This is a genomic window from Niastella vici, from assembly GCF_002077945.1.
Classification (GTDB): domain Bacteria; phylum Bacteroidota; class Bacteroidia; order Chitinophagales; family Chitinophagaceae; genus Niastella; species Niastella vici.
In genome coordinates, this window is the sequence record NZ_LVYD01000024.1 from 346,030 (window position 1) to 403,700 (window position 57,671).

Here is a 57,671-nt window from a genome sequence, read left to right on the forward strand (position 1 = left end):
TTTTTTTAAAAAGATTAGACCGTATCATCGTTTTAAGGTAGGTAGAGTTGCAAACGAATCTTGATTAATCTATTGCGGATTTCAAAAAGGTGGCGGCGCTTTTCGATTGGCAGTTTTTCCACTTCAAAGGAGTAGTAAGTTTGTGCCGTAAGCAAAACCTAATATTATGGAATTACAACTTAAAAATTCTAAAGTTCTCCCAATTGATGAACTGCACGATTTCATCAAAACAAAACTCGAAGGAAAATATACCTGTGAACTGGTGCATGATCGTTGGAATATCAACTTCTCAGCGCCCAAAAAATGTGTTTTGATAAAAAAATCAGGAATCATTGGGGTGGGTGTCTTTGTGAACGAAAAAAAGAATAAAGTAGATGTAGATGGTATCGTTCCTAACATGATCCTGGAAAGAATATTTTTCCGCAATGTACTTACCCGTTTATTACTGCTGTCTTCCTGGAATAAACTGGAGGCAGAAGTATCTGATGTATTGAGAACAAAGTTATCGTGAAATAAACGAACTGGTTGCCTTTGGTCTTGGGGGGAGTCAACCTGTTGTTCGTAAAAACTTTATATCATGAATCAACAAGATGCTATTGAACAATACCTGCAGGGGCTAAAGGCCATGGGAATAAGCGATGAAATGATTGCGGTATATCGTCAGCAAATGGAACAAAGCATGCAGGTTTCAAATGAGTGGGCCAGTCAACTGAGTCAGTTTGGGCAGAACATTCAGCAATTCAACTCAATGTTTACAGGCGATGCTGCTAAGGAAACCGATGGTCGTTCTAAAGGACACACGTTGTTGGTCAATGCTGATACGATCCTTACACCTGCCCAGCAATGGGCTATCGCGTGTGGCGCCGACCTGGCTGTATTGAACGGGCAATACCTGAATGACCTCACAACCGGTTTTAGCAGGCAGGACTGCCGGGAATTGCTTTCCGAATGGTGGGATATCGACAGCAAACAAGAAGTGTTGGAGAATATCGACTGGCTATTTCGGGAAGGGCATCGCATACTATACGATATAATCTGGCAGGCCATGAACATGGTTTCAATCAAAGAAAGTAAGGCTTTTTTGCGAGAGTATGTGGCGAAGAATGAAATGGAAGAAGAAGTGGCCCTGCAACGGCTTCGCAATATGCGGGATTCCATGGAGCTTTTTCAGCAGCACGAGCTAATAGGAAAAGATACGCAGCCTGAAATGTTGATCTGGGATTATGCCCGCATTATTAATTTGACGCGTGGTAGTTTTGATGCCGGATACCTTACCCGAGAAGAAGCGTTGGAAATAATTATGCGTTGTGTAGAACCTATTCGCAACATCTACACTTCGTGGAAGCAATTGTCGGTGTCGTACCAATTTGCCCGTTGTGTATGGAATGGCATCGAAGGCTCAAATTTTGAAGACATGATGGAAAATATGCAGGTATTATTGACCGACGTTGATAGTCCCTGGGTAAAAATGAGTTGGGAATAACATTTCGTATAACATAGCTGTGCAGAGAGTGAAAGCCCGGACAGGAGCAGAAAGCCCGGACTAGCCCCGACTGAAGCGGATACCCCGCAACGAAGGGTGAGGTAAGTGCGCGGATGTGAGGAGTAGCAGCGGAAGGCGGGAGACTGAAGCCAGACCAATGAACAGAACCAAGAGGCTCCAATTTTTATAAAACATTTTGAGGCCGGCGTGGAGCAACGGCCTGAAAACTTATAAACCTTTACAATTTCGCTTTATGTCAGTGCGAAAGAAAAACAAGAGCCAGGCTCATCGGGAGAAAATTGAAAAAGTGCGCCATGTGAATGAATTTCTCAGCGCGGTTAAAGACATGATCGCAAAGGCAGCCGGCTCGGACATTGTAAAGTATATTCCCCCATCTGAAATAGAATTTCTGTATAAGATTCGATTACACCCCGTAAGAGTGAAAGCAGCACCGGGAGAGTCCATCCCACCGAAAGTACTTGAGTTTTCCAACTGCCTGATAACCCACTTCTTTAAAAACGAACAGGTACAAATTGGGATCGGTATGCTTGATAAGATATCATTGTATGAGTACTTTTCAACAGCATTTACCGTAATGTTATATATACAACGGTTGAATGATGATGACTATCCCCGTGCTGCTGTAGTTAAAAAGCGGCTGGAAGCATTTGCTGCCGTTGTAAATTCCTCTACACATGAGACAGCGCTAAAAGAATATAACCACTTTATGAATGCCACTGCTCTGCTTTGCTGCAATATTAATGAGTATTTATATGCCTTCAAATTCAATCCTTCCATCATTGAAAGAGGTGTTTCAAAGGCAGGCCTGTTTAGCGAAATATACAAGATCCGGCTTCCCAAAATCAAAGTACTGATGGGGGAACACCACCGGCCAGCCTGGCGCCTCGGCTGGTATTTGCCGGCACCTGAGCTACATCTTGAGCTTATCAGTATTCAATCAGAAGAAATATACAAGCTGCCGGGCAACGTGATGGATGTATATATTCAGTCGCACGCACTTAACCGGTTGGCTGAACGATTGGATGGGATAGAGATTTCGGTTTTGCATTTTAATATTTATGACTCATTGTGTCTCCCGAAAGTATACATAAATAAACATGGCCTTTTACTATTCGAGTATGCTATCTTTAAAAATAAAGTTGGGTATTTTTTAGGTGAGGTTGCAGATGGGAAGATCATACTTAAGACATTTCTATTTTTAACTAATAACGGTACGCCTGAAGCAGATAAACTACAAACTATGACGGGCTTGCAAAAAGAAGACATAAACTACCTTGCGATTGATAAACTAAGCACCTTTCTTCTTTCAGATATAGATGAAAATGAAAATGTAAAACAGCTATTTATTAATGCGGGCTGTGAAAGCCTCTTTAAAATTGACAAAGAGTTTTACCATTCAGCCGAAGGCAGACCGGAAATGTCAAAAGCGGGGTTAATTGCAAAATATTTACAGCTGGGTGAATATCAGCCGGGAAGGCGTTGAAGGAATCGCGTTTGAAGAATCAAAGCAAGAAATACTAAAAGCCTTGAAAACCTTGAAAACCTATCGAGATCAGAGCTACAGTAATATATCCGCTATAGGTCTCGGAATCGAGTAAGAATGCCATGCGAGAATTTTATTGAAACGTAAGGTGAAATGCAGAAACGTGGGAAGGTGTAAGGGGTAACAGCGGAAAATGAGATGCTGAAGCCGGATAAACGAAAGAATAATGATGCTGACAATTTTATCCATGATTCTGGAAATTAGCAATCAGACAATATCTATGTTATATCCAGAATTGAGCACCGAATAATTTATAAAGGGTACAATTCCTGCATCTCGGAAAGTATCATTAGTGATAAATCAATAAAGGGCAAAAAAAAATAAAAATAATAATCCCTATGCTTATAAGCGCCTGATGTTTTTTTTATTATTATTAGTTTGTGTGTGTTCCCCGATTCCGAACTGTTTTTTTATTTCGTTGATTCTACATAATTCTAATGCTTTTTCAGAGATTTCTATAATCATTTGATTTTTAGTTGGAAGGCCATGTTTCTTACCAAAACTCATCTCTGCTATTTTTTCCCTTTCGTTCTTCTCAGTGAGATATAACCTCGCTTCGATGTCGTTTAGTTTAAAATCGCATTCATCAGAATCTCTTGAAGAACGAAATATAAATGAAATAACAGCGGTTTGCGCATTAAGGTCAGTTGCTATTTCAAGGCATTGTCTTATGTCGTCATAAGTATCGTACCCCTCTGTTATGTGATAATGGGAAAAAACTTTGGGGATCTCATTGATGGGATCAAAACCCAGTTCAGAAATTTGTGTATAAACATTACCCAGTTCACCATTGTCATCGAAACTATCGGAAATATACTCTTCATTAAATGGCATATACTTTAGTGTTGACTTTTTTAAAATAAATTTTGTCAAATACAGAATAACCCGGCCTTTTTTACTTTCATAATGAAATTGTTATTTGATTAATAGTATTACCCATTATAGGTTTGTACAAATGCGCTGACGTTCCTTTTCAATTTCTTCTGCCAATTGTTTTTCATCAGGTAAAAAGAGGCGGTATTTACTGGCAAACAGCTGTTTATTTTCGTTTAAAATAGAATATTTAACGATTGTTTCGTCTTTATCGGAGCAAAGTATAATACCTATGGTTGGATGATCTCCGTCTAATTTTTTTAAATTATCCCATAACCTCACATACATATCCATCTGCCCGATATCCTGGTGGGTCAGCTCATTTATTTTCAAATCTACCAACACAAACCCTTTTAATAGGTAATTATAAAATACAAGGTCAATATAAAATTCTTTGGTGTCAGTTCGAATATGATATTGACGGGCAACGAAAGCATATCCTTTCCCCATTCAAGCAGGAAATGTTGAAGTTTATTGATGATCGCTGTTTCCAATTCATTTTCGGAAAAACTACCAGGCATTTCAAGTCCTAAGAATTCAAACAGGTAAGGATCTTTCAGTAAATGAGAAGGAGTAGCGGATGTCGTTGCAGTCGGTGGAAGTGGGGAAACGGGTAATGGTTCACGTGTAGACAAAATCCGGTTATAATACTGGGAATTGATATTACGTTCCAGTTGACGGGTATTCCAGCCTTGTGTAATCGCTTCGGCTATATACCATGTCCGAACCTCGGCATCTTCGATGCGCAAGATATAGCGGTAATGTGTCCAGGTAAGTTCAAATCGAAGGTTAGTTTGATCAGGGAAATACAAATAGAATTGCCGCATCCGGCGGAGCTCGCGTTCCTCAAAACCTTTTCCAAATTCCTGTAATAATTGGGTAGAAAGTTCCCGTATAATGAATGTGCCGTACTGGGCTTTACGGGCGCCTTTGAGTTCCTGTTGGGAGATGCGTTTACCCACTAACCAGTACGCATTCAGCATTTCAGAATTTGCAATCGCATAAGCGCGGGTGCGCGCCTTGCTTAAAATAGCCTTTATGTCAGCAATAAATGTCTTTTCAATTTGCATGAGTGAACCCTTTAAAGATGTGAGGCCAATGCGCACATTCGTTTTATCCGAACATTATTTTAGGGGCCTGACCTTTTTAGCGTGGCCATATTTGTTATTTAAGGCTGGAATTATTTCCCTTAGTAATTTTTGGTTTTCGCTAAAATGTTTATGGACGGTTGATGAATGCGGAAGGTCTGTTTCTGTTTTCAGGTAATAAGTTTTAGTATCATCCATTTTTGCTGTCAATGTTTTTAATCCTAATGAAACCGTATGAGGATCATATTGATAGCCAAACTTAAATTCTACTACATCAGTTTTATTATTAAAATATCCTTTTGTCTCGACATCAAACATGATGAAGAGAAATGGGGTAGCAATATTTTCGAGTAGGCCCGTTTTGAGCCCTTCCATAACTCTATCCATATGTTTATCAATAGGTATCCATTGGTTGTCTAGTCCTTTTTCGTCAAAACCTTTTTGAATAAGCAAGTTTTTGTGGGTGTCCAAGGCTTTGAGAAAATCATCATATTTTTTCTTTGGATGTGCCTCGTAGGCCTTAATCATTGTTTCTAAAATTGTATCAGCTTTGGGTAATTCAGCATTCGAGTTTAAAGGAATACTTTTACCGATGCCTTTCATTGTAACATAAAGGCTCTGGATAGATAAAGCGGGTTCAGCTAGCGAATATTTGTAATTGAACACAATTTTAATTTCGTCCTGAATCTTTTTGAACAAGCCAGTAGTGCTTATGTAAAACAGGTTAGGTTGATTAAGTTTATTACTCTTTTGGTAGGCCTTTAGAAACTTGTATAATAGTTTACCTAAGAAATCTGTATTTGCCAGAGAGCTATGCTGATCTGAAAAATTGTAGCCCTGTTTTTCAAGAAGGGTTATTTGGTCAACGTATAGTTCTTCAAACTTTTTCATAAAGACAAGCATGAGGTGTAGTTAATTTTAAGATGCGGGGCGCAATGCGCCCCACATCTTAAATGATTGATTATCTGTATTTTAAGCCTTGCCCCTGTCCCATATCAATAATTTCTTCCATTTGGTTTCGCTTTTCTATTATCTGCTGGGCGAGCTGGGTTGACTGACCGGAAAACAGTTTATTGGTGTCAACCAACTGCCCATTGCGATCCAAAACATCAATTGTTTTACGATCTGGCGCGGCGTCTAAGATGTATTTTACAGGAATGTCATTGATAAGAAGCGCGACTTCTTTTGATTTGCCATTTTTTAAGGATTGTAACAATGCATCATACTGTGCAGTATCCTTTTTGATGGCAAGGGGAAGTTTGGCCAGGGTTTTTTCGACGTTAAATGAAACAGATTGTAATTGTTCATTGCTTGGATTTAAAGATAACCAGGTATCTTTTCCTTGTATTGTTTTACAAACAAATTTACCATTGACAAAACGGTCTGCTTCCGAAGCGGTAAATCGTTCTCCGATACCGACTTGAGAAAAGGTGTGTCGTTGACAGGTATTATCCTTGTTTAATAATGAATCGAGTGTAGGTCGGGCCACTGCTTCGAACTTTTCAAAATAATACTGGTCGGTACCAGGGAGTTTATTAAAATGTAAAACGAAATATGAGTTTTTGTTTTGGGTATCTGCATAAGGTAAATGGAATTGCGGAAATCCCTGGTCCATCATCTTTTTCAAGGTTCCATCCATTTGGAAATTAAAACCGGCTTTCTTTAAGTTTTCATTAAGAGATTGCAAGTTGTTTTCTTGTATAAGCGATTTCTGTATAGTCGTGAGTGGTTTACTGTGAGATGCGAAAAGTTCCCTTCTTCTCATAATATAATTGCGAATACTGTTGCTGGCACGTGAATAAAGGATGCGGTTAAGCAATGTTGGATTCAGACGGGCTTTTAGTTTTGCAATTTCAGTGCGAACAAATCGTAGGGATTGCTTTTCATCCTTATTTGGTTTTTTTCGATAAGTATTTTTTAAATGAGTATAATGCAACAGCTTTAATGCTGTTGCATGTAAATCATGACCACCAACCGGGTGGAAGATTTTGAATTGAGCCTCCTGTTCAGCATATAAGCGTAGCGCGTCGAAGACCCGGTTGGGACGGCTATTATTATTAATATGGTCCAGGACTGGCATACCTACAAGGTTTTTGCTTTAAGTAAATGTTTATTTTTAATTCTTAGGGTAAGGTGGCGGCCCCCATTTTTTTCAAATAGTTCGATCAGGAATTCCTTTTTATCAGGAATGGTAAATTTTGGAACAATGATGACAAATCGGTCACGTTGCTGACCAGCTATTGTAGTTAAGTGATCAATGTAAAGTGGCTGGATTTCCTGTTCCTGTATAGATGAGCGTTTAACCCGTTTTTTATCATGGATATAAAAACGGATAAAATCAATGTCATAATTAATGTTTGATGCATTGGACAAGCTGAATCCAAATATCAGCCAATTGCTGGTAGTATGAATAGTACGCAATTGCAATTTTATGTCATAATCCCCGGTGGCCTTGGAAATAAATTGTCTTGACTCTCTTGCCTTTCGTGCTGTTTCGTATAAATGTGATTCTTTAGCCAGTTTACTGTCTACCAGCAATGGTGCCGAGATTATACTGTCCTGTAATAATTTATTCAGATCAAACGTAGTACAACCAGGGTATTCAGTATAGGTAATATTGAATACGTATAATTTACCATCAACTGTATACACGTGAAGGTTGGTCGGTTTGAAATCGCTTTTTGCAGCTTTGATTTTAAGAACGTTATCGATCAGTCTCTCCTGCTGTATAATTATTTCACGGTTGCCACGGTCTGCAGCTGGTAAAAGTGGAACTGGAAAGATTATGACTGTAGTTGTATTATAACCAACTTCTAACTTATAAGGAATAATCGTAGTAGCTAAAGGAAGGTTTGTTGCTGTTATTTGAGCAATTGTGCTGTTTGATGCAATACTGAATATAAATAATAATGTGATTATGCTTTTCATTGTTTAATATTTAAACATTAAAAAATATTAATTCGATTGACGGGATTTAAGCAGAACTCGGTGGCCCGCCTTAACGGTAACTTGCACTCGTTTAACCTTTTTACTAAGGAAACTTTGGGCAGCCTGGATGCCAGCACTAGCTGCCTGAGCGCCAATACCAGGATTAAGCGTTGCCAGTTGCATTTGCTGAATAGCCCGGTCAACACCATTTTTAGCTTCATCGCGACCGATGGCGCCTGGAATATAAATTCCTTCGTTACCGTCGGTATCAAAGGCGGTCAATTGAATAGGATAGATAATATTGTTGTAAGCAATGCTGTTAAATCGTATTTCAAGGCGTTGATCACCAAGGCTGCACTGGCCAAAAATAAAAGTGCCTGCAGGTATACGTGTGCCTTTGATAAAGATGTCTTGTATCAAACGAAGCTTTATAATGGAAGCATTCTGTAATAGCTGATCTTGATGTACGACGGCTGAAATAGTTGATAAGTCTTCTGGTTGCGATATATCTGTTTCGTTCTCCAACCCAAAAAACGAATTGCCCGCTAACCGCTGGGTTACAGAATCGTCATACGTAACATTATCAGAAGTGGATACACTGTAGATTGTACCAGATCGGTTTGCATTATTAATTAATTGGTTGCTCGCGCGTTCAGGATGTTGTATTTCAAGGACTTTATTTAGGACAGCTTCAATTTGCTTCATTTCTGGATTTGTATCTGATGAAGGTCGCTGTACCTGTTGTAACAATGTTTCCAACTGCGCAATGTTATTGTCGTATTTATTAATATCTGACGATGTATTTATAGGTGTACCCATAGATTGCCCATTGCCGCTAGTGTTTATAGCTGCGTATAATTTTTCGAGCCGGTCATTAACCTTGCGTTCGTTAGCATCAGTAAATTTCTTTGTTGATGAGTGAGGTTGAATAGTGCTATTCTTGGGGGGAAATTCATCCGCAAAAACCTGGTCATCATTTTGGGGTGGTGCTGGATCGAACCATTTTTTACCAGAGGCGTCCTTTTGTTGAAGTTCTTTTAGTTTTGCGGAATCTTTTTCTGCTTGCATGTAAATTTCAAGCTTATTGCGCCCCGACTCTTTTAAGTTTGCATCCGGAAGTTTTGTATTGAAAGCTCGTAATGAATCGCTTTTATCATCGGATCTACGTGGAATCTGCCGCAATACGATCAGGGCAGAAGAAAACGCGACAGCTAAAATGAACAGCGATACAAGTATTAATCCTTTTCTTTTTCTTAATTTATCATTTTTCATATACATTTTTTTAATGGTGAATAGTATCTATTTCAATGGATAGGGTATCCATGTGTATGCTCATTTGATTCAGGACAGCAGAATCTGGGAGGGGATGTGTTTCGGGAATGACAATTGAGGGCTGCTGAAACCAGGAAGAAGAACTAGAACCGGTAACAGCTTGGTATAACAAAGTGCCGGCGAGTATAGTCATGCTTATACAAAAAAGTATCAGGGCAATTTTTTTTTGAGGTATGGTCATCCGCTGTTCATACTTACTGAGCCAATTAGCGATATTGGATTGAGACCGAATAATGTTCCGGGCGAAAAAAGCAGCCGCTTTATCTAAGTGTGGATATTGCTTTTCATTTTTTCTTTTTCGAAATAGATTCAGCATACTTATCGTTTTTCAATGGTGAGATCTTTGTTTTCAAGAACATTCCATCGTTCGATTAAAAAACCGTGAGGGTTGTTGTCACTAACATCCGTTACACGTAGATAACCTTCAGATATCAGGGAGCGGGTAGCAATTGTAGTAGGCCGCACAATTTTCAATTTTCCATAATACCGGAAGTACCAGGGCGATTGATTGATGTTTACTACTATACTATCAGGTTCTTCTACCTGCTGGCTAGTGTTCGCAGAAATCATAGCGGAGTAATAACCCTTTTCTTTCAGATTTTCATATTCTGATTTTGCCTTTGAATCGGCCAGGTAAAGAGCTTTTGTTATATTCCGTGTGATAACTGCATCGTCTGGTTCTAAACTGTAGAAATAGAAATGAAACATCTTTACATGATCGCGAACTTCGACGCCAAGTTTGGTGCTCCTGTCAACCGCAATGGCATCGAGAAGTTTGTCATTGGCCAGGAGATATATCCGGTTTCGATTGGCCTGGTTATCTTTGTAAAGGATATAAAGCACATAGCAACAAATAACACAATTGGATAACAGAAAGGCAATTGAGAAAATGCGGATATGTTTAAATGCGGAGTCGATATTTTTTAGTTGTTTGAACATGGGAATTAAGATTGATCTAAGATTTTCCTGAAAGTTTGTTTTGCTGATAACTGTCTTTCATATAAGGCTCGGAGTTAGCCGCATCAGCCATGGGATACATATATTTATCGTTACCTTGGATATCCTGGCTCATACTACCACCTCCACCCGATCCACCACTTGCACCGCCAGTCATAGCCGATATCGCTAAAGATTTTCCAGCAGCAACCATGCGGTTTGTTTTACTCATAAGTGCGTTGGCACCGCTGGCATGAATGATATAATTTGCAATGCTGGGAATAGAGAAATATCCGAGTATGGCTACTACCAGGAAAATCAGATAAGCTATATCAGTTGGTCCAAAGCCAATTAAATCACCTGAATTTGTTTGGTTGATATCGAGTTTTAGCATGCCTTGCTGGATTTTCCCAAGCATGGTGCCCATTATGTTGGCGATAGGTAGCCACAGGTAGATATTGATGTACCTACCGATCCAGACCGGAAGGATATGTTGAAAACCGTCATAGGTAGCGAGGCATAAAACAATCGGACCCAGAATGGCAAGGATAAGTAAATGAAATGTCCGCATTGCATCGATGCACAATGCAGCGGCATAATAGAGAATTTGCAAAAAATATGAAAGCAGTATTTTAACAAGGAAAAATACAGTGTTGGATAGAATGCTTAAGGAAAACTTGAAAGCTTTACCTGGTGTGAGTTCGTTTTGTTGGTTATCAGCATCAGGCTGCTGGTATTTATACCAGTCTTTATTATCATTATAACCAAGACCACCAGAAAGACCTTCCCATTCATTACTCTCAACAATATTTTTTGCACGCGCTGCGAGTAGGCGCTCAACCCCCTTGTTGGAATCCTTTACCATTTCATTGGTAGTAGTGGTCATTGGTTTCAAAATCCCATTCATAACACCCAGAACTGTTGGGTAAAAAGTGATAACCAATGCTATACAAAATGGACGGAGCAACGGAAAAAAGTCAATAGCTTCAGCATTTGCAATATGTCTCCATACACGATAAGCGATATAAAACAGGGCGCCAAATCCTGCGATAGCTCTGGCCATGTCTATCAATGGTGCACAAAGAGGGACCATTTCTTTATACAAATTCTCCAGTACAGTGTGAAGGCGTTGTACTCCGCTGCCGGATGATTGAGCTTGGGAGGTGGAAGGCAGGAGCCAAATAAACAATGCCGCACAACCGTATTTATACAAGGCTTTAATTTTCATAATTATTGTTTTATGCCAAATAGGCGTGATAAATCGTCAACATCTTGTAGTCCTTTTTTCTTTTGTACGATGACCAGGTAGGTTTTGTCATTGAAATACCGAAGGAATTGAAGCTTATCCTGCATGTCGGTATAAATGCGATCAATAGCGTTCAGCCGTTCGGCATCGTTCATGCGGAGTTGACCAGAAGTGATAATCATCAAAAGTTCATCGAGGTTTTTTAGAGAGCGGTCAAGTAAATTTTGGTATACATCCTGGAGGTATTGCAGATCATCAGCATTCAAAATATTAGCAGACGAAAATTGCCTGAATGCTCCTTTATATTCCTTTACAAGTACAAGTTGCAAAGAGATAATATCAGCAACACGTTTATACTTTGTTACAGTAGGGCTGACCTGAAGCAAGCCATCGAGAAATACTTTGTGAAGATTGAAATTACCTTCAGCGAGGTTTTTTATATTATTATACCCTTTGGTAAGTATCTGGTATCCTTTGTACATATTTGTTAGAATTGCACGAAACTGATTCAGCTTTTCAAGATCCAGCATCAATTGCTGTAATTCCTCTGATTGAGCTTTCACTGGCTTAAAAGAAAAGAGTGAAAAAGTGAATAATATGATGGTTATAATGATTCTCATGGTGCATACATGTTTTTTAATGTTTGAATGTCTCGCAGCTCGTGGGTGCGCTGTTGTGAGAGTAATTTCATTTCATCGAGAAAAGAAAAAAGGTGTTGGTATTTCAGGCTTATGTTATTCCACAGTTTGTCGATTCGATTGATACGTTCATTATCGGACATTTCCAATTCTCCATTAGTGAGAACGGTGGTGAGATCATTGATATCAGAAAGGGCGAGATCAAGAAGGTTACTGAGAGTTTGGAACAGGTAGTCAATTTCTTCTGGTGTAAATGAACCGGATTGTTTGAACTGTTTATAATTATTTTTATAGGCAGTAAGCATCCTGATTTGCATAGAAATCATATCAGCTACTTTGCCATACAGTTTCACTTTTGGATTTACCTGTTTTAGACGGTCGAAAAAAAACTGGTGAAGATGAAAGTCGCCGTTTTTGATATCGGATACCAGGTTTAATCCGTCTTGAACTATGTTATAACCTTTTATAAGATATCCAATATAGACCTGGAGCTTGGCTATTTGGATAAGCATTTCCTTTTTTTGATCTTGAGCATTTACAACCTGCGAAGACCAGGTACAGCAAAAAAGTATAAATAGTCTTTTAATAATGTCTGTCATGATTAGATTTTTAATCGGTTCTTCATTTCCGGCTCGTGATTTATAATTTCTCTTGCTGTTCGGAGCTGGCGTTCATCGCAGAGAATTTGATGAACCCGGGTGGCTTTTGGGAGATCATACATATTTCGATCAAGCAAAAAGGGACGTTTTATTCCGTCCATGCGTGCTATGAAGCTCTTTAGCTCGATGTCTTTATTTGCTGGATCAAAAACGTAATGGAATGTGAATGCAACCAGGTCCATATCGTTATTGAAAAAGCCGTATGCGTCGATAAAAAAATCCTTTTCGGTTTTACTGTGTAGTCTTGATTCTGCGACGCAGTTGGAAAAAAGGTATTCAAGTCGTTTCATAAAATGACCAGGTTCATCCGGGGAACCAAGTCCGACTTCATCATAACCGCGTTCCTGCAATAACTGGCGATGATTCTCCAATTTGTCTAAGAAATCACTCATTACCTTTAGGTTTATTAGTTTTGATAATTAATGAAAGGCCGTTATTCGCTTATACCATACAGGTCTTTAACGGTGTTGATATCCTGAAGATCTTTGGCACGTTGCAGACTTAGTTGTATGTTATGGTTGGTAAATGTTCGTAGGTCGCGTATGTATGTTTCAATTTCATCGGCAGACCTGTTTAGAAGAGCTAACCGTTCGGCATCCGACATTTGCACCGTAAAGGATTTTACCAACAAAAGGATCTGATCGATACTTGCAACACTTTTTCCAATTATCCCTGTGTAAACTGAATAGATATAGTCAGTTTCTTCATCTGAGAAATGCTTGTCCTGCTTTACCAATGTGAAGGCTTTTTTATACTCGGTGACTAGTTGTTTTTGTTTGTTAATGATCTCGGTAATACGGCTGTAGTAAGCAATAAGTGATTTGACTTTCCATAATTCATCGAAATACTCCTGGTAAATAGCTTTTTGTTTTTCTGTCCAATCAGCAATTTCCTGGAGCTTTAACTTTGATAGTGTATTCTCTACTTGTTTTTGGATATTCTGTAGCTCAATCGTCGCATTTTGCAAACGTTGTACTTGCAGGTCGATCGCTTTGATCGCTTTTTTTATTGCTTCTTTGATTACATCAATTACTTGTGCTTCCCCTCGTGTGGGTGTGATCAAAAAACCAAAGCAGCAGGCAATGATGATTATAGCTTTTTTTAATTTGTTCATAGAACAATCTTTAAAGGTTTATGCGGCATTTTGATTACGGAGGTGGTTTGCAAGCATGGCAATTCCTTTTTTTATACTGCCATATTTTTCAGCGTAAGCCTGGACTTTAATTTTCTCTTTTTCTTCGGTTGTATAGCACAAGTATTCTTCTAATGAAACCTCGGTCCGGTATACTTTACTCAATAGACTTCCCAAACTGATGAATACCTCTTTGTATTTGCGCATGGGGTCATTAGCCTTGTTCATGGAAAGAATGAGCGTCTTTTCTTTTTCTGAAAGACCGAGTAGCTCCTGAATATGCTGGAACTTATTTATGTACTTGGTTTGATCAAGTAATATTTTGCAGTCACTGTTGTTGATGATGGCATCTTTGATGAAGGGGGAACTTATAATATCATCTACATCCTGTGTTACTACAATAGCTTCCCCAAAATATTTGCGAACTGTTTTGAAGAGGTATTTTATATATTCGGCCATTCCCTGACGCATTATGGCCTTCCATGCTTCTTCAATTAAGATGATTTTCCGGATGCCTTTGAGTTTACGCATTTTGGAGATAAAGGTCTCCATGATAATAAGGGTAACTACTGGGAACAAAGTCGGGTGCCCGGCAATGTTATCAAGCTCAAAGACAATGAAGGGCTGTGATAATAGGTCAAGATTCTTTGTTGAGTTGAGCAAGTAATCAAATTCTCCACCGGCATAATAAGGTTTCAGTATATACAGAAAGTTATCTATATCAAAATCCTTGTCTTTAATTCCTTGTTTTCGCAATTCCATTAGGAATTTATCTCTTAGGTATTCATAAAAGGAATTGAAACAGGGAAACACTTCAGTATCTTTCTTCAGGTAATCAAAATATGCCTGTAAAGCATTGGAAAGTGAGACATATTCGCTTCTGCTGAAATTTTCATCATCTTTTTTCCACAGTGCCAATAAGAGTGTTTTGATACTTTCCTTTCGTTCGGTGTCGAGAACTTCATCGCCCAGGTAGAAAGGATTAAAGCGGATGGGATCTTTTTCAGAATAGGTAAAATAATAACCATTTACCAATTCGCAGAGGCCACGGTAAGAATGACCAACATCTACAATCACACAATGAGCGCCACGTTCCAGGTAACTGCGCATCATGTGGTTGGTAAAAAAAGATTTACCACTGCCACTGGGTCCCAAAATAAATTTGTTGCGATTGGTACATACGCCTTTTAATATAGGTTCATCGGAAATGTCCACGTGAACGGGTAACCCATTGATACGTTCACCTAGTCGCAAACCGATGGGTGATAAAGAACTGCGGTAGTTTGTTTCCATGTTCAGGAAACATGTAGCTTGTTCACAGAATGTATCAAAGAGTTCATTACCTGGAAGGTCAGCGGCATTTCCGGGCAAGCCAGCCCAAAAGACTTGGGCTGCCCCGGTTGTTTCAAGCTTGGTACGAGCATCCATCTGCGCCAGTGCAGCCGATACTGTATTACGGATATCTTTGGAACGGTCTTTATCAGGCGTCCATGTTAAAATATTAAAATGAGCTTTTACTGGTAAGCGTTGGTTAGAGATCGCTTCATTTAAAAAACTGTTGACAGCATCCCGACCAATTGAATTTTCACGAGAATATGCACTTAAGGACTGAAGACGAAGACGCTTGCTTTCCAGTTTTTTTAGTGTAGTTTGCGCATCATCGATAACTATATACTGATTGTACAGGTGATTGCAGTGTAATAGCTGACTAAGTGGCGCTGCAAAAGCTACACTAAATTTTGTTTTATCCGTACTATATCGATCGTAATTAATTCGGGGACCGCATAACGAGGGAAGATTTTCCACATCTGCGAGTGTGAACAGGCTGCAATGAAGATCCCCTATTTTGATTTCTTCACCGATACTCAAGTCACGCATAACCGGGGGTTGGCCTGGTTGTAGGAGGTAGCAGTATTTTTCGATTAGTCCCGGTTTGTCATCTGTGCTTACCAGTTCCGCGTCGATTATGCGATGTAATTGAAAATAACCTGAATCTTCAAGGATTTTGCAAAACTGTCCGACTTTATCCATGAACCCTTCTATGAGCTTAGAGTCCAGAGAAGTTTGAGGAACCAGGGTAGGCCTGATCAGATTTGAAAAAAGCGAATTGGTTAATTTTCGACCTGCAGGCTTCTTGGTAAGAAACAAATAGCATTCGTGCGTGAGATAAGGGCGCTCATTAAAAAAGCGTTCGCTTGCCTGTGATAAAAAACTTTGTTCGGTATTTGAGAAATCAGCCTGGTAGGTACTTTCTGTAAACCAGTCTTGCTTATGTATAACCGTATGAAGTGGCATTACACGGATTGCTTTTATCCATGTTTGATGTAAAGCTTCAAAATCACTTATGGCCAGGGTAAATATTTCTGGCAGTTCAACCTTGAACGCTACGGTGATATCTCCTTGCTTGGAAATAATTGTATCGTTTTCGACTTTATATATCGGTAGTATATCTTCCAGTTTTCTTAATTTCCTCATGAGATTGTTGATTGAGCTGAATAAATAATTTTCTTGTTCTCGACTGGACGCAGGCCGGTAAATTGCGCCGGGCTGCTTTTTTCATCAGACCATGTTCGCCATGTTTATGACTAATGTGTTGTACGGTGAAGTATAAGCCGGCTCCTGCTGGTAGAATGATGAACATGCAGACATAGGTGTTTACTCCTGCGATGAAAAGGATGGCAAATAAAAGAAGCAGACTTACCATGCCGATCGCGAGGTAAATAATGTACTGCGCCTTGATACCTTTAAATTCCAGGGAGCGGTTGACGCCTTTATTTATTTCATATACTATAGCCATGTTAGAGTAGTATTTTGGTCCTCTCGTCAGCCCGGCACGCTGTGTATGCAGCGTTTTTGCCGGGTGACGGAGGTTTTATGGCAGAAATGAATGCTATTGCAATCCGAAGAAGACTTTTAAAACTGTCGCAACGATAACTAAAAAGATACAAGCACCAAACCACGCCGCGGCTGTTTTATTCGTATCTGGGTCACCGTGTGACCATTTGTTATAGACTTTAACTGCTCCAACTATTCCAACGACGCCGCCAATCGCATAGAGTAATAATTGCGCTTTGGCGAAGTATAATTTTACCATATCTGTCGCTTTCTGAATTCCGGCTTCACCATCCTGGGCGATTACGGTGGTTACAACCATTAGTAAAATCAGAAACACAATAGCTTTCCTGGATGGGCATACTTTCCCCTTTCGGTTTATTTTGTACATAACCGTTATTTTATTTGAGTAAATGAGGGATGAATTAACCGCCTGGTGGCAATCCTAAAGAATACTGATGCCTTTAGTTACTATACCCAGAGTTGCAGGAGTTGGTCTCTTGTGAACTTAATGTTGCAGTCCCTTTCCACTGTTACTGAAATGAAGCTGTTAATTGCATCGAAATATTCAGTGCCGTCGAAAATCCTGTATTGACTAACAATTGATTTGATTCTTGTAAATACATCGTTTGCATTGGGAGAGGTGGAAGCAAGGTTGTTGACAGTATCCTGTACTTTTTCTACAATAATTTCAGCAGCTTTTAACAAAGCGGTTTCCTCGTCCTCGATGATTTCTATTTTAGGATCTTCAGCATACGCGTTTTCTCTGGTAATCGTTGCGTGTTCATCCTGATCAAGAATTGGTCTTTCAATCAGGGCTGGAGGATAATCGGAGGATGCTGGTTGGCTAAATTGTAGAGATGGGTTGTTTTTGGATTTAAATAAGTTCGGGCTTATTTTCTTTTTGCTAAATGAAAAAATGCCATAAACTGCAACTATAACTAATACAAACATTAGAAAGATAGATGTTATATCAGTAAACATGATTTTAGCTTTTATGGTTGAATAATATGGGAATCTTTACAATGCAAATATGGCTCTGCTGAAAGGCGTGTTATCAGAGTCTGACCCGAGGCTCGGGAAAATTTATTTTGGAGATAGAATAGAAAAATGATTACCTGTGATCCTTGTTTTCCAGTTGATCGATATATTTCAGGTAACTTTCGCGGAGACTGTCAAGAAAGTTGGAGTAACCGGTTTTGCGACGAAGTATTTCCTGAAAATCGCGAGTGGGATTTGTAAGTTGAATTTCAAACACTTGCTGTAAATAATCGGTAATTTCTTTTAGAGTGGCTTTACCATTGTTGAAGGAACCTTTTGATTTAAGAGCATAAGCAAGTTCGATTAGGGCTGATTTTGGATCAGTCCAGGTAAGAGGTTGAGGTTGTGATGAGATGAAATTCAATTCTTGCTTGCTATTTTGTCCTGATAGAAGGCTTTTTTGTATATAACCTGCTAACAGTTCATTGGCTATGATACGTGAAAATATATATTCGAACCCTGTGGAAAATGAGGGATGAGCGTTAATATCATAGATGCGAAATGAAAGCGGAGATTGTGATCTGTTTCGTAAAAACAATTTTTCGTCAAGATAAGTTTCACCGGCTCGATGGTATTGGTACCAGAATTTGTTTTCTTCAAAAAAATGGCGGATTTGATTAAGTTGGTTTTGAAGGTAGATTTTGATATCATCTTCACTTCCAATAGGTCGGCTGACCTCTATGTTGTATAGCCGATGATAAAAAATTAAAAGGCTATAAAACTTGGGTTTGATTAATTTGAAGAAATTAATTTCTTCTGATTGGTTTGAAAAGTTATTTTGAATTACATACTCTTGAAGTGAATTCATAGATTCCCTGCAAGCCTGCATGGCTTGTAACGCCTGACCGAGCGAAATAACAGACTTTTCCTGTTGGATGGTGGCCAATTCCTCAGTTAATTCTTCCAACAGGATTTCCCAAAAGGGCGAGAATTCTTTTTAGCTGCCGTAGTCATGGCGGTAAGGTGTTTTAATTACTTACAATAGTTCAAGCAGGCAGTTTAGGAGTATAGTCTATAGTTGGTCGGGGTAATCAGAATCAATACTACATATATATGGATATCTTTATAAGTCTTAAACATTTCTTAAAATCCATATACTTACTAATAGATTTTTTTTTAATTTCGGAATATTGTGTTTAAACCTTATTCAATTTACATAAGATATGCATCTCTTTCTAGGCCAATCAATATTTGCCTGATATAACTTCAGATTCGCAATAGGGAAAAACATAAACGTTCATCGGATCAGTCCTCCAGATCCGCAATAGGGAAAAAATAAACGTTTTACCGAATCAGCCTTGACGGGTAATAATTATTTCATAGGTAATCGATACGTATGAAACGAACATCTATTATAATCTTTTAAACCCCAGACCATGAATCATCCCTTACCTGTTAAGGTTGTAATTGTTGAGGATCAGTTGCCAATTCGAAAAGATTTGGAATTGTTGGTTGGTCAGCTACCAAGCTTTATTGTTTTGGGTAGTTGTGGTAGTGTGCAGGAGGCTTTGGCAATGATTGAATCTATGGCGCCAGACATTTTATTACTGGATATTAATTTAGGAGATGGAACTGGGTTTGACATCCTGGATAAGATTAGCAACTTATCGCTAAAGGTTATTTTTCTTACTGCACATGCCGAACATGCAATTAAGGCGATAAAAGCGAATGCGATTGACTACATTTTGAAACCAGTTGATCCGGGGGAATTAAAAGCGGCATTAACCAAAGCATTAAACACCAGCCCTCTTTCTATCGAGGACCTTAAGTTGGCGTTTGAGTCAATAAAGAAAAGCGAGAATCAACAAAAAATAGTAGTAAGATCTTATGACATTTGGGAGATTGTCTATTTAAGCAATATTTTATATTGTCATAGTGAAGAAGGATATACTTACTTTAATCTCGTTGGTGGTAAACAAATTGTTTCGTCACACCATCTAAAAAAGTACGAGGATGATCTCCCTGAAAGCCAATTTCTACGACCTCATCAATCGTACATAGTCAATAATAGTTATATAGAAAGTTATAGAAGGGATGGTTATCTGATTTTAAAAGATGGTACAGAAATTCCTGTTTCATTACGTAATAGAGATAAAGTTAATCGGTATTTCAATAATTTATAACAATCCTTTTCCAATGTATCGGCTCCTTTTGTTAGCTTTTATTTTTGCTTGTTGCAAACAGCCCAAAAATGACCATAATCATTCTTTGGAAAATGTAGATTCATTAATAACGGTATTAAAAAAACGTGTTAATCCATATTTCCACAATCGTGAGCCAGAAAAAGCAGGAGTTGTGCTGGATAGTTTAAGAGGAACCGTTGAAGAAATAGACGACTACCGTCTCACGGGTGCCTGGCTTCGTTGTAAAACAGTAGAAAAAACAATGAGCAAAAGCTTTGATAGTGCTACTTATTATGGGAAAAAAGCTTTGAAACTTGCTCTTGAAAAAGATACTTCAAATAGGGAGATTATTGCGGCACAGATTCAATTTGCAGATGTTTTGAAAGAACAAAACTTCAACGATTCTGCTTTGAAGTACGCACGGAAAGCATATTACATGGCAAAGAAAGTGGACACTTTAGGCCTTCCGCTCATTTGTCTGCGTTTATATGAAATTTATTCCAGGATTGGGGATCTTTCGATGCAACGGTTTTATTTGTTTGAAGGGCTAAAATACAGTAAACAGCCTACACATAAAACAGTGTTCGCTAATAATATTAGTCGTTATTATACTGAAACAGGGCAAAACGATTCTGCCATTTTGTTTTTCAAAGCCATGGAAAATGATACGAGTTTTTCAAGTCCTTATTTCGATGCCGTGAAATTTGAGAACCTTGGAATACTTCTGACAAATAAAAAAAAGTATAAGGAAGGATTATACTATCAATTAAAGGCATTTGCGATAAACAAAGAGATTGGAGAAATGGACGCGTTATCATATTTCAATCTTGCTGCTACGTACCAGCACTTACAAGGGTATGATAAAGCTATATATTATCTTGATACAGCTTTAAAATTGGCAATTCCTGTAAGAGATTGGCAACTTATAAAAAGGATATGGCATGCTAAGGCTTTGAATTTAAAATTACAATCCAAGAAGGACGATGCATATACCTCTTTGGACTCAGCATATACTTATTATGGCATTGAGGTGGATTCTTCTATATTACTTCGTGAAAGAGAGTTGGAAAAGCAGTATAAGGTCAAGGCTAAAGATGAGGAAATAAAATCACTTGCATTTGCGAATAAAGTTAGCAACAGAATAAATAGGCAGCAGCGTATTATAATATTTGCTTTGATAACCTCAGGACTGTTGGCAGGTATTATTGCTTACCTTATGTGGAGGCGTCGGAAATTACAAATGCAAGTAAGAGAAATTGAATTGCGCCAGCAACTGTTACGAACACGAATGGAGCCTCATTTTCTTTTCAACCTTTTAAGTGTTTTACAAGGTTTTATAAGAGATCGACTTTATGAAAAATCTTCGCAATACCTAATTCAATTTTCACAATTATTACGGTTAAGTCTGGAAAATGCAGGATACAATTATGCGTCTCTTAAAGATGAAGTTTCAGCCTTGGATAGTTTCTTAAGATTGCAAGAAATGAACCTCGAAAATTTTGAATATCGAATTGAGGTACTTGGGGAGCTGGTAGACTATGATATTTCTATACCACCAATGCTAATACAGCCATTCGTTGAAAACGCTATTTTACATGGGTTTCCTTCAGGCTACAAGGGGTATATTTCTGTTCGTATTATTTGTGAAACAAAAGCTTTACGTGTTACCATTGATGATAATGGAGTGGGTCTTAAAGACATCACAACTAATAAGGCAAAACGGTCAATGGCGACAATAATCACACAAGAACGATTGAATATTTTAGGCAAGCGGTTTCATAGGCCGGCAAAACTTCGAATAATTGATAAAAAAACGGAAAAACTAGGACAAGGTCTTACTGTGGAGTTAATTATACCGTTTGAAAAAAAGCGTAAAAATAAGGTACAAACACAAACCGCTGCATAAACTAATCTGTATAAGATGGTTAGTTTACCCCCTCCGGGTAACCAGGTTGACTAGCGAATTTGCCTTAGGGCCTGACGAATCTCAAATAGGTATAAGCGATTCAGGATTTGAGGATTTTAAGATTAAAAGAGGACATATGTTTGTCCTGAGAAAAAATCTTAGAATATGAAAAAGAATAAACTTGTTTTGACTTTTATTGTCTGTACCTCATTATTTTATAGTTGTAAATCCTTAAAAGGAAAAGCTTTTGAAACTACCGAAGGAATTGCTGAGGTGGTAACCAAACTTAATGAGGCTTTTGGTGAAAACGCAAGTTATACAGACATAACCATCAGTTATATTAAAGGGATTGGCTCAACAATTAGTGCTACGGGTACCAAAGATCCCTCTTCTTCAAAGATGATCAGCAAATTATATTCAAATGGCAATTGGAAGGATGATTCCGAAGTAATACTTGAAGTATCGGGGGGTGCAAAACCATCTGATTTTATGTTCACCCTTAGTGAGGTTGAACAATTGAAGAAGGTTCCTGAAATGGTTAGGATATCTATTGAAAAAATTAAGAAAGACAAAAAAATTGATGTAGTTGCAGAACATGTAAGCGTTAAGTACCCTTCTAGAATTATGGGACCAGATGATAAATTGAGTTTCGATGTGAACCTGGCTCCCGAAAACGGCGGAACTTCCTTTATAACAACTTTTGATGAAGTGGGAAATTTCCAGCGTTTGATATATTGAAGATGGCAATTTCTTCTAACCAATTATATCAGCTACCATGAACTTTCAGGATATTGAAAAACACATTAAATCGTTGAAGGAAAACGGCTTTAGCGAGGAAATGATAGAAGACTTCCTTCAGTATATGGAAGTAACCTCTAAAGCTCCCATTTTACTCAATCCTGAAAGTACACTGACAAGTCAACAACAGTGGGCTATTGCCTGTGGTGCAGATGTTGCATTTGCAAATGGTCATTATCTTAATGAGCTTAGCACAGGTTTTCAAAAAAACGAATGGTTGGAATTACTTTATAATTTTTGGGAAGTTGGTAGCAAAAGTAAGGCGTTGGAGACGATTAATTGGATGTTTAAAGAGGGACATCGAGTTCAATTTGATTTCTTCTGGCAGGCAATGAATATAGTTTCAATTGAGGAAACTAAAGAATTTCTTTGGGAGCATATTGTTAAAGATGATAATGAAGAGGCGATAGCGTTTCATCGTTTACGTAATTTGCGGCATGGGTTAGATGTGTTTAAACAATTTAATCTGTTTGACACAGATACCATACCTAACATGTTGATTTGGGATTTTGCTCGAATTATTAACCTTTCACGTGGATGTTATGATGCAGGTTATTTTTCAAGGGAGGAAGCATTGGAGCTTATCATGACCACGGTTGGGCCGATCCGCAAAACTTACAAATCCTGGAGGCAGCTTTCGATATCATATCAGTTTGCACGTTATTTTTGGAGAGGAATAGATGAAAAAATATTTAAAGAATTGCTCGCAGGTATGCACTTGTTACTAACCCATCGAAATAGCCCCTGGGTCACACTAAAATGGGAAGATAGCGAATAGTGGTGACTCTGTTACCCCGGTAAAGAAGAAGGCCACAATTAAGTGGCCTTTTGGTCTTTACCATTTTATTAATCGAAAATCGATGTATTCTAAGTTACATTATTTTATTTGAGGTTCTTTCATCTAACAACAATATTATTTCATAAAATTTTCTAAATATGCTCGACAAACAATCCATGAGAATTCTGGGGGCTATCATGTTTATTCTTGGAATAATAATCATATTTGCTATCAACAAAAAAAGGTTTAATCGAAGGACTATAACCGGCATGGAGGTATTTAATTCATATGAAGATTCGATGGCAACACGCGGAGGTGAGGGATGTCTTAAACTTATTGCATGGGTTTTTATTTTTGGAGGCGGATCAATGTTTCTTCTTTCATTAGATTAAAGGTGTACGTGATTTTATGGCAAAGGATATTAAAAGGTTTATCATCAAAAGGCTCGTTGCCGGCGATGGCAGTCATTGGGATTATGCTTGTGGGCTTTTTCATTTTTTGGCCCTTTTAAAGGTTTGACTAACTAGATGTTTATTTCACTTTCTAATGATATATAGCTGCTTCGCGTCGATACTTAGTCGAGAAATACATTTATCGAATAGCGGAGTTATCAGAAAAGTTTGGTGTTCCGATGGTGGCAACAAATGATGTACATTATCACCATCCTGCCAGAAGGAAGTTGCAGGTTGCTTGCATATCGAGGGCCGATAAGAAAAACGGTCCTGATCCAATGGAGAGAAAAGTGAAGCAGCTATAAATGCTTTTTCCCAATGGAAGGAATTTTAAATAAAATTTTCATTAAAAAGATTACGTTAATTGCCTCGATGCTTGATTAAAAATCGATGAAATCATTTGGAGATTTTGTTATTTTATAATTCTGTTTTAATACCCCATGAAAGCGCAGAATATCAATTAAAGTATTTAAACTGTCTTTACTGTATTTAAGTGACACTTTTTTCACTTCTTCGCTATTGCAAAACAATTTATAAATATCAATTGCTAAAGTATCCTCATCCTTAATTACAACTTTGATATTGCCTTTAGTTTGGCTAACAACAATCTTGTTATCAAAGTTTTCCCAATCACGAATTTCTAATCCAGGTGCGAAATAATACCTTTTAAGCATTTGTAATGCTTTTCGATATGGCTCAGTCACTGTGGCATTAAAAAAAACTTTGAAAATTATGTTTCCTATTTTACCATCATATGAGGCCATGGCGTTATTTTATTTCACAGATTATAAGTTAAATAAAAATGCCGAAGTTGGCAAAACCTTCTTTAAGTAAGGACGGAAGTTTTAAATGCCTTTTAACCAAACAGCTATCTCTGAAAATGTTAAGTTGATTCTTTTCTTAATTTTGATGAGAACCTAGCTCAATAACATACGACCTGGCAGGTATTTGTATTTTTCTCTTTTTATCTTTAATGTCAGGAAAGTCGGTATATGACCATATAAGGTTTGCTTTATATGGTTCTTCTGATACATAGTGTTTAAATCGTATGATATCAGTAGCGGGCTCTAATGCATATCCATCTTTCAAATCAACTTCAAAAGCAATTGCCGTATCAAGCATTACTTTCGATTTAGAATCAAAAAATTGGAACCTAAAATGAATAATACGTACTCCATTTGGTTTAATTACATTATCATTAGAAGTACTATTATTTGGTGAAACATAAACTACATGTTCATTCTCTTCCTTTCAAATTCTACATTCCAATTCAATATTCCAGATCTATATGAACCTATAAATTTGTAGGGTCGAACGGCGACGGAATCTCGTTGAGGTAGCTCAAAATTGTATTTTATCTTGGATTGAGAGTAAAGAAGATTTGTTGTAAGCAAATAGATGAAAAGCGAAAATAATTTCATAGTGTTTTGGTTTAATGATGGTATATTAATCAGAGGTTAATTCGTCATCTGAATAAAGAGTCATAGAATGATTTAAAACCTAATATTAAACCTGATGCACACCCCAAAATTCCGAGATCCTTAAATTTTAGCATGACGCAAATCATCGATAAAAGACATAACACGAGGAGTGCTAAAATATGTGACTTTGAACAATCGTTCATAAATTATAAAGTTAAGTATAGTTGGAGAGAATCAAGACGAAATACCTAACCTTAATGTGTAAGGTTACAAGTAATCCGAACAGATGTAAACACAAAAAAAAGCCTCCCGGAGGGGAGGCTGCACTAATCAAATACCATTAACCATTAAACCTTATCCTATGAAATAAAGCTAGTAAAAATATTTTAGATTAATAATCAAGAATAAACTTTTTTTTATTTTTTTTGGTGGTAATTAAGTGTAATAAAATAATGGTGCATCTAAGGAACATTCTTCCCTTAGAAATAATTAATTCCATTTTTGGTAAAGGGTGTAGGGGTATTACGAGGTTAAAATTATATCTTGAATGTGTTCTGAAATTAATACTTTGAATAAAAAGAGAATCGAAAAGATCAGCATTGTTTTAATCAACTCGTTTGAATAGTTTGGATAAAAGGCTAAGAAGTTTACTCAGCTAACAGGATCTGTTTTAATATAAAGACCCTTTTCTTTTATTTTCTTTTCAAGGTTCTCAACTCTGTTTGGCTCTTTCGTCAGCGCCTTCCATTTGTTTTATCACTTCCTAATCAACCGGAATGCTCCCCAAAATTGCTGTAATCAGTTTCTCTATAGGACTTTGTTTATGCTTCGTTAATGAGTTGGTTCAATAAAGCTATATGTAATGTAAACACATTTGAAATTAGTATAACTCTCACAAAAGTCCCCCCGCTGCAAACGGGGGGGCTACTAACTAGGGGAAGCCTTACCCCATATCAATAGCCGCCTTCTTCTTCAGCGGCAACTTGCAATTTAGAATGTCTTTCTATAATACTTTGTCATAAAATTATGACATATATAGGTCATATTTGACCCATATTAGGTCAATTATAGCCCTATTTTATTTACAAATACGCCCTATTTCATTGATTTTCTCAACCTTACATGCATTTTTGAAAGATGAAACAGGGAAAAAAAGCTATTGATAAAAATCTGGAAAGAATGAAGCTTACCAGTGATCTTCTTCTAAAAGGAGAGATAAAAGTTTTTCAATCTCTTTTTATTTATTCCAACCGAACCTATGTTGCCCAAATGTTAGGCATGAACTATAAGAGATTGGGACTTTTATCTAAAAACCCTGACTCTTTACGGGTCCGTGAAATCATTGCTATTGCCCGTTTATTTAAAGTCCCCGCCCTGGTTATTAGTGAAATAATACTTAATCAACTAGAAAAGAATTCGATAAAATCAAAAAAATAGGCCGGCAATCTATAATTTTCAATTTATTTTATTTAAATATGCATTAAACTTTGTCAATTTTCTAACGATTGCAAAGGAGCTGGTTCCTGAAAACAATCATTAAACCAGGACTGATGATCCGGCGATTTTTTAAATCACTTAAATACGCGGGTGCTACTGACCTGCCCGAATACGAATTAAAAAGAAGCATTTGTATTGGAGTGAATCTTCTTTGCATTTATGTGATATTTCTAAACTTACTAACTGGCGCTATTTTTTACTTCTTAAGTAAGAATGTTCTTATACCCTTAGGAGCTTATTTTGAAGCTTTAATTGTTTTTGGGATTATCGTTCTAAATAAAAGAAAAAAATATTCGCTGGCTAATTTGCTATTTTATTTAACTATCAGTTTTGCGACATTTTATTTTTCAGCAATACTTGGAAAGTATTCTGAAACTCCTTTGATGATACTTTTTCTTTTTGGCCTTATATTCTATTTGTTTAACAATTCCAAAATTAGGTTATACTGTATTTTGTTTAACATCTTATTGCTTATGGCCATGGAAGTAAACCGTGACATGCAATTGATACCTTCTGCAGAATTTACAGGGATAGTTCAGTATATTGTCCGTTGGTTGGTTTATATTGTCGTCGTAAGTTTAACCCTAAAGATTTTTCAACTATATAATAAGAATACTAAACTTTTAATTAAACTTCATACTTATTCTAAGACCATAAAGGCGTCATTAAATACTGAGGAAGAATTAAATAGGCTTAAAAACGTGCTTTTTCAACACATATCTCATGATCTTCGCGGACCTTATTTCGGTGTTTCCTCTCACTGCTTTTTTATCCATAGCAAAGTTTTGCAGAATAAGCCTATTACCAAAGCAGATACTAGTAAGTTATTGGATCAGTCGAACCACTATAAGTACATGCTAGAATACTTTTTGGAAACGGCCAAATTTAAGGATGCGGGTTTGAATAACCCCGAAATTACACCGGTTAATTTAAGAGATGAGATTGTCAAAATAGTGGATATACACAGTTATTTGGCAGTTCAGAAAAAAGTAACTATCAACGTCAACTTTTCTGAGGATTTTCCCACATATATATTAGCTGACAAACTAAAAATTTCCGGTATTATCCACAATCTTTTAAATAATGCTATTAAATTTACAAAGAATAATAGTGCTATATCAATAGTGGCTAACCTACTAACTGATAAGTGGAGTCTTATGATAATCGACCAGGGTAAAGGTATCCGTCATGATAAAGTTGAACAGATCTTCCAACCATACGTTACAGAAAAAAGCCCCGAAAATCCCGACGGTGTAGGACTTGGATTATATATCACAAAACACCTTACAACTATTCTGGGCGCCGAGATTTCCGTTAAAAGCAAATACAGTGAAGGTACTGCATTTGAAATCGTATTTCCTTATGAAAAGCAGCTTGCCGTTATAGAGTCACCGTCTTTCTAGTTTGGGTTTCAATCCAAAGAGACGAAGATCGTTTGTAACGTTGGGTATATGTTTGCCACATCCAGCAAGCTTGCAGCACCGATTTTAAGCCGGAAAGATATCTGGAAATCTCGTTCTTTGAAATTTCGGAAATTAAACTATGGTTTAAATGATCTTCAATGACTGCAATGCTCTCATTATATTCATTGAGCAAATTCCGTATTATATGTCCAGCTACCTCAATAGCCTCATCAAGCTGCATTCGGAAGTTATTTACCAATACAATAAAAATAAGGTTAGAATCACTTCCATTGTCTATAACTTCTTTTTCAAATGAAAACAAATCATTTGTGAGTGCTCCAATGTAAGAAACTATTTCGTTTACTTTCCTGATCTTTTCTGCAAGCCCTATTTTGGACAAAAGGTCCCAATCAAGGAATACAGAAATTGCATATTCGATAAGTGATACTGTATGGGGCATACCGGAGATATCTGCCCGCATATTAATATATTCTTCAACCGATTGGATGTGTTTCAATGTAACCATATCATATGGTTGGTGAGCAATGTTGATATGGCGAAGATATAAATGAAGAAAATTATCGAACCATGTCTTTGGAGAGGAGTCTGCAATCTGCTGTAATACTTCTATGTTGGCCATTTCCGCCAATGATGCTTTTGGCTTTAGCTTCAGGTTGTTTCCGATAGATGACAATCTATCCCGAATTTCATAAAGCATCTTCATTTCCTGGTTAGTGGCTTTGGTATCCCTTCCCATTTTATCGTTAAGATAAAAATCTACTGCATAATTCTTGGATAAGAGTATTATTTTTTCGATCGGGGCTGCTGGGAACAAAAACATTGCGCAGGTTATATAAGCATCAGCATCCGGTAATAATATTCCGAATTTTTCACCGAAGCTGGTGGTGCTTTTCTTAAGCTCTGCAATTTCAGGGTGAGGTATAAAGTCCTTACAATAAAGATCAAAATGAAAATTTCCGGAATTAAATAATGTGAGTAAAGAAATCGATTTTTTTGAACCGATTAACTCAGCGTATTTCTGTTGAATGCTACGCATTGCGGAGCCAACAAGAAGTGAAATGTTTTGTACCTGCATAGGTTAGGCTTTAATGGTTGATTCGTAATAGAAATTTACGACAGAAATGGCATCAAAAGTTCAGTCGCTTTGAAAAATCTCGATTTTTTGATATGTGTTTCTAATTAAAGAAATTTCAACCTGCTTGTTATTATGAAAATTAAATCTATACTTCTCGCTGATGATCATAGCATAGTTCGCAAAGGATTACGTATTATCATTTCAGATATGCTGGGGTTTAATGATCTTGAAGAAGTGGAAAACTGTAATATGTTAATGGCGGCATTAAAGAAAAGAAGCTATACACATCTTGTTTTAGACATGGTATTACCGGATGGTCATTGCATTGAGGTTTTGCCTAATATAAAATCATTATATCCCGATTTGATAATTGCAGTATTCAGTCAGCAGGAACCAAGTCCATATCTTTCGCTTCTTGCCCAATATGGAATTAAAAAATTTATTACAAAATCATCTCCTGAGCCCGTCGTTATAAACGGACTGACTGATTTTCTTAATGAACATAAATGTGATCTGTATGATGGTTCAGTTAAACAAACTCCTTTTGATACTTTAGCTCAGCGGGAACTGGAAGTGCTTCATTATCTTCTCATCGGCAATAAGCCGGGTGACATAGCGAATAAACTAAATATTAGTCCTCAAACTGTACATACGTATACGCAAAGGATTATGACAAAAACAAATACTGAAAACATGGTTCAGTTGCAACGGTTGGCAATCGTTTGTGGTTTTATCAATAACCGATATTATTAAATTTGGATGCTATTTCTGTTGGTTGTATCGAGGGAGTAAGCTAAAATTCTGAGAAATTCAACAGATAATTGCTGTGCGGTTTCAAATCCATCCATTGCCTGAGCGCATTATTGCTTGGTCATCAACAATAGCTATAGAGATTTGTTTTGGTACCCATGACGGAATATTATTTTTTATTCTTGGCTGTCTGCACTCCAAGATGAAGAAAATTCCCTACCTCTGAATAATTCCGCAAGACCGCTCAATTGAGAAAGGCGTAGTAATTCGTCAGCATCCATACCAATGTTACGAACTATCCATTCGTCACTCATATCACAATCGATTTTTAGTGTTTTTACAATATTTACCATACCGTCAATTGAATGTTCTCCTCTTGCTCGGTTGTGACGAATTGTACTGGCAATTCTATCCGCCAGTCCATCCTTCCCTTCTCTAATAGTCGTTACAGGTACGTGTCCGAAAGTACTACTGCTTATCTTTTTGTAATAGCGCTCGATCTGGCGACGGTGAAAGCCGTCAACAATTCGTCTTATGTTATCTTCTTTGCTAGTTACGATTGACATTGTGTAGCCATCCTCACTAATTGACTTCAATAATAATTTTTCTTCTGGAGGGGCAACATGGTTTGGATTATAGTCGTTAGCTTCCACAGTCTCGCTTTTAACCCATTCAACATAGTCGACGGGATGATGTCTGAGAGGGCTAACGCTATGCAACTGTTTTCTTACCTGGTTGAGTGTTTCAATTTTTTGATCATCATCACTAATTCCTTCAATTAATTTGCACAACTCTTCCGTCATTTGCTTGATGAGATCCATCATAAACTATTTTTATACTTTTCAATAATTGCTTTCTTTTTTTGTTGCTGGAATTTGGTCAAGCCAAATCCCATAAATTTACAATTGTGGTCATTCTTCAATATGCAAAAAGCCATCCTCTTCCAGGAAGGTATATCAATTGTACCTTTCACATTATCAGTGTTATCCGGAATGCCGCGAAATGTTATTTTGGCTTTGGCATCTTTGGTATAATTGCTTACCCCATTTCTTTTTATAGAATATCCACATTCTTCAATTTCCTGGATGACCTCTTCTCTAAATCCACCACCAGTACGAGCCCAGAATCTTATACTTGTTTTGAATTTCTCCAAGTAATTATTCATTACTTCTTCTGGTAATGTAGCCAGTAAAAATTTCGTATATGACTTCCACGTATGCCCCTCAGGGAGTGATACTTCTTTGTAGCCCATAGCCTTGGTTCCACCGTAGATAGCCGCAAAATTTGTACCCTGAACCCGACCTACTAATTTCGTCCATGTTTGTGGTTCAATTATCCGGTATAGGTTTAGGCTATGCTTTGCCTCATCACTAAAGGGACTAGCCACTCGCATATCTCTTACATGCACACCTGCCAGATAGAACATATCGTACAGTTTATTGTAATCATATCCAAATCGTGAATTTGCAATCCAAACATCATCTACTTGCCAGTCATATATAGGAGATGCTGTCCAGACATTTTCTGCAGTTTCAGTAATCCAATTTTCACCCTTATATGTATACTTTTTATTTATAATAGCACTATAGCGGTGTAGGCTTTCGTCAGCTCTAAGTCCTATTAGCCCAATTGTCTTACCTCCACCATGAATTTGTTTAAACCACCTACCAAATTGCTTTGCATGGTCCTTGTAAAGCATTTTGTAGCGGTATGTGGTCATGGGGTTGTTCGAAAGGTTATACACATAAGGCATTGCAGGCATTGGGCGAAGCCAAATTTCAGGTTTTTCATCATCCCACGGATACCAGAACATTTCGTAGTTACCAACTGCTGTTCGGGTTGCCATCGGCACACAAAACCAATATGGTTCTATATGGGCAATGAATTTATCATACATAGCCGTTACATACTCAGTGGTTAGCTGGTATTGAGATTCCATGTCTTGATGAAAAAGACCGAGTTTTTTGGTGATACCTTTTCGTTTAATGTAGTCCATAACTAAATGAAGTAGAACTCCGGAGTCCTTTCCACCTGAGAATGCGATATAGACATTTTGAAATTCCGAAAAGATGTAATCCATTCGGAGTTGAAAGGCTTCATAAACATTAAGTTCCTTGTTTTGCTTCTTCATATTGGAAAAAAGCTAGATCAGTCCAATTTATTTTTCGTTTTACAACTTCGAATTTTTCTTTTGCAAATATATCAACGTGCTCATTAAGTACTGATATGGTTAACTTAGGATAATTGGTTTTCTGAAATCTTCTAACGACCTCTTTCACCAACGACCGCAATTCCGTCTTTGTGGCATCCAGGACAACAAATGCCTGCAATTTGGTATAACTTAGGATTTGCTCTTCACCTACAAAAGCTTTCACAGTTTTTCCTTCCATTAAAATATGCCAAGTATAATTTTCTTTTGTAATAATAGGTAAATTTCCCCGTTTTAAAATTACATCATGATTCATGGCATACCGGCCTAAGATTTCAAAGACTTCTGGCGAATTACCTGGAAGATGCTTCATTCTAACCATACCAATTTTAATTAATATTATTTATAATATAACAAAATTTTGCAATTTAAAGTTCTTCGACAAACTGTCTTAGACGAGTCCTATCATGAAGCAGCTCACGAATTTCATTTGCCAAATCCTCCTTTTTTTCGACGTTTTTCCGGATTTTAGTGTCGATTCCGGCTGTCGTAAACATATCCCATATGTCCATTTTATTTTCCTGCCCTAATCGTTCGACCCTGGCTATGCACTGCTTGCGCTCTATTCTTTTAAAGGAATTGGAAAAAAATATTAACCTATGGCAACATTGTAGGCCATTAAGACCTACCCCGCCACTACCCATGGTGCCAACAAAGTATTTTTTCTCTTGTGTTTGGAACAACTCCTTTTCGGCATTTCTTGTCTTTCTATTCCTTCCTGTAAACAAGGCACAGTTTCCAATACCTAGAAAATTGGTGAGAATGTCAACTTCATATAGATATTTACAGAAAAAAATTGACTGACCTTCCTCATAACCTGTTTGATAAAGCATTTTCAATTTTTCTGTCCCCAGGTCCTCGATCTCACCAGTATAGGAGTTTTTATAAAACCCGCAAGCGATTTGCTGCATTCGGCTCAAGTATCCAAATATGGTATTTAATGGAATGGCCTCATCTTTAGCAATAATCCTAATCAACGATTCTTTTTGCCACTCATATAACTCACGCTGCCGCGAGTTGAGGTCACATTCCAATTCTGTAAATATCTTGGCCGGAATATTCAGGCATTCCTCCAGCTTTAACTGAAGCGTATAAGGCTCCAGCAGACCGATCAGATAATCCAGGTTCTTATATCCTATTACTTCATCGCCAGCTGTGCCCCCCATAATTAAAAACTGTTCTTCGAACCGGAAATAACTGTTACAACGTGTAATCAAATCGGAAAGCATGGCATATTGCATGAACAAATCTTTAAGGTGTTCGGTAGGAGTACCGGTCATAATCACCTTAAAGCTGGTTTTTGATGCACAATACAATATCCGTTTTGAACGCTTAGCAAACGGATCTTTAACCATATGGCTTTCATCGATAATTACTTGCGTTTCGCTATCTATATAATCGTACGCCTCAAAAATAGCATTAGGACTACTGCTCATGCTTTCAGTGCCTACTATCTTCCACTCAAGACCTTTACAGGTCCACCACAGCTCCAATTGTTCGTTCCAGTTTTCAATGATTGATACTGGGCAGAAGACAATAGCTTTTTTAATTTGTCCTACTTCAAATCTGCTTTCGCACAGATTTATAACCGGTTTTGACTTACCAACGCCTGGATCCGCAAACAATGCTGAAACTTTCATGCTACATAGAAAGTTAAGAGCCTGCGCCTGATGTAGCAGGCTCTTATCATCATAGATCGGCGGTATGTCATCTTTCAGTCGTTCATGTAAGGGAATCTTTCTTCGTTTCATCTCACAATTATTAATGATTTCGAAAAATTGCTTTTCGATATCATTTTTATATCGTTTTGCGAGATCCGATTTAAAACCCTGCGACTTATAACCATTGCGACTCTCGACCTTAACAAAAACGGTTAACCTGTCATTTACCACCTCGAACCAGGCGCTTGTTTTATAATTATGGTTATTAATCCCATATCTAATAAAGAGCCTTTGAATTCGTTGCCCTTTACTGTTATACAAGTTAGTGTCATACAACCTAGCTCCGATTAACCGTTTCTGTAGGTCTTCTAAAACCATCTATGCAAACAATTTTACTCGGTTTATGATTGTGGTAACCTAAATTGCTGCATTGATAGATTATTTAATCGTACATTACAATCCTGCTCCGTTTTTATTTCACACCATCCTTCAGACAACGCCTTCTGTACTTCCGGTAACAATGTTGCGGGTAATGGAAAATTGCAGATTTCAAATGTTGCATCGAGCACCTGTGTTTCCCAGTAGTACAAGTTTCCGCCTGGTTTTATTGTTCCACTTATAAATTTTATATCTGTACCCATCTTAATACTGCTAAGTCGACTAAACGCCTTTGCAATCATTCTATGAAAAAGATATACTGAGCCACGACGCACAGATTTGGTATAATTTTTTATTATCAAACTACAGTTCTCATAGGGAACTTCCCCTGTTACATTCCACATTTTTTCCAATAAGTAGCGAACACTATCCAAAGCGCTGTCGTCAAACCACCATGCGTTATTTTTCCATTTTCCATGAAGAAAGTGAGCCTCTGTTAAAAATTCTTCATTATAAGGTGTAACGACTTTAAGTTTATCGTTTTTCTTCTCAAGTAATATTTGGGAACACATGTGAATAAGATTTAAAAATCACACTAAATAGGTTCTTGTAGTCTAATGGAAAAATAATTTCCTTTGATTAATTTTCTCCATTTTCCTGGCCATCAGCAGGAGCCTGCAATGGCGTTTGTGGCTTTCCTTTAAGTGCGAACGGATAAACATCGGGTAACCTTTCCATATATAAAGAGCACCGGAAAATCACCACTTCTGAAAATGTGAGCATCATACGTACTGCACCATCCAAATTCAAAATGCGGAAAAAAGTTTTGATTTTGCTTACTTCGACAAGTAACGAATTGTATTCCTTGTTGGTAAGGGAATAATATTCTCCGTTAATAATCATTTCCCGAAACATTAGTTTTGAAGCTGAAAGCTGCCGGTATACTTCCTGCCAGTCGCTTACCCAATCAAGCATGAATTTTTCACATGACTCAGTGGCTGCTTTGAAAAACACTTTATCAACGTCAGCCTGCTTAGAATAAATCGGCATACGCAAAACCTCTTCTAAACCTACTGTGCAAAGATATCTGGATGCTCTATAATGAAAGCTGTCATATGGGTGGATTCCTTGATAGTATTTTGCCAGGTCAGTAATAGAGAAAGTTTTTACTCCTATTGTTACATCAGTGGATTTGGTTGTTACCCATCCCATGTTTTGTTTAATAATATACATGACAAAAAGATTTAGTATTCGGCTAAATCGGGAATGGCCGAACAGTGATAAAATAAATTCTGTCAAAAACACCATTTTACAAATATGGAAGAATAACGGTCAGGATGAAGATAAGAAGTGTGTCATTTGAATAAGATTTAAGGTTTACGTATTAGATTAGTCTTTGCCGGCTTTGATCAAAAATTAATAAATAACTTGGCTCAATAGTTCCCTTCACAACATTAATGTATCCTCTACTTTCTTCCCTTATTTCATAACCTGATTTTTGTAACGAATTAAGGAATATTTTGTCTTCAGTAGGCACCCGAACACAACACGCATCAATATTGATAAGCTTATTTACTACAAAAATGAAAATATCAACAAGAGTTGTTGCCAGTTTGAATTTTTCCATTGAGACCAATATGAAGACGGCCTTTTTGTCTTTTATATAAACTGCGTATTCCATATGCTCTACAAAAGATGGATCTTGCAACTTTTCATATTCATCACATATTGGCTGGAAGCATACTCCAATTGTAAGTAGATAACGTTCTGAATTTTTATCTTCTGGTATTCTTCCAAAAAGTTCCTCCTTTACAGTGAGATTTCGCTTACTGTCAGCAAGGCAGCTATAGTAGCAACGTCCTTTGACAGAAAATATATTTAGGGTTTTTATGCCCGAAAACTTCAAAACCACCTTATCCAATGAAATCAAACTCAAGCGAAAAAGTAACTCATTATATTCTACTTCGTGCTTTGTCCTGAACTCGTCAATTGAGATTTCTTTTAGCATACAATAGCTAGTTATTTATTAATTTTCTCTTTGGCATACATCGCTTATTGCTGTTCGGGTTGCCTGCTAAAATGATATGCTAGACCCAATCCAGCAGTATTTTTGAAAATTCCATAGCCGTTCTTTTTGGAATAGGCTAGTAAAAAGGCCCAATCATAAAATCCATTCAATTCAATTCGTGCAGCCCGTGTAAAAAGCATTCCAGCTTTTAAACCTGGCGTCATACCTGCCCTATAGTATTTCAACTCATTTGAGAAATTTGCGACCGAATTTTCAAATTTTGTGTAAAGTTCAGGATGGTTATGACCAAGGATCTGTAGTTTATAACTAATTCCGAAATAAGCATATGGGCATACTTTCCCTAAGTTGTGTCCATAAATTAGCGAAGTACCGACTGTAATAATTGATTGGCGAGAGTTATAAAAAAGAGTCCATCTTGTGGAATCTGATTGACTTTGGCCAGAAACTGTTACTGGTGGTAAATATCCTGCAGAAAGACGCAGCCTGAAACCCTTAAAAAACCAGTTATTGTAAATGTCAATGCCGCCCTCCACATATGTTATTGATTCTTTTTTAAACTTTAGCGGGGAAAGCCAGGTCTTGTTTAGCGAACCAGATGCTACCATCATAGCATGCCCTGCACTGATAAAAGGTACAAAATGAGTACGGGGATGAAATTGGGTAAGAGGCTTGAAGCCGGCGTTACCATTCAACGCATGGGCGAAGTCTATAAGAAAAGATTTTGAAAAAAAAGTACTTTTTAATTGTAATGTGTCAGTTACAATATTACTTTCTGTGCGTGGGTCGAGATATTGGAATTTGTATTCAAACTCTTTTGTATTAAAATAACGGGGCAGAGGTCTAAATGCTGCCTGGGTAACAACAACTGGGTCATAGCGCGAACCAAAACCAATATAAAATTGACGATAGCCACCGAGTTGCTCATAAAGCTGAATGCGATTGCCATCTATCAGGATATGAAGAATTTTCGGACCTTCCTGGTCAATTATTCGCTTATAACAGTCACTACCTGGAAACATTATGGCTCTCACTTCATATAATGAATAGCGTATGGTAGATGCGTTATGCTCTTTAAAGAACACCCTCTCCGGGTCCTTCCAGTGATCAAAGGAAATCTGACCATATAAGGTATCGCCGAAGCGGTTTACGAGGCAGCCATACCTATACATCCTTTGGGCAAAAGAAAATAAAGGAATGGAGAGAACCAACGTCAGGACAATTAAAGGTTTCATAATTGTTTAGATTGCTTTCTTTATTTTATGATGGAATTCTATCAGGCTTGGTATTTCATCAAAACCTATATGTAAAAGCGACCATCTTTGACTTAGCCCCAACATCATATAAACTAGTGTCGCTCATTTCAGATCGAAACAGTTTGGCAGATATTTCAATTCGACTTTTGAACAATAAACCGGCGGATAAGCTAAAAGACCATTCTTGATCCGTTAGGTAAAGAGCATGGGGGTATCGCCAAGGTCTATCACCATAATAAATAACCCCTTCATTCCTAACGATTTTTCGCGTGTTCCAGCCCAAACCACCGCCGGCGAATATTTGAAGTTTGGAGCGCCAAGGACTTTTATACAGCAGGGAAAGCTCCGGGGTTATAGTTCTAAAACGGAAGTCGGTTTTTGTGAATCCGATAATCTGCTCATACCCCTCACCATGAAAGCGCTGATCCCTGTAGGTGACTTCTCCTCTCAAAAGAAACCCTTTCATTTGGGGATTGTCGAGATCTATCGCAGCGGAAATAACAAACCTCTTCGTAGGGTTATACTTTGTATTACTTACTTGATAACCTTCTGTTTTGAAAAAGTCCATAGTTACACCAGGACGGAGGGAAAAATAGACCCATTTGTTAGTAGCACCATTTTCTAATGAGTCCTGTGCGATTAGTGTGCAGTTGGCAAACAACATATAGAGGCTCAGAAATAAATAATTTCGTATAGGTGATTGTTTTATGTTTTGAAGAAATGTGTTAATGGTTTTGGTGCTCATAAACTTATTTTTTAATAAAGTAGTGATGACTATCGTCGTCATTAAACGTACATTTATTTACACATCCTGTGGCTAAGAGATAGTTGCCCGGCGAGGTTTAGAATTTAAACTATGTAAGTTCTTTGATTAATTGATACAATTCTTCTGCTTCGCAGTCTTTAGAAAGAAAAGCATCTGCCCCCATCATCAACATCTTATCCTTGCTGTCGACATCACTCGAAAATCCTATTATCTTAATTGTCTGCCAATCTTTTTTTAAAGCTTTTGCCGTATCAAATCCATTCATTTCTGGCATATTAACATCTAAAATGCATAAGTGGGGTATTTCAGAAGAAACGTTCAACTGTTCAAGTAAGCTTCGCCCATTATCCGCTTCGATTATTACTTTGAAATTCTTGATTTCCAAAAGAGTCTTTAAAGATCGTCGTACACCTTTGTGGTCATCTACTACTGCAATCTTAATATTTGTATTCATGCTCTAGGTTTTTGAAACAAAGAGTGCCTTAATCAATTCGTGTTTAATATTATAATTTGGTTTTTTCAGGCCAGGGAATGCAAATTGTTTTCCCAATTGATTCCCATTTTACCGTTTTAGACATTTCATTTATCCTGGTTAAAATCGTATATCGCGATTCTGCAAAGCCGCCCCTATAGCTTTCAATATTTTCACCGACCAAATGAGCGTCATACACTAAATGATAATTATACCATCTGCGTGCTCTTTCCAGTAAAGCAACATTGCTAATCTTGTTATAATTGAATGAACGTTTTGTCCAAATAAGGACGTCTGAAGTATCCACTTTTATTAAAGAATCCTTTGATGGGGTATGGAATAATTCGTAGCCGATCGGTACATGGATAGAGTCTTTTGAGTTGAAAAAAATATTTAGAGAATTATCAATTGCAGTTATCCTTAGTGTCGAATCATAAGCACTTCTATAGGCAGTAATATTAATTCGAGTTCCTTTCGTAGGCTGAATAGTAATGCCTCCATCGAGTTTCACTCGATTAAAATTTTCATTTACGGTAATCAGTACTTCACCCTCTTTAAAAGAGAACACTCTTTTGGAAGAATCCACCCCGAATATCGTGCAATTATTCATTAATATAATAGTTCCTTTAGAGGTAAAGGAATATTGGCTACCTGTAGGAGTTTCCCTATAATAGAAGCCATCGCTGTCTTTTTCTAGAATGCGGTTTAGTTGAAAAGGTTCTGAGTTATTTTTGTGAATAAGTTGGCCTCGCACTTTTTTGCCGGCGACTAGTTGAATATCTTCTATTATTGTAAGGCCTGTGTCATTAGCTACTGGTTCCAATTCGCTCAATGAATTAGTAGTTGATCTTGACTGCGGTGAATTGCAGCCAATAGAAAGGTAACATAGAAAAACAAATATTTTATGTTTCTTAAAAATATCTGTTGTGTATCTAAATGAAGGCATCATATATGTAAGCATTCTTTTCATTATGGTAAATTTTATATGTCATGTGCGGTAACTGCGGGCCGCAAATGAAATACAGATCACTGAATCATATAACCAAGATTGCTATTAACTGAAATTGATCCTTAATACCACAGTGGTATTGGATAGAGTTGAGCCCTGGCATCAAATCCACCTTTGAGGGGCGCCAAGACTTCAACGATTTTTCCCCATCTTTTTAAGTCGATCCAACGGTGTCCCCATTCTGCAAAAAATTCAACCTTGTTTTCTTGTTCGATTGCATTCATAAGCTGTTGCTCAGTGTAAGAAAGGGGTAACGAAGGTAGTCCTGCGCGATTACGGATGGTATTTAGATCTGAAGCGCATCCAGCTAGATCACCCATTTTCATCCTTGCTTCTGCGCGGATCAGGTATTGCTGAGCGAGTCGAAGGACGATATTATTTTCTTTTGGCTGGGACGCTGACCTGCTTTTATATTTATAGGGAAAGTGATAAGTAAATCCGTAATAGAGCTGAGGCTTGGTCCAATTGTCCTTTCTTTGATCACCAGGTTCGAAACCATCACGTATACTATAATGAAGGGGATATGATGGTTTATCTGTTTTGGAAGATGGTATAAAAATATTTCCTTCAACGGTTTGTATTGACCCAGGGACGGGCACTAACTGAAAGATCGTTTCTTTGCTTTGTGAAAGAAACACCTGGTTTAAATCCGTTTCCAATTTGTATTTCCCCGAATCAATGACCGTACTGGAAGCATCAGCCGCTTTTTTCCATTCATTGCGGTGAAGGTATACCTGGGCCAGCAGCGCCTGGCAGGGCATTCTGGACGGATAGATATTCAACACGTCGTTGTTTAAAAGCGAATCGGCAGCTTTTAGGTCCTTGATAATTTGATCGTAAACTTTGTCCATCTCCGAGAGAGGCAGGTTACGGATTTGTTCATAATCTCCGCTGATTAGCAACGGCACTTTGCCATATAGGTTGGTCAGGTAATAAAAACAAAGCGCCCGCATAAATTTGGCTTCGCCAGTTATTCGGCGTTTTAACTCAGGGCTGACGTTGCCTGACTGCTTAACCCCTTCTATGCAGTAGTTGAATTGGTTAATATGCCTAAAGGCTGTTTGCCACAAATTCTCACTATTTATTGAGTTGCCAGTACCAATGTCATTATCGAAAAACTCATCTTCATATGAATTCGCTTCATAGTTTGATGTCCATAATTCATCCGCGGAAAGACCTGCGAACAATGTCACACCGCCGTTTAGAAAGCATTTGGGGCGGCTCATGATATTAGTATACACGCCTGCTAGGGTCGCCTGCGCCGTTGAATCATTTGCAAAATGATCTGTTAGTGAAATATTTAAAATAGGCTCTTCCACCTGTGATGATTTTTTGCAGGCAGAACATAAAAGAAAGCAAAGCAAAAAAATGCTGAAGCGATTTCTGATCATGATAGAGGGTTAAATAGTGGTCGAATTTGTAGTATGTTGATTACTATTTGTGTTGCAAAATTGTAGTAAACCAGCGGGTCAGCCCTAGATTTGGAATTTTGAAAGTTTTTCTTTTGGGAATACCCATAACTTTGACTGCATTAATTTTTTTCAGAGTTTTTTCCCAAATATCTTCGCTATTAGCAGTTGAATATATTTTCAGCTTTTCTTTTAAAACTTGTTTATTCGTTATTTGCTCAAAAAATAACCGATTATTTTCATCTTCTCGAAGCCATTCATTAAGTTTCCGTTCCTCTTCGTGGGACAGGTCTTCTTCTAGGAACTTCTCTATTAAAATTGCTATGTTATTTACTTTTTCCTGCATAATGAAACTGGTTTTCATATTGACAAGTTTTAGTTAATTATTACCTGGGTTTTGTTCTAAATTAGGGGACCTGTAGAGGAGACTATCGGTATTCAATGGGCACGGATTAATAAAATTGGAACCCAGGTGCTACATAATAGTTCCGCAGGATATTTGGAAAGTTTGAAGCAGATATTTTTTGATTTGATTAAAAGACTGAAGGGACAGGGAGGGCTAGCCGTCTGAACAACTAAATTGTTGCAAGTAACATTCAGTTGAAGGTTGTTTAATTGAAGGCTAAATAGATAGCTATAGAAGTATATAAATTTCGGATGTGACTGAACATTTGGTTCAAGCGTCCCAGTAAAATAAAAGTTATAATGGAGAACATTAAATGTAAATAAAAATAGGATAATGCCAATGAAATCTGCAAACATGGTAATGGAGAGTTAGCTAAAATAATAAGGTTTAATAATTTTAACCGGCAGGTGGAGTTCAGTCTTCTGGACTCACCATCTCAGATGCTTTCAGAGGATCTGAGGCGCCATTGTGTTCAAGTTGAATTGCTGAAGGGAAAAGGTTTTATCAACATAGCAGTTGTTTAATATGATATTATGCGGAAATACAAATCAGGTTATAACATTCATATGCGCAATAGGCTTATTTAATAAAAGCCATTAAAACACCGTAGGCATAATTTTACTTCATCATCTTCGTATCAGTAACATATTTAAGCGAATTCTTCACGATTTTTTTCGCTTTTTCGTAATCGTTTTCCGGTCTGCTTCGGGGATTGTTATATCTCTTAGCAACGCAATATCAACGTGAAGAACTTCAGCCATTCTATGCAGTTCAGCAACGGTAATTTCCCCAACATCGTTAAACAGCCTTTTGAGTCGCTTAGGATTAATCTTGGCATCTTTTGCTAGGCTTGTATACGGCAGTTTTTTTTGCAATTGCCCGAACTTTTTTATGCTTCCATTTTCGAGCAGCTTTTGGGCGGTTTCGTATTTGTTAATGATTTTCATTCTTAGTTGTTACAAACCTTTTAAGTTATCGTAAGCTCCGCTAGGGTCAGCAGGCTATTACCATGCTCACCTTATATATGACGATACTGATCTTCTATGCAGAGAATTTTCTCTGCACTATGGAGTTTCAAGTTTTTCACTGAACTGGAATAAAAACGGGCCAGGTAAAAGAGAATCTCGTTAATGAATACAGACTTAGCTGAGAGCTCTTTATTTTTTGTTTTCAAGGTCGATATTCCCTCCAGTAACATGATTAAGTTGTTACACCGAGGTTTGTAATAATTGCTGTTAGGCGTAATGAATCCAATCTGGCAGCTTAACGAATACAAGTATTTTTTCTCCCAGATGCTTAATACTGGAAAACGGTTAGTCGGCATATAAACGCGACCTTCATTTTGAATTTTGAGGAATTGGTTCATGGCATAGCGATTAAGGTAAAAGAATCGATGCCTAAGCAGAAGAAGAAACTATTGATATGATGATCCGCCACTCATTTGTGCGGGTGAGAACGTAAAACTAATACAAAAAGTCATTCAAAAAATTTTTTGAATACTTTTTTTTAATATTTAAGTTATTCTATTGGTTGTCATAGCATAAATTTTTGGTTATGATAATTATGATATTCTAATAATTAAAAAGATCAAAATAAATATTACCACAAAAATCAAAAGAAAAGAAAGAATACCCCAATACATGTGGTCCCTAATTAATTTAAGAACAATCTCGTTCCCATAATCCTTAACATTGACCAGGAGGTTTGATCGAATAATGGAAATGTCTTTTTCTTTTGAGATTTTGATATATTCATCAGGTACAATTTGTTTTATTCCGGCCAGAAAACGATCAAAATCATCCACTTGTTTAATTTTGGCTATTTCGTTTTGAAGTTCATTTATTTTTATCAATTGTTTAAATAGCTCATCCCTGTGATTATAAGCCAACACCCAATTATCCAGATCCTTTTTTTCGTTCTCTGTCAGTTCTATTTGACTGTTGTACTTCAACAAAATCTGGAACATTCTCTTATTATAGAAATATGATGCTATACTTTTATATAGTGTAAATAGTCTCATAAGTAATAGCTTACTTGAAAACTACGAACAACAATAATTCTTGTGCCCAGGTCTCAGCCTTGATATTAATTTCAAGGCTGAGAAATGGGACTTACGTAGAAACTATGACTGTCGCCTTTTCCCTTTATAAATTCTTGAATCCTGATTTTTCATAATTGCCCAACGTAGTAGATACGCGGCCACAAAAAAATGAAAGTGCTTAGTTGTTTTTACCTACAACCATGCGATACAGTAAAACACTCCGTAAATACTTCCTGATAAGTAACAAAAATTAGAAATTTGGCAAGGTGAGAGCCACAGTAGCTTAAAATAAGAAGGCATGGAACTCAACTTACCGTTAACGAGGCCGTAGGAAGCCTGAGCACGTATAAGTGAGCCCACGCCTAGGACGTGAGCTATCCACTTATCGCCTTGTGCTCTGAAATTTCCTACGTTTCGTTAACAAGACTTAAAGCGAATTGCTTCAAATAATTTATTGAAGAATTGCTAAGATATACTTTTATCTATGCATAGATGTTAGAAAAATTATTTTGTTATGTAAATATAACTTGTTTTGTACATTTACTAATAATATTTAGTAAAAAACTTATTAACATCAATAAATAACTTGGATATATTAATAACTCATTGATTTATAGTAGCAAATTCCTATTTTTTGCCAATTAATTAGAAATAATGGCAAAATCTAAGTTGAAGGCGAAAGGCAAAGAAGCCGAGAAACAGGAAGCTAAGAATCTAAAAAGAAGCAATAAACTTAATTCTCTTAAAAATGAATTTGAGGGAAACAAAATTAAAAGTTTTGATCAGGTATTTGCTATTATGAATGAAACTCCATTAGCCGAAGAGCTAAATATTCCCTTTTTAACTTTTCGAAAAAAAACAAATGATCCCGGAGAGTTTACAGTGAATGAGTTGATAAGATTTGCTCAGTTAATTGATGTGCAATATGAGACTATATCAAACTTTATTCTCAATTTAACTCATTATAAAAGGAAAGTATAAACGCAATTCTTTTATTAAATAACTTTATTTTGGTCAATTGAAACTATTGACGATTTAGTAACTTGGCATTATTATATACCCAACCGGCAGCCATACCATTTTTATTACTTCTAAAATTGCTCACTTTCTTTTGTTTATTGTATCGCTTGGTTATGTAGGTTAAACATATTTTAAGTGATAAATGGTAAAAGATGGTTTAAGCAAATTTGAGCAATCTTAATTGTTCAGTTATGTATTGCATGGAGAATTCGCATCCATCATTAAAACTGCCGTATGAGAATAAAATCTATTGTTTTTGCCTGCCTGTTTTTAACCCTTTCGGGGTATAGTCAACAAAACCCTATAGCAGATACCTGGTACAATATCGAGAGGTCACTTCGCACTAAAGACAATCTGGAAGCAACACGTAAACGCCTGCAGCAATTAAAACAGGAGGCCATAGCCAATAAAGACTATGCAAGCGTTGCCAGGGCCTATTGTTACACAATGCTTTTACAAGATCAAAAAAAAGAAGACACTTTTTACTTTCGCAACTCTGCCTTTATTGACAGTATCCTTTTATCTCCGGCAGATATCGCGCTGAAAGGCATGATGCATTACCTGCAGGGACAGCGGCTGTGGAAGTTCAGCCAAAAATACTTGAAATTTAACCGGGGGTTATATGAAACAAAGGATCTCCCCGTGAATTACGCAGCCTTCACCACGGGAGAGCTGGATAGCCTAATCAAATTTCATTTCGAACAGGCCGTTGCTGCTGCGGTCGATCTTCAGAAAACAGGTAAAGAACCATCCGTAGATAAGGTTATCTGGTTATCCTCCACACCTCTTTCGTTTATTTGGAAGCCATCGCTTGTTGATATTATTTATAAAGAACAGATCAGTTACAATATTTCTGACGAGGAATCGTCTTTCGATAGGAAAAGAGCCAGGCCGTTATTGCCTGTTTTTTTCGAAAGATTCATCTTTTAAAGACAGCACGGTCGGCTTTCAGCCATTCCTGGTGTCCGGGCTGGCTGCATTACATACCGACAATCATGTGTACGTGGTGGATCGCTCAACCGGCCATCCGGTAGCCAATGCAGAAGTAAACGCTTCCTATACCGTGCAAAAGGGCAGTGGGAAAAGTGTAAGGCGCGACACCTTACATCATCATTTTACATCAAATGCTAAAGGGCTTGTGGTATTACCTGACAGGGAAAAAGAATATACGCTGATCATCTCTCATAAGGGCGACAGTCTGCTGGAATCTGCCGAAGTTGAAGCTGCAGAGGTTTCTGATGACGTATACGACAAAGACGACTATGACGACCTTGTAGATTATTATAATGAAAATACCACCGTAGAAATCTTCACTGACAGGTCAATGTATCGACCGGGCCAAACTGTATTTTTTAAAACACTTTTTATTACTAAAAATCCCCGGACAGGTGAGAGCGAGATAATGAACAAAGCCAATCTTAAAAAAGGGTTTTCAAACTGGTTAAAAAAATGGATAAAGGATGTTGAACCAGGGCTTATTTTATCGGATCCCTTCAGTCGGCTTGTGGATTCATTTTACATTCATCCCGACGACTATGGAACGGTGTCAGGTTCCTTTACACTACCTAAAAATGCAGCAACCGGACGATGGCAAATTCGCCCGGACTACCTGGAAACCGGCCACAACACCGGTTCGTTCCAGGTGGAAGAATACAAAAGGCCAACGTATGAAATGACGGTACTGCCACCGGATAGAATTTACAGGCCAGGCGATACCCTTGTGTTTGCATTAAAGCTAAAGTCGTTTGCAGGGGCAGCAATGAACCAAACACTTGTGAAGTATAATGTAGTAAGAACTTATACTTCCAGGCAACGCTATGACGACGATTATTCCACTTTTAAAATAGCAGAAACCACCGCCTACACCGACGAGCTGGGCAGGATCCTGATCCGGGTGCAGGATACCTCCCTGCAACAGGTTGATATCAAAAAGGACATTACTTACAATCTACATGCTTCTGCGACCGATGCCACAGGCGAAACCCACTCAACATCATCGTCTTTGAAAGTGGCCGCCCGTCCTGTACTAATTCGGATACCCTTGTATACGAATACTCATAAAAATGATTTACGTCCCTTATTGATAAATGCCAGGGATGTCAACGACAGGGAAATCGACAGAACCCTGCAGGCCCGGTTATACCGTCTTTCTATTCCGGACAGAAGCTATGATAAAAATTACGCCGGTTATGCTGACCAGTGGAAATATGATCACAAAGACCTCGAAAGCTGGTTTGGCAACGTGCAATTTATGCCATCCGATAAACAGGAGCAGGCAGATTTGGTATATGAAACCACCATCCAAACAGCCAACGCAGAAAAATTTCGCTGGCCACTGGATAAGCTAATCACTGGACGCTACCGACTCGAAGTAACATGCACAGAAGAGGGAATTATTACAGGCGAGGCCTCCAAAACAATTTCCATTTTTGAACCAGGCACCCAACTGCCGGTCCCAAATGAGCAGTTCTTCCATCTTCAGGCCAATTATTTGCGAAAAGACGATACGCTCCACCTGTTTAGCGGTTCAGACATCGACAGCTATTACCGGATCATTCAGCTAAAATACTACGCCTTACAACATGGGAAAAAGACGGTGGTCAACCGGTTTTTTGACGGAGTGCAGCAACGAGGTATTCACGAGTGGATATGGAAACTGCCGGCTGACATTGTTGATCGTTTGCTTATCTCAGAAATTTATGTTGCGCGTGGCAAGGTATTTCATAAAAAAGAAGAAGTTGATATTGATGCCAGTACATTCCAGCCACACGTGATTATTGAGCAGTTTCGCAGTACATTGGTACCAGGTGCACAGGCTACGTATTCAGTGTCTATTAGAACCAAAGACCAGGCCACTGCCGCTCAGCTCATGACCACCATTTACGACGCCTCTCTCGACCGTTTAAAAGAGCACCGCTGGAATATTCCATATCCCGAAAGGAGCCCAGACCTGAAAAGCGAATGGAACACCACCATTACCGATGAAGTTGATAATCTCTCCAATTTCTTGGCGCCGAAACTTCAGAAGACCCTGTCGCAAAAACCGCTGTGGTGGCTTGAAGCGACAGGTTTAACGGGTGCCGCTACCACCGTGATTTCACAAAATCCACTGTTACAATTACAGGGTCGTGTACCGGGGCTTATGATTACAAATGCCACCGGCCTGGATGGAAGTGTCGCAACTATTGCCTATGGCACAACAACCAGAAGATTTTCAACAGGCAATGTTACCACGATTAAAGCATACGGAATCAACAGCATCGATCTAAACAAGTATAAGCAGCCTCTCGTAATTCTGGATGGTGTGCCTTACACCGGCGAGCTGTCTTCTTTGAATATTAAAGAGGTTACCGAGATAATGACGTTGAAAGATGCCGACGCCACCGCTATCTATGGTTCAAGGGGTGCAGCCGGTGTTTTACTAATTAGCACAAAAGGCCACATCAAATTACCTGTCGTGAAGCAGGAACCAGTGCTGAAAGTCAGGAAAAATTTCAACGAAACGGCATTCTTTGCGCCCGCTATTTATGCCGATAAGGATGGAAATTATAAATTCACATTCACCCTGCCGGAGTCATTGACCGAATGGAACTGGAAATTATTAGCGCATACAAAGAATTTGAAATTCGCGTATGCCGAACGAAAGGTGGTGACGCAGCTACCTCTTATGATCCAGCCTCACCTACCAACTATATTGCACCAGGGCGACCGCATCATTCTAAAAAGCCGCATTATCAACCGCGACACCATTAAAATGGTGGGCAAAGCACTGTGTAAAATCGAGGATGCTGTAAGCGGTAGCGATCTGACAGCCGGCATGGTTGCCAGGCCGGAAGTGGCGTTTGAGGTAGGCGGCCAATTAAATATGTTAGCATCTTTTGAATTGAATATCCCCGATTCCTTCCTGCATCCCATTAAAATCGTTCTCACGGCTAAGACCGAAGCATTTGGTGATGGTGAAGAGCATGAAATACCAATACTATCAAAAAGGATATTGGTCAAGCAGAACCAGCAAGTTTATTTGCAAAAAAAGGATACCATTATTAATCCACCTGCATTCATCAGCCAGCTGTATGGCATAGAGCTTTCCCTTGCACAAATGCCACAGGCAGCTTTACTTAATTCCCTGTCTTTTCTCGCCAACTATCCCTATAACTGTGCAGAACAAACTTTTAATAAGCTGTACGCATATGTCACTGCTTTAAAACTTATGAAGAAGGATTCAGCTTTAAGAAGTCTTTATGCAAAAGCTGTTGTTGATCAGAATGAGAAGATTAATCGCGTTGCAACATGCTTATCGCAGGAAACTATGCCTTGGCTGGAGTTAAATGATAAGGTACACAAAGAACAAAGCGATTTACTGGAAATTTTGGACACTAGCGTTTGCAGGAAAAAGATACACGACTATCTCGCAAAACTTGTATTTTATCAACAGGCTGATGGTGGTATCAGCTGGTTTCCGGGAGGACAGTCCAGCCCATATGTGTCATTTTATATTTTAGCCCGTTTTGGAAATTTACACCATAATGAAGGCTGGAAATCTATTGTGAAGGATTATTCAGAGTATAATATCGAAGGTTTTATCCGTAAACTGGTTTCCTATTGCGACGATCAATTGGTACTGTATAACGACGTTCCATTTAATCCGTTTATCTACCGTTGTTACGCCCGTATCTTTTGGCAACAACTTTATCCGTTAAGTGAGGCGTTGGCATCGAAGTTTACTAGATGTCTGACTAAAAGCTGGCAAATGGCGGAAAACATAAACCTGAAGGAAAAAGCATTGCTTTGCCTGGCTACATTACGCTATTGCAATAAATCGGACAGTTTGTGTAAAATGGCAACCGCGACCATCGAGTCTATAAAACAGCAGTCAATTCAGGATAGTGTAAACGGCATCCGGTGGAAAGAGTTGGCCGATGCAGAAGATATCGGATCCACAGCGGAGGAAACACTTGCTTACTTATTGGAGGTATTCCAGGAGGCCGGTGAAGCACCAGGCATGGAGCCAGGGATCATTCAATGGCTACTACATTCCAAAAATGAATACCAATGGAAAACCACTACAGGTACTGCGGCTATTATCTCGATGCTGCTGCGTTCAAAAAAATCAATCGCGAATAACGTTAATACTGTAAATGTACAATTCCCTGAAACTGATGTGCTGGTATCTGACGACCTGCTGAGCGGTAATTGGGTTGCTTTTTATCAAACGGCCCGGTCTTTTCCTTGCATGGTTCACAGGCTATCGGAATCACCAGCAACCGCAACATTCGGATGGTATTATTTTACAGACCGCCCGGACAGTATAAATAATGAAGTAAAGATTCATAAGACAATCACCCACATGAATGAAGAAACGAAACGTTGGGAACAGGTGGCTGATAATGAATTGAAGACGGGTGAGAAGGTTAAAATAACACTTACCATAGAGGCGCCGCACAGACTATCCTATGTGTTTATTAATGACAATAAGGCCGCTGCATTCGATCCGCCGGTGTATAAAAGCGGTTATATGTGGGGCGGTAGTTTTTCTTACTATGAAATGGGGCAGGATGCCGGCAGACATTTTTTTGCTGAATCTATACCGGCAGGAAAAACACAAATTGTGTATGACATGGATGTAACCCAGGAAGGCCGGTTTTCATCAGGCAGGGCTACATTAAAATGCATGTACAATCCCGAGACTGAAGCGTACAGCAACAATCAATCGTTTGAAGTTAGGGAATAATTAAAGGGTAAGTATTTAATATTCATACGTTTAATTAAAATAACTTCAAAAGGTCAGTGGGTATCTTTTGAAGTTTTTTTTAGGAACGCCTGGGAACTGGAGGGAGAGCCATTTAATTATCGCTGGCTGTGTTTTTGGCATCTTTGACCCCGAAAAATACAAGAGGATACTAATTTGAAAGGAAGTGTAAAATGTTTCGTTGAAAACTCAGTTTATATGCAGGAAAAATTAAACATTGCATTTCGTAAATTTTTCCAAACTCATATTCCTGTCTTTTGAAATTGTTGAAGCATTTCAACGCAATATTTAGTGTTTTCCTCTCTTAACTTATCATCTTCTATATCCCGTAAAGTTTCAATGAGATCAGAAATTTTATCCCTGATTATCATATATTGGTCAAATTCTTCAGGCATAGTCTTTTCTTTTATGTGGTTTTTCCAGCCATACAATTTACTAATATACGAGCTCAAATTCAAACTTTGAAATTTATAGAAATGAGCGGAGTATCGGCACCTGGATTTCTGACGAGTAATAAAATCAGGTGAGGTCAGAATACCCATTTTCTTCAACAGAAAATCCATTATGTATTTCAAATTAAAGATAAATGCAATAAATTGTATCTAATTCTATTAACATAAACTCCATGCCTTATGCCATCTTACGTTAAAAAAAAGACGTTTGAAGCGACACCTAACGTCAATTGTCGTTATGACATTACTAACAATGACCGTACGAAAATTGCCACATATAACCCTCAAACTTTTTTAATTCACTTTACATACAGTGGGAGCCCATCATACAGCATAAATCAGTTAAAAGCACTCGGCTATCAAGAATGCAAAAAATTAGGCTTAAGTGGCGAAGAAATAATAAATATTGTATTGCTTATTCAGGATCTACCCATCATTCCTAAAAAAACACGTCAGAATCACACAGAAGAAATAAACCAATCAGTTGAAAATGGGTATCCTGAAATATATATTGATACAGATATAGAGATAAAGGGAGAACAGAAAAGAAACTCTATATTTAATTCGTTTAACGATAAATCTCTAAGGAATAATTATACAGAACCGACAATTGAAAATAATTACGATAACATTAAGCGTAAGAATAGGTATTATATCAAGTTTCAATTCGCTATAAACGGCAAGTTTAAAGTTTTTACGATACCTGGTGATGAAATTAATCTAATTGAAAGTTTAAAAGAAAGAGACTCTAAAATGAATGAATTAAGGAATCACATATCAAATATTCTAAGTAAAGGCTGGAACCCAACTGAAATAAATTATAAAGAATATAACTAGTTATTAAGAAAGTAAAGGTTCAAGAGATCGTTTGGTAAATGGCAAAAAATAACGCGCCTTTATGGGGCTGGTTTAGACGAATGACAAAAGGCTACAATTTTGAAAAAAATATGTTCATTAAGATAAGTTGTTAATGTTTGAATCATATTAGATCGTGATAGGCCAGGTCCTATTAAATATTACATCAATACTTCTTCGAAGTGCTGCAGCAGCTAAATGAACGGTTATATTCCAATCTTTTGCAGCTTTATCATCAATCCCATCAGTGATATATTTTAAGCAAAGAAAGGGTATTTGTTCCTGCATAGACAGCCAGGCCAAGGAATATGCTTCCATATCAACGACTTTATAGTCAGGACATCCACAAACCTCAAAACTATCTCCACTTCCACAAATACCAATTGGGAAATACGGAGTTTCTATGCCATAATTTAGTACGGGTTCAATATTAGAAAATGGAGTTTTATATTTTGGAAAACCCAAAGGTGTTACATTCATGTCTCGTTGAATAAATTGAGTACAGCACACAACTTCTCCTGGCTTAAATTCATTACTACCGGCTGAACCAACATTTATTATGATGCTAGGTTTGCAATCGATTATTTTTTTCATTAGATAATAGATAGATTGAACCTTACCCACTCCAACAAAAAGGGTGTCAAAATCAATAAATTCATTTGCTGCTTCCATCGGTAGGGCAAATACAAATAATGGTTTCAATTTTAGCAAATTCATATCCATATAAACTTTTTGAAGATTAATGATTGGTGGGAAAGTAAGGATTGACAAATATCAGCGGTTGCCTAAAATATCTTTTTGGCAAAATATCCATTTTTCGACTTCTCTAAAAATGACAATTTTTCCGGTTAGAATTTTTTCATTACATAGGACAAATTGCTCAAGTTTTTCTTTATCGTCAAATAATTCGACGCAAACAAGCAATTTGTCATTTGAATTATTTTCTCCTACTTCATACTCGATAATTGATCCACATTCCTCTAAATGAAGTTTTATATAGTACAAGTGCGCTCTTTGTATACCATATCTTTTAGCTTCATCAACTATTTTTCGTGATTTGAAGGGGCGAAATATTTTTTCAATAAATTTTTCTGGTTCAGCGGTTTCCCATCTCCGTAAAAAAATAAGAAGCATTCCCGTTTTTCGAGCTTGAATAATAGTTTCCATTTTTTTTATTTGGAACGTGTAGGGATAATAGGGTTTCTTCTGGTCGGTATAAACCAGTAATGAGAGTCTTATATGAAAGCAGATTTATCTTACAACCATTGAGGGAGGTACGCCAACTTTTCTTTTGTACGCTTTACTAAAGGTATAAACATCAGGAAAGCCTGTCGACAAGGCAATTTGACTAATATTTAATTTCTTTTGTCTTATAAGTTCTGTTGCGACCTCAATTTTCCTATTCAACATGTATTGATAGGGCGTAATACGAAAAGCCTGCTTGAAAGTTTTAAAGAAGAAGTGCTCCTGCATCTGTGCATTTTTGGCAACATCTGCAATTTTGGGATCATCTATAAAATAGGCATCCATGTATTCCTTACCCAACAAGAGCCTCTTCATTATTTCGTTGCGGGTAGATTGCTTAACCTTGTTGAGACCGGTTAAAGCATTCCGAATACCCAATTCCTGGCAAATAATTTTTTCTGCCAAATTCAATAAGCATTCTTCATTAAAATTGATCTGTTCACCATTATTTATGGTATTGATAAACGGCCTGAGATATTTGGCTAGTGAAGTCTGGCTATTCAGAGAGAAAACGTTTTCAAATAAATGTAGTTCCATTACCTTATTGAAATCCAGACCTGAATCTGTTTCTGATGTTAAATTCGCATAAACGTCAGAGATAATATCACGGGTTAGGTGGACACAAAATTGTACGACTTCATGAGAGGAATCAACGATTCCGAACCCTTCCTGATTAGCATTTGTGAGCAAATATTGATTCTCAATGACTTGAAAGGTTTTTTTATTCGACTTGTAAATAGCATTACCCTGAATTACGACACGTAAGCAATAATGCTGGAAAGCATTGTTAATCTGAGCATTAGAAAGAGCGCAGGTCAATGCGCAAGATTCTTTGATTGACAGATTAATGACACCTTCCCCATTACTTTTTATGATAGAGCTACTATTCATTTGAGGCAAATTTTGTTCATACAAGTGTGTGATAGCCAATTAATATTCAGGGAGATAGATATTGAGTCGCTAATTTTTGTCAAATCCTGTCTATTTGATTCAGGGCTAATAATATAGCTATTTTCGTGCTTAAATTAGCAAAAAAAAGCAAAGATATCATAAATGGAAAATACTTCAGAAATATTCCAAGTTGATGCGTTTTGTCAAGGCCTATTCACAGGAAATCCTGCAGGTGTATGTCCATTGGAAAACTGGATACCTAACAAAGTGATGCAAGATATTGCTGCTGAAAATAATTTAGCCGAAACCGCATTTTTTGTAAAAAGCGGTAACCAATATGAAATACGCTGGTTTACTCCAATGGTAGAAGTCGATTTGTGCGGTCATGCAACTATGGCTGCAGCCCATGTATTATTCAACCACAAAGGTTATAAAGAAGATACAATAACATTTATGTCACCACGTAGCGGTGAGTTAATGGTTACAAAAACAGCAGACGGGCTGACCTTAGATTTTCCAGTTGATGAATTGAAGCCTGTTAGCATCAAAAATGAAATGGTTCAATGCTTCAAAGCCCTTCCGATTGAAGTCTATAGAGGAAAAACCGACTATATGTTTGTTTTTCCAGATGAAAATGATATCATTAATATTCAGGCTGATTTAATGGAAATAGCAAAATACAAAGATGCAAGAGGTATAATTGTAACCTCTATGGGTAAATCCGTTGATTTTGTTTCCAGATTTTTCGCCCCTCAATCTGGTATTCCTGAAGATCCTGTGACCGGCTCAGCGCATACTACTTTGACGCCCTACTGGAGTAGAAAATTAGGCAAAGATGAAATGACTGCGCATCAGTTATCACCAAGGAAAGGTTTCTTAAAATGTAAAAATCTAGGTGAAAGAATACAGATCAGTGGTACTGCTAAGACTTTCATGGCAGGAAAAATGTTCTTTTCGTAATTTCTGTTAGAAGGTATCTGTGTTTCGTTAAAAAGTTTGAATGAGTTATGCCTTACCATCAATAGTCACTTCTTCAGTAATTGAGCGCCGACATTTTTTATGTCGGCGTTCTTAATTTCATATATGTTTAGTCCGAAGAATGGTAGTGTTGATAACGCTAAATGACAAGAATAGTTAGGACAAATTTTTATCTCTATTAGGTGATAGTTTTTACTACAAACCCTAGCTTTCCTATCCTGGAGCTTTACTGAATTTATTGGAATATTAAAACCTTTGCCAAGAGCTTTTAGAACAGCTTCCTTTTGGGTCCAGTATCTGTAAAAAGCTTCTCTCATATCTGGTGAATTCTGAATTATATTCCATTCAGAAATTGAATAAGTATTCCTGAAATTTTCTATTTGAATATCCTCCAAATGTTCAATATCAATACCAACTTCCCCTTGTATACAAAGGGCACAGATAGCAATCTGGTGGGAATGTGAGATATTAAATTTTATCAGATTTCCTTTAAGAAAAGGCATTCCCCAGCAATTGTAGTCTAAATCAAAAATATTGGCTTTGACATTCAATAATTGTAATCCCCGACTGAGCAGTTTCCTACCAGTTAAAGTGAGCAACCTATCTTCCTTGCGCCGGTAGCTATAAATCCTCGCCTGAAATTCGGTCGAAAAATTGGGTAAAAAGATCTGCATTAATTCATCATAATCTTCCAACCATATTTTAGAATATAAAACTAGTATAGAATCATTTATATTCATACTTTTCATCTTATCAATCCATAAATTGGTTAATTATCTGCGGAAATCTGACAGCCATTTCCTCGCTAGAGATTACCCAGGTAGAAGAATCCCAGGTTACTTTCGCATTGAGATTTTTAGGAGTCTGTTCAGCATAAATACTAAAACCTGTTTTCATTGTTTGAAAATTTCCTTTCGGTTTCTGTTCCATTCTTTCCATGAATAGAGAATTAGGGAACTGCATAGGATCATCGTCCACTATCAGATTACACTCCCTCCCCAGATTTGGAAAACATCCATTTTGCCTTGCCTCAGCTGCCATCGCCCTGTATAATGAGGCGTAATCGTAATTTCTATGAACTAATGCAGCTATGCTGGTTTCTTTAACCCTGGTTAAAAAATCAGGTAGTGGTTCATTCTGATTAACGGAAAACCGAACATGCAAAAGCATCACCAGGTTTATAATAAGGTTTTGCTCTTCGGGACTAAACCGGTTGGCAATAACAAAACTGATAACCAAGTCATCCCTTTTACCGCTTTCAGCCATTAAAAGCAAATGAACAGCAGTAAGAATATTAAATAAAGAAAACTTATTTCGCTTGCAGAAATCAAGGAGAATTTCATAGTGTTCTCCAGTTAACTCGTAAACATAAAAGTTAGCAGATACCTGACCATTTTTACTGGTATCTATAAGCATTGGCGCTCCTTTCAATTGCTGCTGCCAGTAAAGTAAGTTCCTTTCTTCAGTTGCTTTCCTGGTTTCTTCTTTCTTTAAATAATTAATGTATGGCTCCTGTGAAACTTCCGGCAAACTTTCGCCATTAATTATTATTCGATAAGCCTTTTCTATTTCTTTTTCCAGCAGGTTGAACCCTATTTCATCAATAGCCATATGATCACCACATAGACTTAACCAATACTGTTCATTTACATTTACAACTTTGGCTTTAACTGGACATTCGTATTTCAAATCCATTGCTCGATAAGCTTCTTCCAAAATCACCTTTTTTGCATAAGACAGGCATTGGTCTGGTTTAGATCCGTCAAGTACTTCGCCTACTACATTAGCCTTCTGGTTGGGAAAATATTGCCGCCATTCTTCCTTTTCCCGAAACAAACGAATACGCAATCCGGCGTGTGAATCTATGGTATGCTGCACAGCTTTCACAAACGCGCCATAATTAAAATTGTCATTCAACCGATACATCCTTTGGTTGGGGCGTGATGAATTCGGCCACATTTCAAAACGATGTGCAAAGAAGCGTTGGCCTATGGTCAGACGGTAATCCCCTGGTATCGTTGTTTCCATATGTATAGTATTAATGCTGATGGTAACAAATCAATTTACTTACGACATGTATTAACTTTTACTCCATCCTTTTTACAACTATATCAGGTTCCTGGTTTGCCTGTAATTGGCTAACTACAGTCTGTAATTGGTCTATATCCAGATTGGACATATCCAAAGCGCCACATTCCTGGAATTTATTGAAAACAATTGTTGCAGTTACTTCGGCTGCAGCTTCTTGGCCTTCAGGACTAGCAAGGGCAAGTAAGTTTGAAAATTTTTCATCAGATAAAAGGCGATTGTAAAGCTTTTCGGAAATCATTTCAGCAAGCGTGTTCATTTCATTAGTGTCCATAAAACAAATTTTAGGTTAAGGAATTTTATTAATACTCAAAGAGAAAGACTATTAAGAGAATCCAGATAGGCGCCGAGCTTTTGAACTGTTGCCCTTGAAATAATATCGGCTACCCGTAGGTTGAGATTTAATTTTTCATTTATTTGAGCAACTAATTGTGTAGCTGTCAGGGAATGCCCCCCGGCAAGAAAGAAATCATCAGTAGTGCTAATTTTATCCTGGTTTAGAATTCTTTGAAATAAACTAAACAGGTATTCTTCGGTTGGTGTAGCTGGCAATTCCATCTTTCTATTACCGGTTTGTATCCTTTCTACCGGAATATTTTTCAATGCGCCCCTATCAATTTTTCCATTAGGGTTTAAGGGCATTTCGTTCAAAACACAGTAATAATCCGGTACCATATAGCCAGGCAAGATCTCCCGAAGCAATTTCCATAATTCTAACATACATGATTTGGTATATTCAGAATTTGATAACTGTGGGTTTTCCGATTGCTCACCTTTTGTAATA

General features: G+C 37.6%; 58 protein-coding genes and 1 pseudogene (1 of these 59 running past the window's edge). 15 read left to right on the plus strand and 44 right to left on the minus strand.

The window, feature by feature from the left end; genetic code table 11:
• Positions 1-166: 166 nt before the first annotated feature.
• The 3 genes from A3860_RS09130 to A3860_RS09140 all read left to right on the plus strand — a co-directional run bounded on the left by A3860_RS09130 (position 167) and on the right by A3860_RS09140 (position 2,987).
• On the plus strand, positions 167-511 hold the full coding sequence (locus A3860_RS09130) for a hypothetical protein (protein WP_081146330.1): 345 nt from the start codon (positions 167-169) through the stop codon (positions 509-511).
• A 66-nt stretch (positions 512-577) separates the two neighbouring features.
• The gene (locus tag A3860_RS09135; protein WP_081146332.1) at positions 578-1,483 is read left to right on the plus strand and encodes a DUF1266 domain-containing protein; all 906 of its coding nucleotides are present in this window, start codon (positions 578-580) and stop codon (positions 1,481-1,483) included.
• A 259-nt stretch (positions 1,484-1,742) separates the two neighbouring features.
• On the plus strand, positions 1,743-2,987 hold the full coding sequence (locus A3860_RS09140) for a hypothetical protein (protein WP_143774022.1): 1,245 nt from the start codon (positions 1,743-1,745) through the stop codon (positions 2,985-2,987).
• 402 nt (positions 2,988-3,389) lie between these two features.
• Here A3860_RS09140 and A3860_RS09145 read toward each other — a convergent pair whose 3' ends face one another.
• The 18 genes and pseudogenes from A3860_RS09145 to A3860_RS09230 form a co-directional block, all read right to left on the minus strand.
• Complete coding sequence (locus A3860_RS09145; protein WP_081146336.1) at positions 3,390-3,881, minus strand: hypothetical protein; 492 nt, start codon at positions 3,879-3,881, stop codon at positions 3,390-3,392.
• Between the two features lie 105 nt (positions 3,882-3,986).
• Positions 3,987-4,990, minus strand: a pseudogene (locus A3860_RS09150) (PDDEXK nuclease domain-containing protein).
• A 54-nt stretch (positions 4,991-5,044) separates the two neighbouring features.
• The gene (locus A3860_RS09155) at positions 5,045-5,899 is read right to left on the minus strand and encodes a hypothetical protein (protein ID WP_143774023.1); all 855 of its coding nucleotides are present in this window, start codon (positions 5,897-5,899) and stop codon (positions 5,045-5,047) included.
• 70 nt (positions 5,900-5,969) lie between these two features.
• Positions 5,970-7,088: a hypothetical protein gene (locus A3860_RS09160; RefSeq protein WP_081146340.1), complete on the minus strand. Its 1,119-nt coding sequence runs from the start codon at positions 7,086-7,088 to the stop codon at positions 5,970-5,972.
• Positions 7,089-7,090: 2 nt separating this feature from the next.
• Positions 7,091-7,936, minus strand: coding sequence for a conjugative transposon protein TraN (gene traN / locus A3860_RS09165; RefSeq protein WP_081146341.1), 846 nt, complete (start codon positions 7,934-7,936; stop codon positions 7,091-7,093).
• A 27-nt stretch (positions 7,937-7,963) separates the two neighbouring features.
• Complete coding sequence (gene traM, locus A3860_RS09170; protein ID WP_158085177.1) at positions 7,964-9,208, minus strand: conjugative transposon protein TraM; 1,245 nt, start codon at positions 9,206-9,208, stop codon at positions 7,964-7,966.
• 10 nt (positions 9,209-9,218) lie between these two features.
• The gene (locus A3860_RS09175) at positions 9,219-9,584 is read right to left on the minus strand and encodes a hypothetical protein (RefSeq protein WP_081146345.1); all 366 of its coding nucleotides are present in this window, start codon (positions 9,582-9,584) and stop codon (positions 9,219-9,221) included.
• A 2-nt stretch (positions 9,585-9,586) separates the two neighbouring features.
• Positions 9,587-10,207, minus strand: a complete 621-nt coding sequence (gene traK / locus A3860_RS09180; RefSeq protein ID WP_081146347.1) for a conjugative transposon protein TraK — start codon at positions 10,205-10,207, stop codon at positions 9,587-9,589.
• Positions 10,208-10,223: 16 nt separating this feature from the next.
• Entirely contained in the window at positions 10,224-11,432 is a 1,209-nt protein-coding gene (gene traJ, locus A3860_RS09185; protein WP_081146349.1) for a conjugative transposon protein TraJ, read from the minus strand.
• 2 nt (positions 11,433-11,434) lie between these two features.
• Positions 11,435-12,070 (minus strand): hypothetical protein, encoded by a 636-nt coding sequence (locus A3860_RS09190; RefSeq protein WP_081146351.1) that lies wholly within the window; start codon positions 12,068-12,070, stop codon positions 11,435-11,437.
• Positions 12,067-12,687: a hypothetical protein gene (locus tag A3860_RS09195; protein WP_081146352.1), complete on the minus strand. Its 621-nt coding sequence runs from the start codon at positions 12,685-12,687 to the stop codon at positions 12,067-12,069. Before A3860_RS09195 ends, A3860_RS09190 begins: the two co-directional genes overlap by 4 nt.
• Before the next feature lie 2 nt (positions 12,688-12,689).
• Entirely contained in the window at positions 12,690-13,139 is a 450-nt protein-coding gene (locus A3860_RS09200; protein WP_081146354.1) for a hypothetical protein, read from the minus strand.
• Between the two features lie 41 nt (positions 13,140-13,180).
• Complete coding sequence (locus A3860_RS09205; protein ID WP_081146356.1) at positions 13,181-13,861, minus strand: conjugal transfer protein TraI; 681 nt, start codon at positions 13,859-13,861, stop codon at positions 13,181-13,183.
• A gap of 18 nt (positions 13,862-13,879) precedes the next feature.
• Entirely contained in the window at positions 13,880-16,354 is a 2,475-nt protein-coding gene (locus tag A3860_RS09210) for a TraG family conjugative transposon ATPase (protein ID WP_081146358.1), read from the minus strand.
• Complete coding sequence (locus tag A3860_RS09215; protein WP_081146360.1) at positions 16,311-16,676, minus strand: DUF4133 domain-containing protein; 366 nt, start codon at positions 16,674-16,676, stop codon at positions 16,311-16,313. Before A3860_RS09215 ends, A3860_RS09210 begins: the two co-directional genes overlap by 44 nt.
• 93 nt (positions 16,677-16,769) lie before the next feature.
• A complete protein-coding gene (locus A3860_RS09220; RefSeq protein WP_081146362.1) occupies positions 16,770-17,102 on the minus strand; it encodes a DUF4134 domain-containing protein in 333 nt (110 codons plus the stop codon).
• Positions 17,103-17,182: 80 nt separating this feature from the next.
• A complete protein-coding gene (locus A3860_RS09225; protein ID WP_081146364.1) occupies positions 17,183-17,695 on the minus strand; it encodes a hypothetical protein in 513 nt (170 codons plus the stop codon).
• A gap of 130 nt (positions 17,696-17,825) precedes the next feature.
• Positions 17,826-18,659 (minus strand): RteC domain-containing protein, encoded by an 834-nt coding sequence (locus A3860_RS09230; protein ID WP_081146366.1) that lies wholly within the window; start codon positions 18,657-18,659, stop codon positions 17,826-17,828.
• 469 nt (positions 18,660-19,128) lie between these two features.
• On the opposite strand from A3860_RS09230, the gene A3860_RS09235 reads away from it, so the two are divergent.
• The 4 genes from A3860_RS09235 to A3860_RS09250 all read left to right on the plus strand — a co-directional run bounded on the left by A3860_RS09235 (position 19,129) and on the right by A3860_RS09250 (position 23,357).
• A complete protein-coding gene (locus A3860_RS09235; RefSeq protein WP_081146368.1) occupies positions 19,129-19,875 on the plus strand; it encodes a LytR/AlgR family response regulator transcription factor in 747 nt (248 codons plus the stop codon).
• Between the two features lie 13 nt (positions 19,876-19,888).
• Complete coding sequence (locus tag A3860_RS09240) at positions 19,889-21,781, plus strand: tetratricopeptide repeat-containing sensor histidine kinase (RefSeq protein ID WP_158085178.1); 1,893 nt, start codon at positions 19,889-19,891, stop codon at positions 21,779-21,781.
• Positions 21,782-21,946: 165 nt separating this feature from the next.
• Positions 21,947-22,519: a hypothetical protein gene (locus A3860_RS09245; RefSeq protein ID WP_081146372.1), complete on the plus strand. Its 573-nt coding sequence runs from the start codon at positions 21,947-21,949 to the stop codon at positions 22,517-22,519.
• Between the two features lie 37 nt (positions 22,520-22,556).
• Positions 22,557-23,357 carry a DUF1266 domain-containing protein gene (locus A3860_RS09250; RefSeq protein WP_081146374.1) on the plus strand — a complete coding sequence of 267 codons (801 nt, stop codon included), beginning with the start codon at positions 22,557-22,559 and terminating at the stop codon, positions 23,355-23,357.
• Positions 23,358-24,189: 832 nt separating this feature from the next.
• Here A3860_RS09250 and A3860_RS09260 read toward each other — a convergent pair.
• Together A3860_RS09260 and A3860_RS09265 are read right to left on the minus strand one after the other, a co-directional pair.
• Positions 24,190-24,573: a hypothetical protein gene (locus A3860_RS09260; RefSeq protein ID WP_143774024.1), complete on the minus strand. Its 384-nt coding sequence runs from the start codon at positions 24,571-24,573 to the stop codon at positions 24,190-24,192.
• A gap of 136 nt (positions 24,574-24,709) precedes the next feature.
• Positions 24,710-24,931 (minus strand): hypothetical protein, encoded by a 222-nt coding sequence (locus tag A3860_RS09265; protein WP_081146377.1) that lies wholly within the window; start codon positions 24,929-24,931, stop codon positions 24,710-24,712.
• A gap of 1,436 nt (positions 24,932-26,367) precedes the next feature.
• Here A3860_RS09265 and A3860_RS09270 point away from each other — a divergent pair.
• Together A3860_RS09270 and A3860_RS09275 are read left to right on the plus strand one after the other, a co-directional pair.
• A complete protein-coding gene (locus tag A3860_RS09270; protein ID WP_081146378.1) occupies positions 26,368-26,667 on the plus strand; it encodes a hypothetical protein in 300 nt (99 codons plus the stop codon).
• A gap of 113 nt (positions 26,668-26,780) precedes the next feature.
• Positions 26,781-28,130 (plus strand): sensor histidine kinase, encoded by a 1,350-nt coding sequence (locus A3860_RS09275; RefSeq protein WP_081146379.1) that lies wholly within the window; start codon positions 26,781-26,783, stop codon positions 28,128-28,130.
• Here the strand turns inward: A3860_RS09275 and A3860_RS09280 are convergent.
• Entirely contained in the window at positions 28,108-29,226 is a 1,119-nt protein-coding gene (locus A3860_RS09280; protein ID WP_081146380.1) for a terpene synthase family protein, read from the minus strand. The genes A3860_RS09275 and A3860_RS09280 overlap by 23 nt on opposite strands.
• A 132-nt stretch (positions 29,227-29,358) precedes the next feature.
• On the opposite strand from A3860_RS09280, the gene A3860_RS09285 reads away from it, so the two are divergent.
• Entirely contained in the window at positions 29,359-29,979 is a 621-nt protein-coding gene (locus A3860_RS09285) for a LuxR C-terminal-related transcriptional regulator (protein ID WP_081146381.1), read from the plus strand.
• A gap of 173 nt (positions 29,980-30,152) precedes the next feature.
• On the opposite strand, the gene A3860_RS09290 is transcribed toward A3860_RS09285, so the two are convergent.
• The 15 genes from A3860_RS09290 to A3860_RS09365 form a co-directional block, all read right to left on the minus strand.
• Complete coding sequence (locus A3860_RS09290; RefSeq protein ID WP_143774025.1) at positions 30,153-30,800, minus strand: ParB N-terminal domain-containing protein; 648 nt, start codon at positions 30,798-30,800, stop codon at positions 30,153-30,155.
• Complete coding sequence (locus A3860_RS09295; protein WP_081146382.1) at positions 30,797-32,107, minus strand: DUF3440 domain-containing protein; 1,311 nt, start codon at positions 32,105-32,107, stop codon at positions 30,797-30,799. Before A3860_RS09295 ends, A3860_RS09290 begins: the two co-directional genes overlap by 4 nt.
• Positions 32,082-32,498 (minus strand): hypothetical protein, encoded by a 417-nt coding sequence (locus tag A3860_RS09300; protein WP_081146383.1) that lies wholly within the window; start codon positions 32,496-32,498, stop codon positions 32,082-32,084. Before A3860_RS09300 ends, A3860_RS09295 begins: the two co-directional genes overlap by 26 nt.
• Before the next feature lie 55 nt (positions 32,499-32,553).
• Positions 32,554-33,936, minus strand: coding sequence for an SNF2-related protein (locus A3860_RS09305; RefSeq protein ID WP_158085179.1), 1,383 nt, complete (start codon positions 33,934-33,936; stop codon positions 32,554-32,556).
• A gap of 311 nt (positions 33,937-34,247) precedes the next feature.
• The gene (locus tag A3860_RS09310) at positions 34,248-34,796 is read right to left on the minus strand and encodes a hypothetical protein (protein WP_081146385.1); all 549 of its coding nucleotides are present in this window, start codon (positions 34,794-34,796) and stop codon (positions 34,248-34,250) included.
• A 67-nt stretch (positions 34,797-34,863) separates the two neighbouring features.
• Positions 34,864-35,457 carry a hypothetical protein gene (locus A3860_RS09315; RefSeq protein ID WP_081146386.1) on the minus strand — a complete coding sequence of 198 codons (594 nt, stop codon included), beginning with the start codon at positions 35,455-35,457 and terminating at the stop codon, positions 34,864-34,866.
• A 151-nt stretch (positions 35,458-35,608) separates the two neighbouring features.
• Positions 35,609-36,232: a hypothetical protein gene (locus A3860_RS09320; protein ID WP_081146387.1), complete on the minus strand. Its 624-nt coding sequence runs from the start codon at positions 36,230-36,232 to the stop codon at positions 35,609-35,611.
• A gap of 44 nt (positions 36,233-36,276) precedes the next feature.
• Positions 36,277-37,485, minus strand: a complete 1,209-nt coding sequence (locus tag A3860_RS09325) for a hypothetical protein (RefSeq protein WP_081146388.1) — start codon at positions 37,483-37,485, stop codon at positions 36,277-36,279.
• 58 nt (positions 37,486-37,543) lie between these two features.
• A complete protein-coding gene (locus tag A3860_RS09330; protein WP_143774026.1) occupies positions 37,544-38,251 on the minus strand; it encodes a hypothetical protein in 708 nt (235 codons plus the stop codon).
• A 109-nt stretch (positions 38,252-38,360) separates the two neighbouring features.
• Positions 38,361-38,726, minus strand: a complete 366-nt coding sequence (locus A3860_RS09335) for a response regulator (RefSeq protein WP_081146391.1) — start codon at positions 38,724-38,726, stop codon at positions 38,361-38,363.
• A gap of 49 nt (positions 38,727-38,775) precedes the next feature.
• Positions 38,776-39,714 (minus strand): hypothetical protein, encoded by a 939-nt coding sequence (locus tag A3860_RS09340; protein ID WP_081146393.1) that lies wholly within the window; start codon positions 39,712-39,714, stop codon positions 38,776-38,778.
• A gap of 101 nt (positions 39,715-39,815) precedes the next feature.
• Positions 39,816-41,144, minus strand: coding sequence for a RagB/SusD family nutrient uptake outer membrane protein (locus A3860_RS09345; protein WP_081146395.1), 1,329 nt, complete (start codon positions 41,142-41,144; stop codon positions 39,816-39,818).
• Positions 41,145-41,187: 43 nt separating this feature from the next.
• A complete protein-coding gene (locus A3860_RS09350) occupies positions 41,188-41,526 on the minus strand; it encodes a hypothetical protein (RefSeq protein WP_081146397.1) in 339 nt (112 codons plus the stop codon).
• 704 nt (positions 41,527-42,230) lie between these two features.
• Positions 42,231-42,515 carry a hypothetical protein gene (locus A3860_RS09355; RefSeq protein WP_081146398.1) on the minus strand — a complete coding sequence of 95 codons (285 nt, stop codon included), beginning with the start codon at positions 42,513-42,515 and terminating at the stop codon, positions 42,231-42,233.
• Between the two features lie 614 nt (positions 42,516-43,129).
• A complete protein-coding gene (locus A3860_RS09365; protein ID WP_081146402.1) occupies positions 43,130-43,534 on the minus strand; it encodes a hypothetical protein in 405 nt (134 codons plus the stop codon).
• A gap of 729 nt (positions 43,535-44,263) precedes the next feature.
• Here A3860_RS09365 and A3860_RS09370 point away from each other — a divergent pair.
• The 3 genes from A3860_RS09370 to A3860_RS09380 all read left to right on the plus strand — a co-directional run bounded on the left by A3860_RS09370 (position 44,264) and on the right by A3860_RS09380 (position 50,360).
• Positions 44,264-44,590, plus strand: coding sequence for a hypothetical protein (locus tag A3860_RS09370; RefSeq protein ID WP_081146404.1), 327 nt, complete (start codon positions 44,264-44,266; stop codon positions 44,588-44,590).
• 273 nt (positions 44,591-44,863) lie between these two features.
• Positions 44,864-45,559, plus strand: a complete 696-nt coding sequence (locus tag A3860_RS09375) for a hypothetical protein (RefSeq protein WP_081146406.1) — start codon at positions 44,864-44,866, stop codon at positions 45,557-45,559.
• Positions 45,560-45,632: 73 nt separating this feature from the next.
• Positions 45,633-50,360, plus strand: coding sequence for an alpha-2-macroglobulin family protein (locus tag A3860_RS09380; protein ID WP_143774027.1), 4,728 nt, complete (start codon positions 45,633-45,635; stop codon positions 50,358-50,360).
• Between the two features lie 260 nt (positions 50,361-50,620).
• On the opposite strand, the gene A3860_RS41005 is transcribed toward A3860_RS09380, so the two are convergent.
• Positions 50,621-50,773 carry a hypothetical protein gene (locus A3860_RS41005; protein ID WP_158085180.1) on the minus strand — a complete coding sequence of 51 codons (153 nt, stop codon included), beginning with the start codon at positions 50,771-50,773 and terminating at the stop codon, positions 50,621-50,623.
• Between the two features lie 237 nt (positions 50,774-51,010).
• Here A3860_RS41005 and A3860_RS09390 point away from each other — a divergent pair, with 237 nt between their 5' ends.
• On the plus strand, positions 51,011-51,667 hold the full coding sequence (locus A3860_RS09390) for a hypothetical protein (RefSeq protein ID WP_081146412.1): 657 nt from the start codon (positions 51,011-51,013) through the stop codon (positions 51,665-51,667).
• A gap of 147 nt (positions 51,668-51,814) precedes the next feature.
• On the opposite strand, the gene A3860_RS09395 is transcribed toward A3860_RS09390, so the two are convergent.
• The 3 genes from A3860_RS09395 to A3860_RS09405 all read right to left on the minus strand — a co-directional run bounded on the left by A3860_RS09395 (position 51,815) and on the right by A3860_RS09405 (position 53,821).
• Positions 51,815-52,408 carry a 5'-methylthioadenosine/S-adenosylhomocysteine nucleosidase family protein gene (locus A3860_RS09395; RefSeq protein WP_081146414.1) on the minus strand — a complete coding sequence of 198 codons (594 nt, stop codon included), beginning with the start codon at positions 52,406-52,408 and terminating at the stop codon, positions 51,815-51,817.
• A 51-nt stretch (positions 52,409-52,459) separates the two neighbouring features.
• Positions 52,460-52,852 carry a hypothetical protein gene (locus A3860_RS09400; protein WP_081146416.1) on the minus strand — a complete coding sequence of 131 codons (393 nt, stop codon included), beginning with the start codon at positions 52,850-52,852 and terminating at the stop codon, positions 52,460-52,462.
• An 84-nt stretch (positions 52,853-52,936) separates the two neighbouring features.
• On the minus strand, positions 52,937-53,821 hold the full coding sequence (locus A3860_RS09405) for a helix-turn-helix transcriptional regulator (RefSeq protein WP_081146418.1): 885 nt from the start codon (positions 53,819-53,821) through the stop codon (positions 52,937-52,939).
• 162 nt (positions 53,822-53,983) lie between these two features.
• Between A3860_RS09405 and A3860_RS09410 the strand changes: the two genes are divergently transcribed.
• On the plus strand, positions 53,984-54,781 hold the full coding sequence (locus tag A3860_RS09410) for a PhzF family phenazine biosynthesis protein (RefSeq protein WP_081146420.1): 798 nt from the start codon (positions 53,984-53,986) through the stop codon (positions 54,779-54,781).
• Between the two features lie 65 nt (positions 54,782-54,846).
• On the opposite strand, the gene A3860_RS09415 is transcribed toward A3860_RS09410, so the two are convergent.
• The 4 genes in view from A3860_RS09415 to A3860_RS09430 are tightly spaced (at most 58 nt apart) and all read right to left on the minus strand, a layout consistent with a single transcriptional unit that may run on beyond the window.
• A complete protein-coding gene (locus tag A3860_RS09415; RefSeq protein WP_158085181.1) occupies positions 54,847-55,539 on the minus strand; it encodes a 4'-phosphopantetheinyl transferase family protein in 693 nt (230 codons plus the stop codon).
• Positions 55,540-55,552: 13 nt separating this feature from the next.
• Complete coding sequence (locus A3860_RS09420; protein WP_081146424.1) at positions 55,553-56,827, minus strand: condensation domain-containing protein; 1,275 nt, start codon at positions 56,825-56,827, stop codon at positions 55,553-55,555.
• Between the two features lie 58 nt (positions 56,828-56,885).
• The gene (locus tag A3860_RS09425) at positions 56,886-57,161 is read right to left on the minus strand and encodes a hypothetical protein (RefSeq protein ID WP_081146426.1); all 276 of its coding nucleotides are present in this window, start codon (positions 57,159-57,161) and stop codon (positions 56,886-56,888) included.
• Positions 57,162-57,196: 35 nt separating this feature from the next.
• Positions 57,197-57,671, minus strand: partial view of a non-ribosomal peptide synthetase gene (locus A3860_RS09430; RefSeq protein WP_081146428.1) — the 3' end only. Its footprint extends 2,144 nt past the window's final position; 475 of the gene's 2,619 nt are visible here — the last part of the coding sequence; the start codon falls outside the window, past its right edge — the gene reads right to left on this strand; its stop codon occupies positions 57,197-57,199.

Coding starts and splice junctions, on each gene's coding strand:
- A3860_RS09130 (WP_081146330.1), top strand. CDS start 167: ATGGAATTACAACTTAAAAATTCTAAAGTTCTCCCAATTGATGAACTG.
- A3860_RS09135 (WP_081146332.1), top strand. CDS start 578: ATGAATCAACAAGATGCTATTGAACAATACCTGCAGGGGCTAAAGGCC.
- A3860_RS09145 (WP_081146336.1), bottom strand. CDS start 3,881: ATGCCATTTAATGAAGAGTATATTTCCGATAGTTTCGATGACAATGGT.
- A3860_RS09155 (WP_143774023.1), bottom strand. CDS start 5,899: ATGAAAAAGTTTGAAGAACTATACGTTGACCAAATAACCCTTCTTGAA.
- A3860_RS09160 (WP_081146340.1), bottom strand. CDS start 7,088: ATGCCAGTCCTGGACCATATTAATAATAATAGCCGTCCCAACCGGGTC.
- traN (WP_081146341.1), bottom strand. CDS start 7,936: ATGAAAAGCATAATCACATTATTATTTATATTCAGTATTGCATCAAAC.
- traM (WP_158085177.1), bottom strand. CDS start 9,208: ATGAAAAATGATAAATTAAGAAAAAGAAAAGGATTAATACTTGTATCG.
- A3860_RS09175 (WP_081146345.1), bottom strand. CDS start 9,584: ATGCTGAATCTATTTCGAAAAAGAAAAAATGAAAAGCAATATCCACAC.
- traK (WP_081146347.1), bottom strand. CDS start 10,207: ATGTTCAAACAACTAAAAAATATCGACTCCGCATTTAAACATATCCGC.
- traJ (WP_081146349.1), bottom strand. CDS start 11,432: ATGAAAATTAAAGCCTTGTATAAATACGGTTGTGCGGCATTGTTTATT.
- A3860_RS09190 (WP_081146351.1), bottom strand. CDS start 12,070: ATGAGAATCATTATAACCATCATATTATTCACTTTTTCACTCTTTTCT.
- A3860_RS09195 (WP_081146352.1), bottom strand. CDS start 12,687: ATGACAGACATTATTAAAAGACTATTTATACTTTTTTGCTGTACCTGG.
- A3860_RS09200 (WP_081146354.1), bottom strand. CDS start 13,139: ATGAGTGATTTCTTAGACAAATTGGAGAATCATCGCCAGTTATTGCAG.
- A3860_RS09205 (WP_081146356.1), bottom strand. CDS start 13,861: ATGAACAAATTAAAAAAAGCTATAATCATCATTGCCTGCTGCTTTGGT.
- A3860_RS09210 (WP_081146358.1), bottom strand. CDS start 16,354: ATGAGGAAATTAAGAAAACTGGAAGATATACTACCGATATATAAAGTC.
- A3860_RS09215 (WP_081146360.1), bottom strand. CDS start 16,676: ATGGCTATAGTATATGAAATAAATAAAGGCGTCAACCGCTCCCTGGAA.
- A3860_RS09220 (WP_081146362.1), bottom strand. CDS start 17,102: ATGTACAAAATAAACCGAAAGGGGAAAGTATGCCCATCCAGGAAAGCT.
- A3860_RS09225 (WP_081146364.1), bottom strand. CDS start 17,695: ATGTTTACTGATATAACATCTATCTTTCTAATGTTTGTATTAGTTATA.
- A3860_RS09235 (WP_081146368.1), top strand. CDS start 19,129: ATGAATCATCCCTTACCTGTTAAGGTTGTAATTGTTGAGGATCAGTTG.
- A3860_RS09240 (WP_158085178.1), top strand. CDS start 19,889: ATGTATCGGCTCCTTTTGTTAGCTTTTATTTTTGCTTGTTGCAAACAG.
- A3860_RS09245 (WP_081146372.1), top strand. CDS start 21,947: ATGAAAAAGAATAAACTTGTTTTGACTTTTATTGTCTGTACCTCATTA.
- A3860_RS09250 (WP_081146374.1), top strand. CDS start 22,557: ATGAACTTTCAGGATATTGAAAAACACATTAAATCGTTGAAGGAAAAC.
- A3860_RS09260 (WP_143774024.1), bottom strand. CDS start 24,573: ATGGCCTCATATGATGGTAAAATAGGAAACATAATTTTCAAAGTTTTT.
- A3860_RS09265 (WP_081146377.1), bottom strand. CDS start 24,931: ATGCTTGATACGGCAATTGCTTTTGAAGTTGATTTGAAAGATGGATAT.
- A3860_RS09270 (WP_081146378.1), top strand. CDS start 26,368: ATGAAACAGGGAAAAAAAGCTATTGATAAAAATCTGGAAAGAATGAAG.
- A3860_RS09275 (WP_081146379.1), top strand. CDS start 26,781: ATGATCCGGCGATTTTTTAAATCACTTAAATACGCGGGTGCTACTGAC.
- A3860_RS09280 (WP_081146380.1), bottom strand. CDS start 29,226: ATGCAGGTACAAAACATTTCACTTCTTGTTGGCTCCGCAATGCGTAGC.
- A3860_RS09285 (WP_081146381.1), top strand. CDS start 29,359: ATGAAAATTAAATCTATACTTCTCGCTGATGATCATAGCATAGTTCGC.
- A3860_RS09290 (WP_143774025.1), bottom strand. CDS start 30,800: ATGATGGATCTCATCAAGCAAATGACGGAAGAGTTGTGCAAATTAATT.
- A3860_RS09295 (WP_081146382.1), bottom strand. CDS start 32,107: ATGAAGAAGCAAAACAAGGAACTTAATGTTTATGAAGCCTTTCAACTC.
- A3860_RS09300 (WP_081146383.1), bottom strand. CDS start 32,498: ATGAAGCATCTTCCAGGTAATTCGCCAGAAGTCTTTGAAATCTTAGGC.
- A3860_RS09305 (WP_158085179.1), bottom strand. CDS start 33,936: ATGAAACGAAGAAAGATTCCCTTACATGAACGACTGAAAGATGACATA.
- A3860_RS09310 (WP_081146385.1), bottom strand. CDS start 34,796: ATGTGTTCCCAAATATTACTTGAGAAGAAAAACGATAAACTTAAAGTC.
- A3860_RS09315 (WP_081146386.1), bottom strand. CDS start 35,457: ATGTATATTATTAAACAAAACATGGGATGGGTAACAACCAAATCCACT.
- A3860_RS09320 (WP_081146387.1), bottom strand. CDS start 36,232: ATGCTAAAAGAAATCTCAATTGACGAGTTCAGGACAAAGCACGAAGTA.
- A3860_RS09325 (WP_081146388.1), bottom strand. CDS start 37,485: ATGAAACCTTTAATTGTCCTGACGTTGGTTCTCTCCATTCCTTTATTT.
- A3860_RS09330 (WP_143774026.1), bottom strand. CDS start 38,251: ATGAGCACCAAAACCATTAACACATTTCTTCAAAACATAAAACAATCA.
- A3860_RS09335 (WP_081146391.1), bottom strand. CDS start 38,726: ATGAATACAAATATTAAGATTGCAGTAGTAGATGACCACAAAGGTGTA.
- A3860_RS09340 (WP_081146393.1), bottom strand. CDS start 39,714: ATGAAAAGAATGCTTACATATATGATGCCTTCATTTAGATACACAACA.
- A3860_RS09345 (WP_081146395.1), bottom strand. CDS start 41,144: ATGATCAGAAATCGCTTCAGCATTTTTTTGCTTTGCTTTCTTTTATGT.
- A3860_RS09350 (WP_081146397.1), bottom strand. CDS start 41,526: ATGAAAACCAGTTTCATTATGCAGGAAAAAGTAAATAACATAGCAATT.
- A3860_RS09355 (WP_081146398.1), bottom strand. CDS start 42,515: ATGAAAATCATTAACAAATACGAAACCGCCCAAAAGCTGCTCGAAAAT.
- A3860_RS09365 (WP_081146402.1), bottom strand. CDS start 43,534: ATGTTCCAGATTTTGTTGAAGTACAACAGTCAAATAGAACTGACAGAG.
- A3860_RS09370 (WP_081146404.1), top strand. CDS start 44,264: ATGGCAAAATCTAAGTTGAAGGCGAAAGGCAAAGAAGCCGAGAAACAG.
- A3860_RS09375 (WP_081146406.1), top strand. CDS start 44,864: ATGAGAATAAAATCTATTGTTTTTGCCTGCCTGTTTTTAACCCTTTCG.
- A3860_RS41005 (WP_158085180.1), bottom strand. CDS start 50,773: ATGCCTGAAGAATTTGACCAATATATGATAATCAGGGATAAAATTTCT.
- A3860_RS09390 (WP_081146412.1), top strand. CDS start 51,011: ATGCCATCTTACGTTAAAAAAAAGACGTTTGAAGCGACACCTAACGTC.
- A3860_RS09395 (WP_081146414.1), bottom strand. CDS start 52,408: ATGGATATGAATTTGCTAAAATTGAAACCATTATTTGTATTTGCCCTA.
- A3860_RS09400 (WP_081146416.1), bottom strand. CDS start 52,852: ATGGAAACTATTATTCAAGCTCGAAAAACGGGAATGCTTCTTATTTTT.
- A3860_RS09405 (WP_081146418.1), bottom strand. CDS start 53,821: ATGAATAGTAGCTCTATCATAAAAAGTAATGGGGAAGGTGTCATTAAT.
- A3860_RS09410 (WP_081146420.1), top strand. CDS start 53,984: ATGGAAAATACTTCAGAAATATTCCAAGTTGATGCGTTTTGTCAAGGC.
- A3860_RS09415 (WP_158085181.1), bottom strand. CDS start 55,539: ATGAATATAAATGATTCTATACTAGTTTTATATTCTAAAATATGGTTG.
- A3860_RS09420 (WP_081146424.1), bottom strand. CDS start 56,827: ATGGAAACAACGATACCAGGGGATTACCGTCTGACCATAGGCCAACGC.
- A3860_RS09425 (WP_081146426.1), bottom strand. CDS start 57,161: ATGGACACTAATGAAATGAACACGCTTGCTGAAATGATTTCCGAAAAG.